Source organism: Ruegeria sp. AG1 (genome assembly GCF_056541705.1).
Genome location: NZ_JBQFYU010000011.1, coordinates 112058 through 165868, shown reverse-complemented (window position 1 = coordinate 165868; position 53811 = coordinate 112058). Strand labels below are relative to the sequence as shown.

Genomic DNA, 53811 nt, shown 5'->3' with positions numbered 1-53811 from the left:
TCATCAGTGAACGACACGCTTGCGCTCGAAGGCAAACGGCTGGCCTTTGCGATGAATGCGGGCATGTATCACGACGACCGCTCGCCCGTCGGCCACTATGTTGAAAACGGGCAAGAGAAGATGCGAGTGATCCCGAATGCCGGGCCGGGCAATTTCGGATTGTTGCCCAACGGGGTGTTCTGCATTCGCGAGGGCCGCGCTGACGTATTCGAAACTCTCACTTTCGTGGATCAGGCCCCGCAGTGCCGATTTGCCACCCAATCCGGCCCGATGCTGGTGATCGACGGCGAACTGCACCCCCGGTTCCTGCCTGATTCGACCTCGCGCTACATTCGCAATGGTGTGGGGACCAGTGCCGATGGTACGCGCACGGTCTTTGCGATCTCTGATGATTACGTGACCTTTCATGAGTTCGGCAGGCTGTTCCGCGACGTGCTGGAAACGCCGAATGCGCTGTTCCTCGATGGAAATATTTCGCGCATGTATGAGCGCGCTAGCAAACGGTCGGATATCGGGTTCTCACTGGGGCCAATCGTAGGCGTCGTCGAAGACGCGCCCTGAGTTTGACAGCGGCAAAACGATCCGCTAACCCGCGCGCCTTAGCAAAAGGCAAGGTGCAAGATGGGACGCAAACGCAAGGGCCGCGACATTTCCGGTTGGCTGGTGGTGGACAAGCCTGCGGGCATGACCTCTACGTCGGTGGTCAACAAGGTGCGTTGGGCGATGGATGCCAAGAAAGCGGGTCATGCGGGTACTCTGGACCCTGAGGCAACCGGCGTTCTGGCCGTGGCTTTGGGTGAGGCGACCAAAACCGTTCCCTATATCACCGATGCGCTGAAAGCCTACACTTTCACTGTGCGTCTGGGTCAAGCCACCAACACGGACGATGCCGAGGGCGAAGTGATTGCGCAAAGCGATGCGCGCCCTTCGGATGACGATATCAAACAGGCACTCGCTCCGTTTCTGGGGGATATCATGCAGGTCCCACCCAAGTTCTCGGCCGTGAAGATCGACGGGCAACGCGCCTATAAGCTGGCCCGCGATGGCGAAGAGGTCGAGCTGTCCGCCCGCCCCCTCTGGGTCGAGGAGCTGATCCTCGTTGACCGCCCAGATGAAGACCATGTGGTGCTGGAGATGACCTGCGGCAAAGGCGGCTATGTCCGCTCAATCGCGCGTGATCTGGGGGAGGCTTTGGGCTGCCACGGCCACGTCAAGGAACTCCGCCGCATTTGGTCCGGTCCGTTCGAGGCCCAAGATGGCCTGTCCATCGAACAGATCGACGAGATGGCCAAGACCGAGGCGCTGGACGACTACCTGCATCCGCTGGAAACCGGCCTGTCGGACCTGCCCGAGCTGGAATGCACCCCCGAAGGTGCCACCCGCCTGCGCAACGGCAATCCGGGCATGGTACTGGCCTCGGACGTGGAATACGGCGATGAGGCATGGGCCTCGCTCGACGGTAAGGCCGTGGCGGTGGGCATCTACAAATCCGGCGAGCTGCACCCAAGCCGGGTGTTCGTCACCTGAACTCCGTGCTAGGCGAAGGGCATGATTACCCGAACGCATATCAAGGGCGATGCGCCCTCGACCGCCGTCTACTCGGATTGCGAGAAGTACCGCTATAGCCTGACCCGTGTTTGGGATCCGGCGGGGCGCAAGGCGCTGTTTGTGATGCTGAACCCGTCAACCGCGACCGAGGTGCAGAACGACCCGACGGTCGAGCGCTGCGAACGCCGCGCGCGGGCGCTAGGGTTCGGGGCGTTTCAGGTCACTAACATCTTTGCCTGGCGCGATACCGATCCGCGCAAGATGCGCGCCGCCGCTGATCCGGTCGGCCCGGCAAACGACACGGCCATTCTGGAGGGCGCCCAATGGGCCGATCAGGTCATCGCCGCCTGGGGCACCCACGGGACGCATCTGGACCGCGGCCCAGCGGTTGAGGCGCTGCTGCGCGGCACCGGGCAGCCTCTGTTTCATCTGGGCCTGTCCAAAGCCGGGCACCCCAAACATCCGCTTTACATCGCCTATACTCAACAGCCTGAACCTTGGTGACAAAGGGTTAACCACTCGGCCAGCTATGCTTTGACCGATGAACCGTTCGGATGGGACAGTGCCGTGAAGGCGTCTCATTTCTTTCGGAGGGTTCGATATGTTTCTGGCCGGGTTGATCGGATTGGCCGCCGTCGGCGGCGCGGCATACGCCATTGGCGATGTGTTCATCGAAGAAGAAGATGAGCAAGACGAAGGCGCGGAGGACGAAAACCAGACCGAGATCAGCGAAGGTGAGTTCCTTGATGTGGGCGAGAGCGTCGAGCCGGCGCAGGACACCGGCGGTACGGTGATCTCGGAACATGAAGGCGATCTGGTGATCGCCGGTAGCGAAAACGCCGATGTCATAACCGGGCAAAACGGCACGGACCAGATCAACGGCTATGGCGGTGATGACCACATCATGGGCGGCGATGGCGACGACGTGATGCACGGAGCCGAAGGTGAGGACACCCTGTCCGGCGGTCAGGGCGATGACCTACTGCATGGCGAGGCAGACGATGACGCCTTGTTCGGGGATGAGGGCGATGACAGGCTCTACGGTCATTTCGGCGACGATCATTTGCAGGGCGGAGAAGGCAGTGACGTACTGTATGGCGGTCAGGGCGACGATGATCTGAACGGCGGCGAAGGCAATGATGCCGTGCACGGCGGCTATGGCGATGACACTCTGACCGGCGGCGCGGGCGAGGATGTGTTGTTCGGCGGCGAGGGCGACGACCTGTTGCTGGGCGATGAGGATGACGGCGAGACCGATTATCTGAACGGCGGCGCCGGAGAGGACACGATACTGGCCAAAGACGGCGATATCGCGACCGGAGGCGCAGGCGCGGATGACATCATCGCCGACACGGAGAATTCCGAAGTCACCGTGATGGGCTTTCAACCCGGTGAGGACCGCCTGCTGATCACCTGGGAAGATCAGGACCCACCCGAGATCGAAATCGAGCAGGACCCCGAGAATGAGAACCTGACCCGCGTCAGCCTCAACGGCCACGAGGTCGCGCATCTGTTCGGGGCCGACGGGTTGACGGTGGACGATATCCAGTTACTGACCGAGGCCGAATTGGCGGAATACCTGCCTGCTGGCTGAGCCGTCAGAATCCCTTTGCCATTCACGCCAAAAGCGCCTATACGCGCCCATCCGCATCGGAATCGGTGCGGTTTTCTCCATGGGCCTGTGCTGGACGACATCCCGGCCTGCGCCATTAACTCTAACCTTTGAAGGAGACCCCGATGTCGATTACTGCCGCTGAAAAAGCCCGCGTCATGAAAGAATTCGGCACCAAAGCGGGCGACACCGGTTCGCCTGAAGTCCAGGTTGCCATCCTGACCTCGCGCATCACCACCCTGACCGAGCACTTCAAGACCCACAAGAAAGACAACCACGGTCGTCGCGGTCTGCTGAAAATGGTCGCCCAGCGCCGTAAGCTGCTGGACTACCTGAAGGGTAAGGAAGAAGCACGCTATCAGGACCTGATCAAAAAGCTGGGCATCCGCCGCTAAGATCAGAGCTGATCAAGCTGATATCAAAACGCCCGCCGAAACAGCGGGCGTTTTTTTTGGCGTTGCCATGTAGCCAGGGCTAGAAGGCCCTGCATACAAGATAGGCTGCTACATCTTGGCTTTTTCCGATTTCAATGCCAGCCACAGGCAATAGCACATCATCAGAACCACCAGTGTGAACGGGATGCCTGTCGACACTGCCGCGCCTTGCAAAGCCGCAAGACCGCCGCCCAAGAGCAGGGCGATTGCCACCAGACCCTCGAGCGTGCACCAGAACACCCGTTGGATCACCGGTGCATCCATCTTGCCTCCGGCGGTAATGGTATCAATCACCAACGAACCTGAATCCGATGAGGTCACAAAGAACACAACAATCAAAATCAAGGCGATCGGCGCGATGATGCCATAGAGCGGCAGTTCCTTTAGGAAACCGAACAGGGCGCCTTCAGGGGCATAGCTGTCGATCACGGTTGCGCGCACGCCTTCGGCTCCGCCTGCGTTCAGCATGTCGATCGCCGCGCCGCCGAAGGTCGACATCCATAGGGCGCAGACTGCCGTGGGGGCCAATAGCGCACAGAGGATGAACTCACGCACAGTGCGGCCCTTGGAAATGCGAGCGATGAACATGCCCACAAAGGGCGACCACGCGATCCACCAGGCCCAGTAGAAGGTCGTCCAGCCATGGAAGTAACTGGTGTCTTCTCGCCCGAATGGATTGGATAGTGCCGGCAGATGGGTCACGTAATCCACCATCACGTTGAAATACCGCGAAATGGCTGTACCCACTCCGGTGACAATGATGACGAAAAGGAACAGACCAACAGCCATAATCATGTTGATCTCACTCAGCCGTTTCACGCCCGCATCCATACCCAGTAGGACTGAGCCCAGCGCGATCAGCGTGATGCCGATGATCAGCAGGACGGTGACGGTTGGACTGGGTTCGATGCCGAAGACCTCGTTCAACCCGGCGGCAACTTGCTGCGCCCCAAGACCCAGCGAGGTAGTCAGACCGAACAGCGTGGCAAACACCGCCAGCGTGTCGATCAGGTGACCCCACCAACCCCAGACACGCTCACCCAGAAGCGGATAGAAAGCCGAGCGCAAAGTCAGAGGCAGGTCAAGGTTGTAGGCAAAGATCGCAAGGCTTAGACCAACGGCGGCATATACCGCCCAGCCTTCAAGACCCCAATGGTGGATCGTGCCAACGATACCAATATACTCATTGCCGGGCACTGCGATGTCGATACCCAGGGGCCGGGCGTTCCCACCTTCGGCAAAGTTGTAGTAAACCGGCTCCATCACGCCGAAAAACAGCAGACCGATACCAATACCGGCGGCGAACATCATCGCGATCCATCCGGCATAGGAATAGTCAGGCTTAGCGTCCTTGCCGCCGATCCTGACTTTGCCGACAGGTAGAACGATCAGAACCAGACAGAACAGGGTGATGGCGTTAACTGACAGGACCAGGAACCAGTCAAACGTGCTGGTGAGCCATGGTCTGAGCCAGCCAAAAAAGGTGGCAGCAGCCTCTTGGTTGGCCAATGCGATCAAAACGAACGCAAAGATCAAAATACTCGAGATCAGGAAGACCGGGTTGTGGATATCCAAACCGAATGGCCGGACATTGTCCTGACCTAGTTCATACTCGGTTTCGAAATCGTAGATCCGCGGATCCGGATCCAGCATTTTCTTGGTTTGAGCCATACTTTGCCCCTTTGCTCGCAAGCTGCAAACGCCAAGGTAGTCGGCCGGCTGACGGTTATGAGTATGTTACCCCCTTGGCGTATTCCCGTCTCTTCGACCGTGGGTTCAGTGTTAACAGTCTACACTGCATACAGTTTTTTCAAAACTCATTCATTTTTTTGAATCTTACGCCCCTTGGGAACTGACGTCTCACAGCCTCAAAAATGGCGCTGCGCAGGGTGCTCAAATACCAGTCTGCACGTTTCTGCCAATCGCAGCGGTTCCCCTTTCCTTTCAAAGCATTCTCATGTATGCGCGCGGGTATCTGAGACGTTGTGCCCTGACCCCGGCACTCGAATGGAAGATAAAGTGGGGTCGGCGGCAATGGGGCCGCCATGCAAACCGGAGACCCGCAGGGGCGGGAGTGCTCCGTTCTAGGATACGCATATGTTTGATGTAACTAAGAAATCTATGCAGTGGGGCGAAGAGACGCTTACACTGGAAACCGGCAAGGTTGCCCGTCAGGCGGACGGCACCGTGATCGCTACGCTGGGCGAAACCAGCGTCATGGCCAACGTGACCTTTGCCAAGAGCCAAAAGCCCGGTCAGGATTTTTTCCCGCTGACCGTCCACTATCAAGAGAAATACTATGCCGCCGGCAAAGTTCCGGGTGGCTTCTTCAAGCGCGAGGCGCGCCCGACCGAGAAAGAGACGCTGACCGCGCGTCTGATCGACCGTCCGATCCGCCCGCTGTTCGTTGATGGCTTCAAAAACGAAGTTCTGGTGATGTGCACCGTGCTGAGCCATGATCTGGTCAACGACCCCGACATCGTTGCAATGATCGCTGCTTCGGCTGCTCTGACCATTTCCGGCGCGCCTTTCATGGGCCCGATCGCCGGTGCCCGCGTTGGTTTCGTGGATGGCGAATACGTCCTGAACCCGACCGTGGACGACATGCAGGACCTGCGCCTGAACCCCGAACAGCGTCTGGATCTGGTTGTTGCCGGTACCAAGAACGCCGTGATGATGGTTGAATCGGAAGCCTACGAACTGTCCGAAGCTGAGATGCTGGGCGCCGTTAACTTCGCGCACGAGCAAATCCAGCCGGTTCTGGACCTGATCATCGATCTGGCCGAAGAAACCGCAAAAGAGCCGTTTGAGTTCGTCGCCCCCGATTACTCGGAGCTGTACGCCGCTGTTTCGGCCGCCGGTGAAGAGCAGATGCGCGCCGCCTTCGCAATCACCGACAAGCAAGAGCGCACCGCCGCTGTTGCCGCAGCCCGTGAAGCGATCAAGGAAGCGCTGACCGAGGAACAGCTGGAAGACGCGAACCTGGGTTCCGCGATGAAAAAGCTGGAAGCTGGTATCCTTCGCGGTGACGTTGTCAAGGGCGGCAAGCGTATCGACGGTCGCTCGACCACCGATGTCCGTGCTATCGAAGCCGAAACCTCGCTGCTGCCGCGTACGCACGGTTCTGCGCTGTTCACCCGTGGTGAAACGCAGGCTCTGGCCGTGACCACGCTGGGCACCGGTGACGATGAGCAGTTCATCGACGCGCTGCATGGCAACTTCAAATCGAACTTCCTGCTGCACTACAACTTCCCTCCGTATTCGGTGGGTGAAGTGGGCCGCGTTGGTTCGCCTGGTCGTCGTGAGATCGGCCACGGCAAGCTGGCATGGCGTGCACTTCAGGCGGTTCTGCCTGCGCCGACCGACTTCCCCTACACCGTTCGCGTGGTGTCGGAGATCACGGAATCGAACGGTTCCTCCTCGATGGCTTCCGTCTGCGGCGGTTCGCTGTCCATGATGGACGCGGGTGTCCCGCTGAAAGCGCCGGTTGCCGGTGTTGCCATGGGTCTGATCCTGGAAGATGACGGCGAATACGCAGTTCTGACCGACATTCTGGGTGACGAAGACCACCTGGGCGACATGGACTTCAAAGTGGCAGGGACCGAGAACGGCATCACCTCGCTGCAGATGGACATCAAGGTCGCAGGCATCACGCCGCAGATCATGGAGACCGCTCTGGCACAGGCCAAAGACGGTCGGATGCACATCCTGAGCGAGATGGGCAAAGCTCTGTCCGAGACCAACGAATTCTCGGTCCACGCCCCGCGCATCGAAACCATGAACATCCCGACCGACAAGATCCGTGAAGTGATCGGTTCGGGCGGTAAGGTCATCCGCGAAATCGTTGAGGTTTCGGGTGCCAAGGTTGACATCAACGACGACGGCGTCATCAAGATCGCCTCGCCGGACGGTGAATCGATCCAGAAGGCCTATGACATGATCTATTCGATCGTGGCCGAGCCGGAAGAAGGTCAGATCTACACCGGTAAAGTGGTCAAGATCGTCGATTTCGGTGCCTTCGTGAACTTCTTTGGCAAGCGCGACGGTCTGGTCCACGTGTCCCAGATCGAAAACCGCCGCCTGAACCATCCTTCGGACGTTCTGAAGGAAGGTCAGGAAGTAAAGGTCAAACTGCTGGGCTTTGACGATCGCGGCAAGGTCCGCCTGTCGATGAAAGTGGTCGATCAGGAAACCGGCGAAGAGATCGTTCCCGAGAAGAAAGAAAAGAAAGAAGACGCAGAGTAATCTGTTCCTCTTTCAAATGATGAAGGCCCCGGTGAAACCACCGGGGCCTTTTTTGTGCTACAGTGCCGCCCAGCAGGAGGGTTGGCGATGTCTAACAAGGACCAGATGGATGAACTGGCGCGGCTTTACCTACAAGCCATCGAAAGCGGCGACCTGCCCACGATGCTGAACCTGTTTGCCGAGGACGCGACGGCAACCTCTCCGATATCGGGCAAGCAACCGGCGCGGGACTTCTATACCAACGTGATGAAGATCACGAGCGACCGGTCCACACTTCACAAGAACACCTTTGCCGACACATCCGGCGCGCCGCAGATGGCGGTGCATTTCAACTACACCCGCACCATCCGAAACGGGCACCCTGAAACGATTGAATGCGTAGACCTGTTTGAACTGACCGAGGATCAAACCCGATTCCAATCGGTGCGGATCATCTACGACACCGCACCGGTTCTTGTGGATTTTGGAGAAGCCTGATCCTTAGTGCGCCACCCCCGACGGCCCGTGCTTCATAAGATGCCACTGCCCGTAACTGTCGTTCAGGTCCAGCTTGATCGCCGCGTCGGCCTTGGTCGAGGCACTGCCGATCTCGGCCAAAGTGAATTCAATCCCGCCGGGAATGTCGATCCGCACGCGATGTGGGCCACCACCATGCGGCGCTTCAATAGGACGGCCAGTCGAATTCAGCACATCACCGATAGACACCTTGGCCGTACGCTCCTCCATATCCATCTCGAAATCTATAGGCAGAAACAGAGTCTCATGCACGGTTTTGCACATCGCACGGAAGACGAACCAATGGGTCGCCATCTCTTCGGTCTCTTCCCCGTGGAAGACCTTTTCTAGTGCGGCCCTCTGAGCATCTGAGGCGCTTGGATCGATGATCACCTGCATCTCGCCGCCGCCCTCAAAGATCGGACCCGGCCAGGCATAGATCAAAGCGGCCTTGGCACCCGCTAAGTCGGTATCTCCAAAATGGCCTTTCGAGACTTCAAGCACTTCGAACCCACGGCAATTGCCCTGTGTTGGAAGTTCCTCGAACTGACAAGGGCACGCGTAACCGCAATTACAGTTCCCAAATGCATCACCTTCAACATACCAATCTGTAAAAGCCATCGTCTTCTCCTGTGTTTCACAGTGTGATCGCCCGATGGTGCGGATGCCCGGTTCGCCTGCCTATCGCACCCTAGCATATTTCTGTCCTTTCAAGAACCGGTCGCCAAAACCGCTCGCGCCCGGATTGCTCGCTGATCCGCGCACTAGTTCAGCTTACAAAAATGAGCGCCCATTTCTCTCGCGTTGCTCTTTCCCCACACGCGCCCGTGTTCTATTCACGCATAATGCGATCTTTCATCATCCATATGTCTTCCAGCACGGCCCGCCGCGCCAATGCAGACCAGCTGTGCAACGACCTGCCGAATGCCGAACTCTTCGAGGCTACCAATGGGCGCGACCCGGACCAGATCGCAGATGTCCGTCTGCATCCCGGCAACCTGCACAAACCAAACTACCCGTTCGACCTGCGCCCCGCGGAAATAGGAGTGTTCCAGAGCCACAGGCGTCTCTGGCAAAAACTGGTAGATGAAGAGATCGACCTGGCTATCATCACCGAGGATGACCTGAGCGTCGATCCTGACAAAATGGCCGAAGCAATCAAAATGCTGCACGCCATCGCTACCCCGGACCACTATATCCGCATCCCCGTCAAACAACGCGAAGTCGCGGCCCACACACTGGCCGAGCAAGATGGCCTAAGCCTGATTCTGCCCAAAGTGATCGGCCTGCAATGCGTCTGCCAAATGGTCGGGCGCAACGCCGCCAAACGGCTCTTGAAGGCAACCGATCAAATCGACCGCCCTGTGGATACATTCCTGCAAATGCACTGGATCACCGGTCAGCCAATCCATGCCCTTCTGGGTAGCGGCAACCGCGAAGTGGCCCGCGAAATCGGCGGCTCGACCATCCAGACAAAACCACCCTTCTCAGACAAACTGACCCGCGAAGTCAAACGCGCCGCTTACCGAGCACAGCTCCACCTGCACCCGCAGCGCCCGCCTGCTTCACCTGGCTGAAAATATCTTCGGGGGAATTGCGCTCAAGGCGCGATGGGGGGCAGACAGCCCCCCTGACCCGACCTAAATCAGGACGGAGCCTTGGTCTTGCGCAGATAAGGGAAGATCGTCTCGAACTCACCAAACTTCGTCTTGGCATCTTCGTTCGAAACGGTCGGCGGGATGATCACATCCTCACCCGGCACCCAGTTCGCAGGTGTCGCAACACCCTTGGACGACATCTGCAGCCCGTCCAGTGCCCGCAGGATCTCGGCAAAGTTCCGGCCCACGGTCATCGGATAGGTCATCGACAGCTTCAACTGTTTGTCGGGTCCGATGATGAACACCGAACGTACGGTGGCGCTATCCGCAGGGGTGCGGCCGTCTGGCAGGTAGGCCTCAGCGGGCAGCATGTCGAAGGCTTTCGAAACCGCCAACCCGTCATCTGCAATAATCGGGAAGCCGGGGTTGGCCTTGCCATAGGCTTCGATGTCTTTCTTCCACTTCTTGTGGTCTTCGACCCCGTCGACCGAAACACCGATCACCTTGGTATTGCGCGCCGCCCATTCGTCGTTCAGCTGAGCAACAGCCGAAAACTCGGTGGTGCAGACCGGGGTGAAGTCCTTAGGATGCGAGAACAGGATCGCCCAGCTGTCACCAATCCAATCGTGAAACTGAATGGTGCCCTGATCCGTCTCTGCGGTGAAATTCGGGACCGTGTCGTTGATACGCAAACCCATGGTGCAACTCCTTCTTTGGTTACTGACCGAGTCGAATGCAGTGAACCTAACCACTTTGCGCCAGAGTTAAACCTTCCGCAAAAGTCTTTTTCCGGGGCCTCGCCAAACAAATTTGATCAAATTAACCCCTTGCCGCGCCTCAGAGCGAATGACAGACTGCGCGACAAAACCAGTCTTTGACATCACGGCCCGGAGGATACGCCATGATCGAAAAACGCGATTTCTACATTAACGGTCAATGGGTTGATCCATCTGAGGCGAATGATTTCGAAGTAATCAACCCCTCGACCGAGGAACCCTGCGCGGTGATCTCCCTCGGCGCTCAGGCCGACACTGACGCCGCCGTTGCCGCGGCCAAAGCGGCCTTGCCCGGCTGGATGGCCACGCCGGTCCAAGAGCGTATCGCCCTAGTTGAAAAGCTGGCCGACCTCTACATGACCCGGTCCGAGGATCTGGCGCAGGCCATGTCGCTTGAGATGGGCGCGCCGCTCGACATGTCGCGCACGGCTCAATCCGGTGCCGGGATCTATCACCTGAAAAACTTCATCCGCGCCGCCAAGGCGTTTGAATTCGAGCGTCCTTTGGGCGATCACGCCCCCAATGATCACATCATCTATGAAGCCGTCGGCGTCGCCGGTCTGATCACTCCGTGGAACTGGCCGATGAACCAGATCACCCTCAAAGTCGGCGCGGCGGCGATTGCGGGCTGTACGATGGTTCTGAAACCGTCCGAGCAGAGCCCCCTGAATGCGATGATCTTTGCCGAACTGATGGACGAGGCAGGTTTCCCACCCGGAGTATTCAATCTGGTGAACGGCGATGGCGTGGGTGTCGGTTCGCAACTCTCCGCACATCCGGATGTGGACATGATCAGCTTCACCGGCTCGACCCGCGCGGGTACCGCGATCTCAAAAAGCGCTGCCGATACACTGAAGAAGGTGCATCTGGAGCTGGGCGGCAAAGGCGCCAACGTGATCTTTGAGGATGCGGATGAGAAAGCCGTGAAACGCGGCGTTCTGCACATGATGAACAACACCGGCCAAAGCTGTAACGCTCCAAGCCGGATGCTGGTGCAGCGCCCGATTTATGACAAGGCCGTAGAGACAGCAGCCGAAGTGGCCAACGCTGTCACGGTCGGCCCGGCCACAGAAGAAGGCCGCCATATCGGCCCCGTTGTGAATGAGCTTCAGTGGAACAAGATTCAGGGCCTGATCCAAGCCGGTATCGATGAAGGCGCGCGGCTGGTCGCGGGTGGCACAGGGCGGCCCGAGGGGCTGAACAAGGGCTACTATGTGCGCCCGACGGTGTTTGCCGATGCCAACAACCAGATGACCATTGCGCGGCAGGAGATCTTCGGCCCGGTCCTGACCATGATCCCCTTCGACACCGAGGAAGAAGCCGTCGAGATCGCCAATGACACGCCCTACGGCCTGACCAACTATGTCCAGACACAGGACGGCGCGCGCGCCAACCGCATGGCGCGGGTGTTGCGGTCCGGGATGGTTGAGATGAACGGTCAGTCGCGCAGCGCGGGATCTCCGTTCGGCGGGATGAAGCAATCCGGCAACGGCCGCGAAGGCGGCGTCTTCGGCCTTGAGGATTTTCTTGAGATCAAAGCCGTCGGCGGCTGGGCAGCAGAATAGCCATATGGCCTGATCCAGAAAGTTTGGTGAGGCTCGGGCAGAGCCCCACCCTTTTTTTAGGCTGGACGTACCTCCAGTTGAGGTTGCCCGTCCGACGTCCTTTGCGCTGAGCGCCCATCCCAGCCGATCACCCCGGTTACACGTTGGCGGTACGAGGAAAAGCTCTCGAACTGCACCACATCGACGGGCGTTTCAAAATGCAGCGTAACCCTGCGGTTAGATCCATCACCCAACAGTGTCATGCCGCGTATTTCGGCTGAGAACGGCTGCCCTAGATATCGCCCTTCGACCCGATCTCCGACACGCAAGTGCAAGCGGTTGCCAGCTTTGGCGTGCAGTGTATTCCAATCCCGAACGCCATATTGATGGGCCAGTATTTCCAGCGCCTCGCTATGTGACAGGGTCACATCTTTGGCACGCAGGTCTTCACGCAAGCGCTTGGCCTGCGCTTTCAACTCGTCCACAGGTGGGATCGTCTTTTGTACCGTCATCATGTGCCTCGTTTCCTTAAACGGGCGCGAAATCAGGACGGGGTTCGCATTGCCATCCGCGCGCCGTTAAAGTGGCAACAGATGTTCATATACAGGGTTTCACCAAAGCCAAAGGCCGCGAACGGCAGGGGACCCAAACCTTGCACGCCCTTTTGCACTAGTTGGTTGCCGAGTCAATCAGGCATCCGCCTGCGCGGCCTCATAAGCTAGCATTGCGCGCTTCACCGGCAGACCCCAATGGTATCCGCCAAGACCGCCCGACTTTCGCAAGGCCCGGTGACAGGGGATCAGCCAGCTAACCGGATTGCGCCCAACCGCTGTCCCCACCGCGCGCACCGCCTGAGGCGACCCCACCCGCTGCGCGATTTCCGAATAGGTTGTGACCTGACCTGAGGGGATATGCATTAGCGCCTCCCACACCTTGATCTGCAGGGGTGAGCCGATCAGATGCAATGGTGTCTCAGACCGGTCCGCACCAAAGGAGGCTTCGACCCAAGGACGCAGCTTTTCGGTATCCTCGACGAAATTGGCCTTGGGCCAGCGCGCGGTCATATCCTCCATCGCGGCGGCCTCGCCGATTTCGGCGCCGAACGCAATGCCGCAGATACCCTTGTCGGTCCCCATGACCAGTGCCGGACCAAAGGGGCAATCGAACCATCCCCAGTAGACCGTCAGCCCCGCGCCTTTGCGGGCGTACTCACCGGGGCTCATGGATTCCCATTTCAGGAACAAATCATGCAGGCGGCCGCTGCCTGACAGGCCGACATTATGGGCGGTCTCCAACGTGGTGAACCGTTCCCGCAGCAGCGCCTTGGCATGGCCCAGCGTCAGATATTGCTGGTACCGCTTCGGCGACACCCCGGTCCAGCGCGAGAACAGACGCTGGAAATGGGCGGGGCTCATGCCCATCTGACCGGCCAGTTCTTCAAGGCTGAGGGTTTCGCCGCCCTGATCAATCAACTCGATCGCGCGGCGCATGACGTTGTAGTGGTATCCACTTTCGGGGGTCTGGACGTTCATGGCTTTCACCTCATCTGTTGATCCAAACCATAGCGCGCCGGTCACGCCCCTGCGACCCGGAACTTGCGCATTGGCTTTGGGCTTGTGTCATTGGCCCTTGGGCGGCATTAAGGCTCGGATGGCAAAGCAACTCGATTACCACACGATCCGCGAGATCTTTACGCGCTTTCAAGAGGCCGACCCGGAACCCAAGGGCGAGCTGGAGCATGTGAACGTCTACACTCTGGTCGTTGCAGTGGCGCTTTCGGCGCAAGCGACCGATGCGGGCGTCAACAAAGCCACGCGCGAGCTGTTCAAGATCGCGGACACTCCGCAAAAGATGCTGGATCTGGGCGAAGAGGGCCTGATCGAGCATATCAAAACCATCGGCCTGTTCCGCCAGAAGGCGAAGAACGTCATCAAGCTCAGCCGTATATTGGTCGAGGACTACGATGGCGAGGTTCCCAATTCCCGCGCGGCGCTGCAATCCCTGCCCGGTGTGGGTCGCAAGACGGCCAATGTGGTTCTGAACATGTGGTGGAGGCAACCGGCGCAAGCGGTGGACACGCATATCTTCCGTGTCGGCAACCGCACTGGTATTTGCCCCGGCAAGGACGTAGACGCCGTCGAACGCGCCATCGAGGACAATATTCCAGCCGACTTTCAACTCCATGCACATCACTGGCTGATCCTGCACGGGCGCTATCACTGCAAGGCGCGCAAGCCGCAATGCCCGACCTGTATCATCCGTGATCTCTGTCAATTCGAGGACAAGACCCTATGAAAACCTACCAACTGACCGGCATCGGAAATGCCGTTGTGGATGTCATTTCCCAGGCCGATGACAGTTTCCTGGAACTGATGGGGATTGAAAAAGGCATCATGCAACTGATCGAGCAAGAGCGTGGCGAAGTGCTCTATGCCTCGATGGAGGGTCGGGTGCAGACACCGGGCGGCTCGGTCGCGAACACCATTGCGGGCGCGGGTGCGCTGGGTCTGGATGCTGCCTTTATTGGCCGTGTGCATGATGACGCGTTGGGTAGATTCTATGCCGATGCGATGAACGAAGACGGCGTGGATTTCGTGAACCCACCTGTGCCGGGCGGCGAGCTGCCGACCTCACGCTCGATGATCTTCGTCTCGCCCGATGGTGAGCGGTCGATGAACACCTATCTGGGGATTTCCTCGGAACTGTCGTCTCAGGACGTCTCGGACGAGGTTGCCGGAAACAGCCAGATCATGTTCCTCGAGGGGTATCTGTTCGACAAGGAAAAGGGTAAAGCCGCGTTTCTTGAGGCCGCGCGCGCCTGTCACAGAGGCGGCGGCAAGGCCGGTATCGCCATTTCCGATCCTTTCTGCGTCGAGCGTCACCGGGTCGATTTCCTGCTGCTGATCGAGAACGAACTGGACTTCGTGATCGGCAACGAGGCTGAGATCAAATCGCTGTTCGAAACCGAGGATCTTGAGGACGCACTGGCCAAAACCGCCGCAATCTGCCCTCTGGTCGTCTGCACCCGTTCGGGCGACGGCGTGACGGTTCTGAACGGCGACACCCGTCACGACGTTGCGGTTGAAAAAGTAGTGCCCGTGGATGCGACCGGAGCAGGCGATCAGTTCGCCGCCGGGTTCCTGTTCGGCATGGCCACCGGCCGCGACTATGAGACCTGCGCCAAGATCGGTAATGTCTGCGCGCGCGAAGTGATCAGCCATATCGGCCCGCGCCCCGAAGCCAACTTGCAAGAATTGCTGCGGGAAGAAGGCCTGCTGTAAGACATTGATCCGGGTCGACGCCCACGCGCCGGCCTTCAGGATCCGGCGGCTGCGTCGTTCAACGCCCAATCATACTCATAGGCATTCACACGTTGGGCTTGATTGAGGCGCTGTTGCAACTCCGGGTCGGCTGCTGTTTCGAGATAGGCAATCACGGCCTGCTCATTTGGCCCGAAATCCTCGCGGAACCAGATGTAAATCTTCGACAGGATCAGCCGCCCCTGATCATCGAACCGCACCCCACGCGGGTCGTTGACATAGGCGTGCTCGGCTGCGGCGAGGTCGCGTTCCAATGTCTTGGCCTCCCAGGCGCGGGCCATCAGGTTCGGGCACCCGACCGCTGCACAATTCAGCGCGTAGTGAATGCGCGGCTCATCGAAAGTCGGTCGGATGATGCGGTGTTCGATGTCGTTCAGGGTCAAGATCTGGCCAGAGACCACAGCCAAAGGGCGACCCCATGGGCCGATCGACAACGGCCCATCCTTGATGTCGCGGATCGAGGCGACCGGGTAGGCCTCAAGCACCACATCCACCGTCAGCGCGTTGTAGAGGTTGATCCAATAGGCCAATTGTTGATCGCGGGTCAGATCGGCCGGATCAACGGCCTGCAGCTCGGTTAGATAATCATCCAGAAGCGCGCTGTAAGCCGCGCTCACCTGCCCATAGGCCACCCGGTTCACGCCGCGCGCATCGTGGGCCACATAGCGGGTCAGAAAACGGGTCCAATCGCCATGATCTACCTTCTCACCCGGAGGGGGCGCGGCGCGGGTCAGGGCCGTGTCGGGCAAGGGCGTCGCGGCGGGCAAGGCCAGCCTCTCCACACTGGCACAGGCGGTCAGAAGCGGCAGCAGCATCAGGATCAGAACCTGTCTCATGAAGCGTCCTTTCGGCTTTGACGAGCAGCGCGCAACTGCCCTTTGAGGCGTTTCAGCGGAGCCACCTCAGGGTCTATTAGAGCGGGCAAGTCCGGGCGAGCCGACAGGCCGCGCGTCGCCGAGTTCCACCAATAGGTGCCCATCGGACTGTCCACCCGATCCGGCGCGGCCAGATGCTGATCCCGCTGCGCGTTGTGGACGCACATGGAGAGCGGCCCGTTGGCCGTCGCAACCATGAACACGCAAGAGGCGCAGCGGTCTTTCTCTAACGCATCCGCAGCCATGAAATTGTGGATGAACACGGCCTGCCGCCGTACCGGTCCGCGCAATACGCCGGTCCCCAGCCGCAGAAGGCACCCGGCCAGATGGCTGAGCGCCCAAAGGGCCAGCAGCGGATGGCGGCGGATCAGGCGTCCCACGCTGGGGCGGATGCGGATATGGGCGTCCCGCCCTGTATCCACCTCCTCAAGCGCCGCAATCACCCGCTGCACCAGGCGCTGGTTCGACAGCAACGACACAGCCTTGCCCCCCGCCGAAACTACGCTGCTGTACCGGTTACAACTGGAATGCCCGACGGCTGCCGAGTCAAAATGTAAAGACGTGCCATAGCCCTGCTCGACCGCGCGGATGACGCTGTCTTGCGTGATTGCATCGGGTCGTGCCCGCAACACACCGCGCCCGGTATCGGCCTGCATCTGGAACGAGACAAAACCGACCTCGGGCTGGTCTCGCAGGAACCGGGCCAAAACAGGGAGTTCAGCAAAGTTGCCTCCAAAAACGGTTGTGTTGAAGAGAATACGCAGCCCCAAGCCACGCGCCCGGTCGATATAGGTTTTGCGCACGCGGTTGAGTTCCACCTCGGAGGTGAACCCGTTGCGCTCTTGCGTCATGTCCACGTGAAAGGCCACGTCATCCAGCCCCGCCGCGGCCAATCGCGTCAGCATCGCCCGGCTGGCGCGGATACCGTTGGTCATCAGGCAGGAGCGCATGCCCAGCCGCCTGATCTCACGACAGAGCGCCTCAAGATCGTCAACCTTACGCAGGGTCGGGTCGCCGCCGGTCAATTGAACGGAAATACCCCGGCCATAGTGGCTGCGGATCGTGGCAATCCGCGCAAACAGGACCGAAAGCGGAGGATCATAGGTCATCTCGGCCCGGTCCGAGAGGTAGCAGAGCGTGCAGTCCAGATTGCAGCGCTGCGTCACCTCAAGCGCGACACAGGCCATCGGGTAGAACCGTCCTGCCGTCTGAGAGGGGCCGAACTCTCCGCACCCGCGCAATCCCTCACGCAGAGGCGCACGCCGGTCCAAGCCCTGAAATCGCCGTCCGGCGGGTTTGATTGTGATGGGGTCTGGCAGGGTGTCTTTCATGCACCCAAGCTAGAGGCACGCCTTGACCCGAACCACGCCCCCTCACGGCAACGTGCAGGCTGGTGATCAGCTCAGATGATCCGCAAAACCCGCGATCACCTGCTCATAGACCGCGCGCTTGAACGGCACGATTTCTTCAACCAATTGGTCCGGGGCCTGCCATTTCCAACTGGTGAATTCGGGATGATCCGTTGCAATATTGATCTGGTCGTCATGGCCGGTGAAGCGCAGCAGAAACCATTTCTGCTCTTGCCCGCGATAACGGCCTTTCCAGATTTTTGGGACGATTTCGTGGGGCAGATCATAGGGCAGCCAGCCGTCAGTCTCGGCCACGACCTCGACCAGATTAGCTGTCACGCCGGTTTCTTCCCACAGCTCGCGCAAAGCCGCATCTTGGGGGTCCTCGCCCTTGTCCACCCCGCCCTGAGGCATCTGCCAGGCGTCCTTGTGGCGGTCATTGCGTTGGCCGACAAAGATCTTGCCCTCGGCATTCATCAGCATCAGCCCCACACAGGGGCGATAGGGCAGTTTGGCGATCTCTTCCGGGGTCATGAGGGGCCTCTTGGACATGCTTTGCGACCTCTCTATCAAGCCGCGCGGCAGGCGCAAAGGGGATGACGTTAGGTTTCGCGTGACAATGTTTACGTGAACGTCATTCTATTCCTCAACTTCGGAAGGGAGAGTTCGCCATGACTGCGTACCCAAACATGCTGGCCCCGCTGGACTTGGGCTTTACCACGTTGAAGAACCGCGTGCTGATGGGCTCGATGCATACCGGGTTGGAAGAGACCGGCGACTGGAACCGCGTGGCCGAGTTCTATGCGGATCGTGCCCGCGGGGGCGTGGCGCTGATGGTGACGGGCGGGATTGGCCCGAACCTCGAAGGCTCGGTCCTTCCGGGCGCGGCGATGATGACCACCGATAAGGACGTGGCGAACCACTCGGTCGTGACCGACCGCGTGCATGAGGCGGGTGGCAAAATCGCGATGCAAATTCTGCATGCGGGACGCTATGCCTATGGCCCCAAATGCGTGGCGCCCAGCCCGGTGAAATCCCCGATTTCTCCGTTCCCGCCCAGTGAGCTGGACGAAGACGGGATCGAGAAGCAGATCAGCGACATTGTGAACGCGGCGGTCCTCGCCCAAAAGGCGGGCTATGACGGGGTCGAGATCATGGGCTCTGAGGGGTATTTCCTGAACCAATTCCTCGTGACCCACACCAATAAACGTGAGGATCGCTGGGGCGGCTCCTATGAAAACCGGATGCGCCTGCCGATAGAAGTCGTGCGGCGCACGCGTGAGGCTGTGGGTACTGATTTCATCATCATCTATCGCCTGTCGATGATCGATCTGGTCCCGAATGGCTCGACCCATGAAGAGGTGGTCGAACTTGCACAGCGGATCGAACAAGCCGGCGCGACGATCATCAACACCGGCATCGGCTGGCACGAAGCGCGGATTCCCACCATCGCAACCAGCGTTCCGCGTGCGGCCTTTGCCTGGGTGACCAAAAAGCTGATGGGTAAGGTTGGTATCCCGGTGATCACCTCGAACCGGATCAACACGCCCGAGGTTGCAGAAGAGGTTCTGTCGACCGGCTGTGCCGACATGGTCTCGCTGGCGCGTCCGATGCTGGCGGACGCGGATTTCGTCAACAAGGCGATTGCCGGTCAGTCCGCGCAGATCGCGCCGTGTATCGCCTGTAACCAGGCCTGCCTGGACCATACGTTCGGCGGAAAGCTAACTTCTTGCCTGGTCAACCCACGTGCCTGCCATGAGACCGAACTGGTCATTGGCAAGGCCGAGACGCGCAAGACCGTTGCCATTGTGGGCGCTGGGCCGGCCGGCCTGTCTACCGCCATGACCGCCGCCCAGCGCGGCCATGACGTCACGCTGTTCGATCGCGCCTCGGAGATCGGCGGACAGTTGAACATGGCGAAACAGGTGCCGGGGAAAGAGGAATTCTGGGGGCTGGTCGATTGGTACCGCACCATGATGGACGATCTGGACGTTAAGGTGGAACTGAACCGTGAGGTCAGCGCCGACGACCTGACCGGCTTTGACGAAGTCGTCATTGCCACCGGCGTTATCCCACGTGATCCGGAAATCCCCGGTCAGGACCGTGACAACGTCATCAGCTATATCGACGTGCTGCGCGAGAAAGCAGAGGTCGGCAAGTCCGTCGCCGTGATCGGCGCTGGTGGTATCGGCTTTGACGTATCCGAGTTCCTGCTGGAAGACGGCCACAGCATCACCACCGACCTGCCTGCCTGGATGAAGGAATGGGGCGTGACCGACCCGGAGCAGCACCGCTCGGGTCTGGCACCGGAAGGCCCTCAGCCTGCAGCCCCAGCACGTCAGGTGACTCTGCTGCAGCGCAAGAAACAGGCGCATGGTAAAGGCTTGGGCAAGACCACCGGTTGGATTCACCGCGCGACGCTCAAGATGAAAAACGTCAACTTCGTCGGCGGCGTGAACTACGAGCATATCGACGATGACGGCCTGCATATCAGCTTTGGCGAAGAACGCGCTGACCCGACGCTGATTGCTGCGGACACCATCGTTCTGTGTTCCGGTCAACTGTCCGAGCGCAGCCTTGCAGACGCCCTGATCGAACGCGGGATCACGCCGCATGTGATTGGTGGCGCAGATGTTGCGGCGGAATTGGATGCGAAACGGGCGATCAATCAGGGCACCCGTCTGGCCGCCGCAATGTAGGGGCTCTGAGGTCTACATGGTATAGGTCAGGCCTGTCTCTTTCTCGAATCGGGCCATGTAGGTTTCGTAGTCGCGGTAGGCGCGATGGAACAGCAGGCGCGCCATTCGCGTCGCGCGCCAAGGTTTTTTGCCACCGACATAGTGCCAGATTTTCGGAGTTCTGTTTGCATCACTCAGATGTTTGCGGAACGTCTTAGACATTTTCCGGTATTTCGGACTGTGCGCGTCAAACCAGATCTGAGGCCGCGTGTTCCACTGAATAGGCAAGCGAAACCAGCGACCGTGAAACAATTGGTTCATTCTGTCCTGTTCGGGCAGGTAGGGAATGTGCGGAACCAGCTTCTCGAAATCGCTAATTTCACGTAATTCACGATCGCCATGAATGGCCGAACAGTCCATCACCATGATACCGGCATTGAAATACCCTTCGCCCGGTATGAACCCCAACCTAATGCTCTTGCTCACACGGCTGAGTGACTTTTTATGCTCGCGTCCCGGTCTGAAAATCTGCTGCAGGGAGGGGCGCAGAAAATCCCCTCCGCCAAGCGTCACCAACCCCATATCCACACAAGCGGCAAAGGGCTGCCCTTCAAGGTCCATATCCAGCAATTCCCAAACATCCGAAACAACCAGAGTGTCCGCATCCACAAAAACGCAGCGCTTTTCGCAAAGCTGGGGCAGAAACAAAGGCAGCATCGTGATCGCAGGGAACTTCGTCTTATACTCGGAAAAGCCTGGCAGATTTTCCAGATCGAATTTCTGGTAAGAAATCGTCCCTCCCGTGAGGGATTGATTGACCTGCTCAACAATCGCAATGTCTTCGTCTGTGAAATCCTGCCCGAAGATTGTCACATCCAAAGGCTTGCTGGCGTTTTTGACAGCGGAATATGCGGAAAGCAGAGCCGGGAACAGAAAAGACCTGTTCACGCCATAGACCACCTGCATCGCGCCCCCCCTTGATCACGTCAATGTGATGAGAAGGAATAGCAGCGAATAGCAGGCACTTCAAACCCTTAGCGGCCCTCAAAACTCTTGCTTTGCGGCGTTACCCGGCGCCCCCTTATTCGACCGAAATCGTAATCACTTCGGATACAATGGACGGGTTGTGCGGCACGTGTCCAGCATCGCCCAGAACCAGTTGTAGCGTGTGCTGACCTGCGGGCAGATCCAGAGTGACCTCGGTCTGGCCACCGCCGAAATGCATGTGGTTGTCGTCTGCGGGCAACCCGTAAAGCAACTCATCCGCGCCGTCTTCGCCCTGACCCAGCGGCGGGCGGTTGATCAGCAGGTGGTGGTGGCCGGTATTGTCCGCTTCGGTCCCGGCAGGCGCAACGCCCATGCCGCTGAGGCCAAAGACCACCGTGACCGGTGATTGCACTGTGTCGCCATCCGCAAGGTTCGCGAAATAGACCTGCGCCCCCGGCGCGGATGGCGTTTGTTCCTGCGCCCCGACAGCTGTGGCAAACAGAGCAACTGAAATGGCTGTAAAAATGGCTTTCATGATCTCCTCCCTCGTCACAAAAATGCCATTCTAAACCTAGCACATCTTGAATATTTTCCAGAAAACGCCCGTTTGCAGGGCGATCACCATCGCGGGAAACAACTGTTTCCGCGTTTCTGATACGCAAACGATCCGATTCAAAACCCTGATATTATCCCATGTCCGCCCCGATTCCGCCCAGATTGAGGGGCAAAGTCGTTGCAAGTAGCAAGACCTGGGGAACGAGAATGGATCGACTGACGGAAATGGAAGCCTTTGCCAACGTGGTGGACCAAGGTGGCTTCACCGATGCGGCCAAGAAGATGGGTATCTCCAAATCAGCCGTTTCCAAGCACGTGTCCAGCCTCGAGTCGCGGCTGGGGGCACGACTGCTCAACCGGACCACACGCCGCGTTTCTCCGACCGAGATTGGGTTGGCCTACTATGACCGCGCCCGTCGGGTGTTGAACGACGCGGGTGAGGCGGATTCGCTGGTCACCGCGATGCAATCGGCCCCTTCTGGCCTGCTGCGGATCAGCGTGGCGACGGATTTCGGGGTCAATCACCTGTCGCCCGTGCTGTCAGATTTTCTGGCCACCTATCCCGACATTACCGTGAACATGGTGCTCAATAACCGCTACGTGGAACTGATTTCCGAGGGCTTTGACGTCGCCGTTCGCATCGGAGAGCTGGAAGACAGCACTTTGCGCGCCCGAAAGCTGACCGAGACCGTCAAACGCATGGTCGCGGCCCCCAGCTATATCGAGAAATACGGACGTCCGCAGAAGATCGACGATCTGAACGAACACAAGCTGCTGCACTATTCCAGCCAATCCTCGGGCAATGTCTGGCGCCTAACTGCCCCGTCGGGCGAGAAACGTCAGGTGCGCACGGCCGGTTGGCTCAGCGTGAATGATGGCCAATCGCTGTTAAACGCGGCGGTCTCGGGCCTCGGGATCGCCTATCTGCCCAGCTATCTTTACGCTGATGCGCTGAAATCCGGTGAGGTTGTGGATGCAATGCCATCCCTGCCGGATGAGGTGCAAGGCATCTACGCGGTCTATCCTCCAGGCCGCTTCACTCAGCCCAAGGTACGGGCCTTCATAGACTTCCTCGTTGATGCGTATTCCGAAAAAGGCGCGATGGACTGGTAATTCTCCCGGTGAACTGGATCGGCCCGTGCGTTCTGCGTGCGGGTCTTTTTTTTTGAAGACGCGTCAGTTGACCAGCAAGACAGCCTCAACCCTGCGATTCAGGTCGCGCCCTTCCGGCGTCGCGTTCGAGGTCAGCGGAGCAAGGTATCCCACACCCTGTGCTTCGATCCGGTCCGCCGCGACGCCGTGCGTGTCGATCAGACGGGCGCGCACGGCCTGCGCACGTTCGGTGCTGACCTTTGTATTGGCCTGCAACGTGCCGGTATCATCAGTATGCCCGACCAACGCCAACCGAGTCGACGGGTTGTCGGCCAGGAACTGCGCGAGCAACGACAAGGAGGCGAACGGGCCGTCGCCCAGCGCCACCTCGCCGGTGCGGAAATGTAAATCGTCGAGAATCACATGGCCCGACTGCTGCAATGCGGCCAAAAGGCCCTCCGTTCCGCTGGCGGATTGCTCAACGACCACAGGCGTTGGAGCCAGAGCATCAACGGGTGCAACGCGGATCAGTTGCACATAGCCATCCGGCGGGTTACGGCTGACCAGCAGGCTGAGCGCCTCGTCGCCCTTGGTGGCAGACAGAAAACGATAGTCGCGAATGGCGACATACATATCCGGTGTTGGAACCACTTCGGTTCCGAAGCGGAAATCGAACCCGCCGCAGGTCCGAGCCTCACATTCAAACAGGATATCAAAGCCCTGCGCCACGAGCTGATCCCGCAGCGGAGCCAGCAACTGCAGCGTCGTGCTAGAGCCCGCCTGCAAACGCCATGTCAGCCGCTCGACCCGCCCCTCGACGGTGCGGGACGGGACTATGCCATCTGCAACGGGCCCTGTGGGCAGCTCATAGCTGTCCAGCTGCGAAGTCCTCTCGCTGATCTGACGAGCGCTGGCGGGCAGAGTCAGATCTTGCGCCAGAACGGGCCCGGCCATCAGACAAAAGGCAAGGGCGAGGCATCGGATCATCGGGATTGCGCGTGGTATTCGGGGTTGGGCGCCATTGCGGTGGCACTGGCCACCCGGTTGGACATGTTGAAGAATCCGGTGACGTTGGCGATGTCCCAGATATCCCGGTCACTGAAGCCCTGATCGCGCAGGTGCTGGCGGTCGGCCTCTTCAATCTCGGCGCTTGCGGTGGTCATCTTGGCCGCGAAATCCAACATCGCACGCTGGCGCGCATCCAGAGAGGCGGTGCGGTAGTTCATCACCAGCATCTCGCCCAATTGCGGATCACCGGAAATCTGCCTAACGGCTGCACCATGAGCAACAAGGCAGTAGAAGCACTTGTTGATCGAGGACACGACCACCGCGATCATCTCACGTTCAAGCTTGGACAGCCCGCTATCTGCCAGCATCAGGTCGTTGTACATGGCGGTGAAGGCGTTCAATTTGTCGATGTCGAACGCGTAGGCTTTCAGCACATTCGGCACCATGCCCAGCTTTTCGAGGCAGACATCAAAGTATTTCTGCGTCTCCGGCGGCAAAGGGTCGGCCATGGGCAGGTTCAGCGCGGTGGGTAGATCAGTCTGCTTCACGGGCTTTCTTAACTCCTTAGACACGTTGACGATAATGGTATTCCCCGACAATCTCCATCCCGAGCGCACGGTAGAGGCCATTCGCCCCTTCGTTGGCCTTTGTACAGATCACGCTGAGCGTTTTCGCTCCATTGTCCTGCGCCCAAAAACCCGCAGCCCGCATGGCCCATTGGCCCAAGCCCTGACGGCGATGATCTGGCAGGATCTCAAGCGCATGTACCATGGCCACATCACCTTGCATGGCCAAGAACACAGTTCCCGCGGGGCGATCAGAATGCCGTAACAGGAACGCGGTCTTGGGGGTCGCAGCACGCGCCATCACGGCCAGACGTTCAGGGCCGATACCGCCCTTGGCCCAGATCTCCTCCATGACTGCAAGCGGGGGCCAAATGTCGAACGCGGTCACGCGGGGCAGAGGCTGATCAGTCAGCTGTTCCGGCGGGCAAGCGTAGATGTTGACCGGGTCCAGTACCTCATAGCCGCGCGCTTCCAGTTGGGCGTCGAGCTTGTGGTCATCGGGCCACAGACAAAAGATGCGTTTCTGGCCCATGGCCTGCATGGCACCCTCGGCCGTGACGATATCGGCCTCGGTTGCGTCACCCAGCGCATTGGCGGCAGACACGCGCGATCCACCCCCCTGCCCTTCTCGCAGGCGGAAGGAGCCAAGGGTCTCATAGCGCGCAGCGGGCCATGTTCCGTCAACGATGTCGGGCCAGTTGATGTTCACAACTCGAGCTCTTTTGCCAATTGGGTCATGGCCGCGTCGATGCGCGCACCCTCTGTCCCTCGGACCACCACGTTGGCTCCGAAGACCCCGTTGATCTGAAACGGATAGCAGCCGATGGACAGGTCCGAGAACGCCTCAGCCAGTGCAGACAACGTGGCAGCAATGTCGCCTTCGCCCCGATCCACCCGCAATGTCTGAGACAACAGCGGGCTACCGCCCGTCAGACCCGGCAAAACACTAGCCACCATGGCTTGGAAGACCGAGGGCACCCCGGCCATCACATGCACATTTTCGATGGTAAATCCGGGCGCGGTTGAGACCGGATTGTCGATCAGCGCGGCCCCATCAGGAATGCGGGCCATACGCAGGCGAGCCTCATTCAACTCCAGCCCTGACTTGTCGTAATGCGCCTGCAAAAGCGCGCGCGCGTCGTCGCGCACGTCGATGGGGGTGCCAAAAGCGCGGGCGATGCAATCGGCGGTGATATCGTCATGTGTCGGCCCGATGCCGCCGCTGGTGAAGACATTGTCGTAGGAAACCGACAGCGCCTTGACCGCCGCCTCGATCGCCGGGGCGTCATCGCTGACAATACGCACTTCTTTCAGGTCGATGCCATGCTTGGTCAGCTCACCAGCAAGATAGTGCATGTTCGCATCGCGCGTCCGGCCCGAGAGGATTTCATCCCCGATGACAAGCATTGCAGCGGTTGGATTGGCCATGGCGCGCGCCCCCTCTTGATCGGCTGTTGGGGCAGGTATAGGCCGTGGGGCATGAGATTTGAAACCCCCCTTGTCCCCGCCCGCCTGATCCGCCGCTACAAACGCTTTCTGGCCGATTGCACGCTAGAGGACGGACGCGAGGTGACAGCCCACTGCGCCAACCCGGGCTCGATGATGGGACTGGCTGAACCGGGCGAGAAAATCTGGTTGGAACCCAATGACGATCCGAAGAAAAAGCTGAAATACGGCTGGCGGCTGGTCGATCACGAGAATGGCCATTTCACCGGCGTCGATACTTCGGTGCCGAACCGGGCACTTCGCGCGGCATTAGAGGGCGGCGAGATCCCCGAACTGTCCGCCTATGAAACCGTCCTGGCCGAGGTGAAATACGGCCAGAACAGCCGCATTGATTTCCTGCTGACCCAACCCGGCCTGCCGGATGCCTATGTCGAGGTCAAAAGTGTCACGCTTTCCCGCCAGCCCGGTCTTGCCGAGTTCCCCGACAGCGTCACCGCTCGCGGCACCAAACATCTGGGCGAGCTGGCCGCCATGGCCGAGCGGGGCCACCGCGCGATCATGCTGTATCTGGTGCAACGCACCGATTGCGACCGCTTCGCGCTGGCCGCCGATATCGATCACGCCTATGCGGCGGCTTTTGAGACAGCGCAAGCGCAGGGGGTTGAGCGGTTGGTCTACAGCACACGGATTTCGCCAGAGGGGGTTTGGGTTGTCCCAAATCAATTCTAAGACCTGTCAACCAACTATTTTGCAATCAAAGAAGTTTCAGTTTCCTTGCCTTACAAGAGCCACATTGCACAACCATAGCGAGATTGACGTCTGACCAGACGCGAATTGGCGGTCAGAAAGAAAACAAACTGAAAATTTGGAGAAGCAATGAAGCATATTGTGTTTTTAGTCGCTGCGGCCTCGGCTCTTGCAGCCTGTTCCGTGGATCCCAAAGCGGCAGCAGACCGTCGTGCAGTCTTGGTGCAGGGCGTTTTTCCAAACCCGGCAGATCGGCAAGGCATAGATTTGGTTTTTCCGCTGGAATCCGGCGGGGTCTACAAGACAATCGAAGTCGGCTTCTTCCCGGAGGAAGTTTCCGAAGCAGAAGTTAGACGTCGCGTGGAAGGATTTTGCGCACGTCAAAACAGCGCGCGCTTAACGGGCCGCGCAGCGATCAAGAAAGACCTTGGCGTTAACAACAGAACACAAGCAGATGGTTCCATGCGCCCAGTACGCCAAATCTTTTACTCCTGCGTGTGATTTTCCCAGCGGCTAGGTTCTGAACAATGACCCTAGCCGCTGACCTCTGGCCACAGCTCTGCATCAAGTCTTTTGACGAAGGGTTCAAAATGCTGTGCTACAGCCTGCCACCCCCCGACCGAAGCCGTGTTGACGGGTTTACGGGCCTGAAGGTTGCTGGCCGTTCTGATCGCGTCCGAGGATTTGTCGGGCGACAGCATCGCTTGTTCAAAAGGAAGGTCGCAGAGCTGGGCCAGCTCCTTGGCACCGTCCTCCAGATTATTCACCAGATGCTCGTAGCTTATGTCATGCATGCGTCCCGGAAGCACGGCATGCCAGTGCTGAATATAACGGCGATAGCGGTTTGCCTCGGCTGCCATCCAGCTCAGATCATGCGTGTAATACAGGCCACCCGCTCCGAAATGCGTCCGCCACATCGAAAGCGCCACATCGCGCGGATCGCGCATGACATTCAGAATCACGGCGTTCGGGAAGGCCTGCGCGATCGGCCCCAGAAAAGCATAGTTCCCCGGAGCCTTGTCGACAAAGGCGCGCGTTCCTTCCGCCGTCTGGGGCAAATTATCCGCGTAGTAATCGGCCAGCTCCTGTGCGTCACTTCCAGCGCTCGATTGGCTTTCGACCCTGCGGGCCCAGTGATGCACGCCCGCCAACTCTCCCAGCCCCTGAACGGTGGAGTGTGAGGCCAGAATCCGCTCGATCAGAGTGGTGCCAGAGCGCGGCAAGCCAACCACGAACACCGGGCGCGGTATATCGGTGCGCGGCGCTGAGGCGGGGGCGGGCAGAGGCGTGCTCAGACGCTGGCGGCAGGCTTTCTCGGCCCGGGTTTCCCAGCTTTTGAACCCATGCTGCAACTGATCATGCGCCTTGCGCAGCTGAAGCATCTCGGTCGCGGTATCGCCATCCTGTTTCGCAAGGCTCGCGGCGGCGAAATGCACGGTGGCTGCGGCTTCCCGATTGGCGTTGCCCGCCTTGAGCAGTTTAGAGGTCAGGGCCTGCAATTCCGCCCTATCCTCAGCCGACAGGTTCGGCAGAGTTGCAGCGAACTCCACCGTTTCGGGATCCTCGGGCGCCAGCGCAAAGGCGGCGCGGCCATGGGTCAGTGCCTCAGACATACGCCCCAAACCGACCAGACCCTTGGCCAGTCGCAGCTGACCGTAGTGGAATTTCGGGTGCTTCTCGGCCACGGCCAATAGGACGTCGATGGCCTGATCCCACTGGTGCATCTCATCCAGAATATCGGCTTTCAGGCAATGGGCCTGTAGATTCCCGTTTTGGTGGCGCAGAACCTCTTCAACATCCTCCAACGCCTCGCTCAGCTGACGCTCCTGCAACAGGGCCATGGCACGCACATAGCGTTGCGGTGGGGTCAGCGGGGCCTTGGCCGCGACTTTATTCATCAAGACCAGTGCCTTGTCGGAATCTCCGCCCTGAACAAGGCTCAGCCCGAAATTCTGGATCAGGTCGGGGTTCTCCGGCTCCATCTTCCAGGCGCGCTCCAGATGGGTCTGTGCCTGTTTGAAATCCCCCTGGTGAATGCACGCAAGACCTGCCATCTGCGGAAACGCGGGCATTTTGGGCCATTTCTTCCCCGCCTTGACCGCACGCTTCAACGCCCGGTCAGCGCGCCCGGTCTTGAGCATTTCACTAATGGTGGCAATCTCGGCCCTCAGCTGATCGGCTTTCTGCATTTGACTGCCCTTCTTCCAATTTAATGCCCGAGAACTATCTTTTCCCTGCTAGTTTATATCGCTGTACGCGTCCACCTGTGATCGGATCGTCATTCATCCTGGATACAGCACTGCGACGCTGCACCCTCTGGAACTTTCTGCACAAGCAGCGTAAATAGAGCACTGCGCGAAACATTTGGAGCCTTGCATCCATGAAAGAACACCGTGGCCGCCTGACCAAGGACGGTATCCGCATTTACGAACAAGGTGACTTTGCCGGCATGCATGCGGCAGGGGCTTTGGCCGCGCGGATACTGGATGACATCGCGCAACATGTCTTCCCCGGCCAAACCACCGGTGCGATCGACGGGATCATCACCCAGATGGTCGAGGACGCAGGAGCGACTTCGGCGACGATTGGCTACAAAGGCTACCAGCACGCCAGCTGTATCAGCGTGAACCACGTGGTTTGCCACGGCATTCCCGGTGAGAAAAAGCTAAAGGACGGGGATATCCTGAACATCGACGTCACCGTCATCGTGGACGGCTGGTTCGGCGACACCTCGCGGATGTATGTCGCAGGCAAACTGCCGCGTAAGGCGGAGCGTCTGATTCAGATCACCCATGACGCGCTTTTCAAGGGCATCGAGATGGTCAAGCCGGGCAACACGTTCGGCGATATCGGCCATGCGATCCAGTCCTATGTGGAAGCGCACCGCATGAGCGTTGTGCGCGATTTCTGTGGTCACGGGCTGGGTCGGGTGTTCCACGCGCCGCCAAACGTGCTGCACTATGGCCGCCCCGGTACCGGTTCCGTTCTGGAGGAAGGCATGTTCTTCACCATCGAACCGATGGTCAATCTGGGCCGCCCTGAGACCAAGACTCTGGCCGACGACTGGACTGCTGTGACCCGCGACAAGTCGCTCTCGGCACAGTTCGAACATTCGGTCGGTGTAACCGCAAATGGGGTCGAGATCTTTACCCTGTCACCCGGCGGCAAGTTCCATCCGACCTATTCTTCGTGATCGGCAACCTGATCCCGTAGCACTTTCAGCAGCATCGTCTCAGCCCCCCACGGCGTGATCGCGTCGTGGATGAACACCGGCGCGCGTGCAGGTTTGCGCGGCGGGCCGGTTTCTGTGTCAGTGTCCTGAGCCAAACCCCAGAACAAGGGCGGTAGGGCGCGGTCCATGCCAGAAGCCTAGCACAAACCGGCCCGCGCCTCAAAACCGGATCACGATGGCGTACAGCTGCCTCTGTCAAAACGCTGCGAAGTGCCTTTGATCATCATGTCATATTCGAGACTTACAAGATCAACGGCAAAGTTGACGACCTGACCATCCTGAATCAGCAAAAACGTCAGGTTGTCCAAACCCGGCAGGATGTCCGCCTCGCCCTGCAGATCTCCGACAGTGATGTGCCCTTTGTTGGACCCGCCCGAACGGGCCAACGTCACGTTGGATTGATCCACAGACGAGGTGCAATTGGCCGTAAATTCATTCGCATCGAGTTTTGTTTGCCCTGCAATAACAGGGAAGGAGCCCAGCACGAAGGCCGAGGTCAGGGCAGCTCTGAGAAGCATAGAGATTCCTTTGAGGGTTGTTCCGCGTTTCTACGGCGCGTAGAGGCGAAATTGGCCGCAATTTTGGCGGAGATGCGTTAAATTGCTGGCCGCCCAAATTCAATTTTAAAACGAATTGGGGCAGTCAGGATCAACCCAAATGATCAAGTGATTGAAGCATCAACGAGATATGCGTGTCGCCGTATTTTCGACTGTCCAACAACTGGAATCCATCCGGTGCCTGCATCGGGGTGTTTTCTTCCCACACGATAAACGCCCCCTCAGCGATCCATTCAGCCTCGGCCGCCTTAGCCAGCGCTTTTTGGCCCAGAGACTTGCCATAAGGCGGGTCCAGAAAGATCAGGTCGTAGGGCGCGTTCGGGTTTTCACCCAAACGCGTCGCATCCCGGCGGATCAGATCGGTCCGGTCAGCGCTCCGGGTGAGGTCGATATTTTTGCGGATCAGGCCCTGAGCGACACGCCCGTCATCTACAAAGGTGGCGTGGTCAGCCCCGCGCGACAGCGCCTCAAGCCCCAGCGCGCCAGTGCCCGCGAATAGGTCCAAGACGCGTAGGCCCTCAAAATCGATCTGATGGCTCAGGACGTTGAACAGGCTTTCACGCACTCGATCGGTGGTGGGACGCAGATGGGCACCTGCATCCCCTTTGCCGACCGAGGCCAAGGCACGGCCCCGGAACTCTCCGGCGATGATCCTCACGCTTTGAGCAGCGGTTTCAGATCCACAGCCGGATCGGCCACCACGGCAGGATCAGCGGTTTTGCCCGCGTCGATCAGGCGCTTGCCAACCATATAGGCGCGCGGGTCGTTCATCGCGTCGACTGCAATCAGCTGGTCACCCTTGTAGTACCAGAACGACACGGTCTGACCTTCGCCCTGACGGGTGACAACCCAATCATAACCCGTATTCAGACCTGCGATCTGCAGTTTCACGTCATACTGATCCGACCAGAACCAGGGCGTTGCTGTATAGTCCTTGGCCGCCCCCAGCATGTTCTGAGCCACGATCTCAGCCTGATCGATTGCGTTGGGCACGCTTTCCAGACGAATGCGCCCCTCGCCATGTGGGAAAGAGGCGCAATCCCCCGCCGCCCAGATCGACGGATCAGAGGTGCGGCCATGGGTGTCGGTTTTGATGCCGTTGTCCAGTTCAAGACCAGCCATCTCGGCCAGTTGGCTGGACGGCGCGATGCCAACGCCGACGACCACAAAATCAACCTCGATTTCGGTTCCATCCGTCAGAACTGCGCCGACGACCTTGCCGTTTTCACCGATCAGACGATCAAGGCCCACGCCCTCGCGGATGTCCGCGCCGTGACCCGTATGTAGCGCGCGGAAATAGTCGCTGGTTTCCTTGGCGGCGACGCGTTGCAGGATACGCTCGGCCATTTCTACCAGTGTCACCTTGACCCCGCGCTTGGCGCATACGGCTGCGGCCTCAAGCCCGATATAGCCGCCCCCGACGATCAGAGCGCGCGCGCCTTCAGTGACCCGAGGCTCCATCTCGTCGATATGAGCCAGATCGCGCACCACATGAACGCCCTGAAGATCACCGCCGATAGAGGCAGGCAGATAGCGCGGATCCGACCCGGTGGTCAGCGCCAGTTCGTCATAGGAGATGACCTCATCCCCCACGGTCACGGTCTTGGCCTTGGGGTCAATTGCAGTAACACGCTGCCCCAGACGCAGGGTGATGTTGTTGTCGGCGTAGAAGCTTTCGGGGCGCAAAAACAGACGCTCCAGCTCCATCTCGCCCAGCAGATAGGCCTTGGACAAGGGCGGGCGCTGATAGGGCAGATGCGGCTCGGCCCCGATCAGGGTGATATCCCCTTCAAACCCATCCTTGCGCAGTTTCGCAACAAGCGACGATCCGGCCTGCCCGGCGCCGATCACGACAATATGGCTCATGTTCATCACACCCTGTCGAATTCTCATGGTTACTTTTGTCCGACCACCTATATTGCGGCATAGCCCGACTCTGCAAATCCAAACGACAGGAGCTGATAAATGATTACAACAGGTGAGATGCTGCCCGACGCCACACTGACCCAAATGGGTGCGGAAGGCCCCGAAGAGGTTCGGATTTCAGACAAAACCGCGGGCCGCAAAGTGGTGATCTTTGCCGTTCCCGGCGCGTTCACACCGACCTGTCATTCGGCACATGTGCCCAGCTTCATGCGCACCAAGGATCAGTTCGAAGCCAAGGGCGTGGATGAGATCATCTGCATTTCCGTCAACGACCCGTTCGTGATGAAAGCCTGGGGCGAAGCGACCGGCGCAACCGAGGCCGGACTGACCCTGCTGGGCGACGCCGCGTCTGAGTTCACTAAGGCCATCGGCATGGATTTCGACGCCCCACCAGCCGGGCTGCTGGCGCGTTCGCAGCGTTATGCGATGCTGGTCGAAGACGGCAAGGTCACTGCGCTAAACCTGGAAGAAAGCCCCGGTGCTTGCGAGGTTTCAGCCGGTGAAGGCTTGCTCGAAGTAATCTGACGCTGTCCGGCCCCGGCCGAACCGGGGCCGTCCTACCCCTATTTAACTTGATACAACGCTCCAGTGTGCGATTATCAAAGGCACATAGCTGGGGAGTATGTTTATGTATCTCAAAGCCATTTCATTCATTCTGGGCGGCGCAGGCCTTCTTGCAGCTTGCGGCCCGGCCCCGACACCACAGCAACAAGCGGCACGGCAACATGAAATCGCCTGCCTGAGCGGTACCTTGGGCGGCGCGCTGATCGGAGGCGCAATCGGCAATCAGTTCGGAGGCGGTTCAGGCAAATCCATTCTGACGGGTGCAGGTGCGGCTACCGGAAGTATCAGTGGCGCAAGATTCGCATGTTGAGGGGGACAGCTATGAAACGAGTAATCTGTATCGCCGCGCTTGTGATAGCCAGTGCCGCAGCTGCGGACGACGTAACTGAGCTAAATGAAAAAGAGCTGACAGCCATCGACTCGAACAACGATGGCTTTCTGTCCAAGGACGAGTTCAATGCCTTCTCAGACTACGCCTTTCAGGCGATGGACGAAGACAAGAACGGCACGCTCGGCCTGTCCGAGGCCAAACCGTTCCTCGACATAGAGCAATTTCAGGACGTTGACCGGAACGGCGACAGCCTTATCTCAAGAGCGGAATACGATGCGCAGATGAGCAACGATTTCGACTCTGCGGACAAGGATGGAAACGGCCGGTTGGACTAACCCCGGAGTGTGAGATGAACAGATGGATCTGGATCGGCGCGCTGGCCGTATTGGCGGCTTGTGACGTACCACAGGCCCCGGTTGTGACCGGTCCCGACGGGCAGGCCCGCATCCAGATCAACACCAGCGGGCTGACCTGCTATGAGAGGCGGTGCCTGGACATCAACCCAGCAGCGCGCAGTGTCCGGTCTATCGGAAACAAAACGACCCGCATTCCTGGCAATATCGACGTCAGTAGTGGCACGGTCACGCCGGATGAATTCCGCCAGATGGCGATCACGGCATCCTTGGCTGGCGGCATCGGGTCCGGACAGGATCGCGACTAGACCAGTCCGTCCATTTTGCGCGCCAGTTTCGCGTCCAGCGAAGACAACCCGCCGACGTCATGGGTGGAGAGCACCACTTCGACCGTGCGGTAGACGTTGGACCATTCTGGGTGGTGGTTCCATTTTTCGGCCCAGATCGCCACTTGAGTCATCCATCCAAAGGCGGCGACGAAATTGTCAAAGATGAACGTCTTGGTGATCGCATCCCGGCCCTCAACCATCGTCCAGCCATTGTTGAACAGCGGATCAAGAAGGGGGCCACGGGTCTCGGTCGACAAAAGCTCGGTCATTGCTGTTCCTCCGGGTTCGATTTTCTGAACGGACCGTAATCCGTCAGAATCTCAATCTCTTCTCCCACCGCGCGGCCTTCAGCGTCCAGATATTTTTTGACGGCATCGGCGAATCCCGGATCGGCAATCCAATGAAGGCTATGCGTGCGTGTTGGCAGGTAGCCACGTGCGAGCTTGTGTTCGCCTTGCGCTCCGGCTTCGACCCTTTGCATGCCATGCGCGATGGCAAAGTCGATGGCCCTATAATAGCACAGCTCGAAATGCAGGCAGGCATGATGTTCCACGCAACCCCAGTAGCGACCATAGAGCGTCTCACGCCCGATGAAATTCAGCGCCCCCGCGATGGGATACCCATCGCGTTCTGCCAGCACCAAAGCCATATCAGCGGTCATCGTCTCCTGCGCGATATCGAAGAACTGGCGCGTCAGGTAAGGTGATCCCCACTTGCGCGCGCCGGTGTCCTGATAGAACCGCCAGAAGGCATCCCAATGCTCGGGCCGGAGGTCATCGCCGGTCAGGGTTCGGATCTCACCACCGAAGCCATTGGCTTGAGCACGCTCCTTGCGGATGTTCTTGCGCTTGCGCGAGGACAGCGCGGCTAGAAAGCCGTCGAAATCCGCGTAGGCGTCATTCAGCCAATGAAACTGCTGCGAGCTTCGCAGCATAAGGCCCATCTGCTCACCCGCCAGCGCCTCGTCTTCGGTACAGAAGGTCGCGTGAAGCGACGAGACCTGATTGTCTGACGCCAGTTGCACAGCGCCTTGTACCAGCGCGGACATCCCAATCCCTTCATATCCCGGACGCACCAGAAAGCGCCGCCCGGTGGCAGGCGTAAAAGGGGCCGCGATCTGTAGTTTAGGATAGTACCGCCCGCCCGCGTTTTCGTACGCATGGGCCCAGCTGTGGTCGAAGATATACTCACCCTGACTGTGCGATTTGGCATACATCGGCGCCGCCGCGATCAGCATCCCATCCAGATAGGCCGTCAGGTATTGGGGCTGCCACCCGGTGCCCCGCCCAACCGAGCCGCTGTTTTCCAGAGCCAGCAAGAACCGATGCGTGGTAAAGGGATCCAGCGGACGCCCGCCGTCTGCTGTTTCGGGGCAAGCGCAGGCATCCCACTCGGCAGCAGAGATTTGCGAGAGTGATCCAAGTATTTGAATTTCGATCTGCGCCTGATCCATGTGCCCTCCGCGTCTGGTCTTTATCTGTGACGAGGTGCGGCAGGTTCAACCCGGATGCTTGGCCAGATACCCCTCAAAGGTCACATTGTCGGCAACGGCGCGGGCCTCTGCCTCTTGTTCAGGCGACTTTACCGTCCAGCACAGGATCGGCACACCGCGCGCTTTCAACTCGGCCACGCGCGGACGGTCCAGATCATGAACCTCATGGCTGATGAAACTGGCCCCAACCCGGTCGAAATCGGGAATATCGCGCAGGTGATCGCACACCGATTGCGGCAGCATCTCGACACTCGGCTTATAGGAACAAGTCACGATCCCGCGCGGCAGATGCGGGGCCAGGCGGGCCAGCTCGGCCACGCTGTGGGGGTTGAACGACATCAGCGCCACGGGACCGTCATAGCCCTCAAGCGCCCGTACTGCATCCGCCTCAAGCGGGCCGACATTGGCGCCCATGGCTCCATCCTGATCCTTGAGTTCGATCAGCAGCGGGACTTTGCCCGCGACCATCTCAAGCACATCTTCGAGGGTGGGAATACCATCCTCGGCATGCAACAGCTGCGTGGCCTGCGCCCGCGCGGCCGAGATCTGCTGGATCGGGCCGGATTGCCCGGTCAGACGCGCCATGTCGTAGTCATGAAACACCATCGCACGGTTGTCCGAGGTCCGCTGCAGATCAATCTCGATACCATACCCGGCCTCGATCGCGGCACGAATGGCCGCCCGGCTGTTTTCCGGGCGGTTATCTGTTTTGTCATGCAGCGCCCGGTGCGAGATCGGGGCCTCAAGAAACACACGCGGCAGAGCAGGTGTCATTGGACTTCGAAAATACCTTCGATTTCGACAGCAACACCCAGCGGCAGTGATGCAGCGCTAACCGCCGAGCGGGAATGACGACCCGCCTCGCCCAGCGCCTCAACCAGGAAATCGGACGCACCGTTGATCACCTGCGGCTGCGCGGTGAAATCAGCAGTCGAGTTCACAAAACCGGTCAGTTTGATCACCCGCACCAGTTTCTCGATATCCCCGTCACAGGCCGCTTTGACCTGAGCCAGCAGGTTGATTGCACAGACCTTTGCCGCCGCTGCACCCGCGTCGACGTCCATGTCATCGCCCAGTTTGCCGGTGATCAGGTCGTCCGCTTTGGAAATCTGACCCGAGACATAGACAATGTTGCCCATGCGCACAAAAGGCACATAGTTTGCGGCCGGGGCCGGTGCGTCTGGCAGCGATACGCCCAGGCTTTGCAGTTTTTCCGAGATGCTCATGTGATTGTCCTCACCCAAAATCGACTCGGGCGGACGCTAACCGGGATGATGCGGCTGGGAAAGCCGGAATCCGATTTTTCTGGCCGTCGCGCTCAGTGGGCATATCCTGTCCTATTTCTAACTGTTGAAGTCGTGTCACTTTACCTTCGTTGATTTACCGGGTTTAACGCTATGTGTTTCATTCAAGCTCTGAAACCTCTATGTGACAACAACTTGTGTCGGTTGGACACGCAGGTATTGATTGATCGCCCAAGCGTCGTGCCGGGCCGTATTGGAGTAGCTAAGACCGTGTTGAGCAAATTTGGCTTCAAACATCTTGTTGTTCTGTCACTTATGGCTGTGTTGTCGGCCTGTGCGACGCAACCCCCGGAACAGGCTGCTCGGGGAGAGATTTTCGACCCCTATGAAAACGCCAACAGGGGCATTCACAAGTTCAACCTTGGCGTCGACAGGTTTCTGTTTCGCCCGGCCTCGAAAGGCTATGTGAAGATCGTCCCTGATCCGATGGTGACCAGCTTCAGTACCTTTGCGGAAAACATCTCTCTGCCCGGTCAGGCGGTGGATTACCTGCTGCAGGGAAACCCCAAACAAATGGGCAACGCCTTGTTGCGGTTCGTGATCAACATGACTGTGGGTGGCTTTGGCCTGTCGGCTCCGGCAGATGAGCTGAACCTGCCCCCCGTCGATACTGATTTCGGCGAAACCCTGCACGTCTGGGGTGTTGGGGAAGGCGCCTATGTCGAGCTGCCGTTCTATGGCCCATCGACCACCCGTGACGCTGTAGGTGTCGTTATCAACCTGTTCTCGAACCCGATCAACTTCACGCCGGTGCGCCCTGCGGACAATCTGGGGGTTTATGCCGAAGTCGTACGTCGGATGGGGGATCGGGGTCGTTTTTCTGATACAGTGGACTCGATTCTCTACGAAAGTGCCGACAGCTATGCGCAGGCCCGACTGATCTACCTGCAAAACCGCCGCTTCGAATTGGCACGCGACGACGAGGACGCCTTCCTGGATCTCTACAACGATCCATATGCCGACGCCGGAACCGACCCTGTTAGTGACCCCCTTCTCGACCCCTACGAGGACCCTTATGCTGAGTAACGCTTTAAACCGAAGACATTTCCTGAAAACCTCTGTGGCCGGAGCAGCTATTGTTGCCCTGCCCTTGCCCGCTATGGCCCTGACCGAGGCGGGCGCCAAACAGCTGGTCAATAGTGTTGTCGCGGATATCAACCGCGTGATCGCCTCGGGTAAATCCGAAAAGGCAATGCTGCGCGATTTCGAGAAGATTTTTGTGCAATACGCTGATGTTCCGATCATGGCGCGCTATGCGCTCGGGGCGGACGCCCGTTCTGCCTCTCCGGCGCAGTTGAGACAATTCACCAAGGCGTTCCAAGGCTATATCTCGCGCAAATACGGACGCCGGTTCCGCGAATTCATTGGCGGCCAGGTGGATGTGCGAAATGCGCGTAGAATCAAAGCCGGTTATGAAGTGCGCACCTCGGTCAAGTTGCGGGGATCGTCGCCCTTTGACGTAACCTTCCTGGTTTCTGACAAATCCGGTCGCGACAAGTTCTACAACATGTTCATTGAGGGTGTGAATTTGCTGCTGACCGAGCGTACCGAAATCGGGGCGATGCTGGATGCGCGTAAAGGCAACTTGAACCAGCTGATCAAAGACCTCAACAGAACCGGGTAGCACCGCCTTTTTGTGTGCTTAAACGCCTCCGCGCTCTGTGCGTCGGAGGCGTCTTCGTTTCTATACCCACAAGAAAGTCATTTTGCCTTGTGACCTAACACGCGCCGAAGTTGATGCGCCGCTTTCCAAAGCTCTCACTAAAACTAAGCTTGTACCCCGCTCCACGCCCAGCCCGCGGACCCTCTAGGGCATGTAACTTCGGACCAAAGCGCTGGCGATCAAAGCCCATCCATCTGCGATCACGAAAAACGCCAGCTTGAACGGCAGCGAGACGATTGCAGGCGGTACCATCATCATGCCCATCGACATCAAAACGGCAGCCACAACTAGGTCAATGATCAGAAAAGGCAGGAAAATCAGGAACCCGATCTGAAACGCCCGAGCGATTTCTGACAACATGAATGACGGCATCAGAACCGAAAGCGGGGCATCCGGAGACAGGACCATCCCCTCGCCTCCAGGACGCAGAGCGGCCATGGATTGAAACGTCTCAACATCCAGTCGCGCTGCCATGAACTTTCGGAACGGGTTCAGGGCGCGTTCCAGAGCCGTTTCAACCTCAAGCGTTTCATTGATCAAAGGCTCAATACCAACGGTCCAGGCTTCGGTAAAAACCGGCTCCATTATGAAATAGGTCAAGAACAGCGCAAGGCTAACGATCAGCATATTCGGCGGAGATTGCTGCAACCCAATACCCTGCCGCAGGATCGCGAGAACCGTGATCAGAAATGGAAAACAGGTGATCATGATCGCCAGCCCCGGAGCGAGGCTGAGAACGGTGATCAGCAAAATCAACTGGATCGTCCGGGCCGAGATGGACCCGCCCTCCCCAAGCGACAGGGTCACTTCTTGAGCCGCAGCCAGCGAGGGCAGTATTGCAACCACCGCCACAATCAGCCAGAGCCACAGGCGCATCAGCCGATCCCGTTCTGCAAATCCGCGATTTCGGTCAGACGCACGGCCAGTTGACCAGCCTGATCGCCCTCCACCTCTTCCAGAATGCCACGGGCAACCAGTTGGTCGCCGACATATAGATCCACGGGGTCTTCGATCCGTTTGTCCAGTGTCAGCACCGCGTTTTCGCCCATATTCAGCAAGTCCCGGATCAACGGGCGGGCGCGGCCGACGGAAACTGTGACTTCGATCGGAACCGCATCAAAAGGGTTGGTTTTCTGGGATTGGGTATCAGTCATGGGTCAAAGCCTCTTTCGCCTCAAACATGTAGGAGTCAAATGCCTGCTGCACCGAGGTCAGCAGATCCACGCAATCCACCTCGCGCCGCGAGATACCGACCTGCAGCCGCGCTTGTCCGGGTTGCAGCGAGGAATCTTCGATCACACGCGGTGGCTGCAGGATATCCGATGGCAGCAAATCTTCGATCTCGGCCGAGCGTCCTTCGGGCACAAGTATCTGGATGGGTTGGTCGATCTGGATTCGGGCCATGTCTTTCAGCTGTTCCGACAGGCGGTGAGCAAAGCCCCGGTCGATACAATCCGGCAGCACCAAGTTCACCAGGCTTTGGAACATCGGCTCCAGCGACAGGGTCATACGTGTCAGCGCTTCGTGATAGGTAAAGGACATGTCTTCCAACGCCTTGGTCAGTTCCGCCGAGACCTGTCCCCGGTTCTGCTCCTGCGCTTTAACGGCGTCTTCCCATCCAGCCCCGTAACCTTGTTCGAAGGCAGCCAGGCGCTGTTCCTCCAGCGCGTCTTCGTCCAGAAGATGCAGCTTGCCGCCTTCGACCTGCGCGGTGAAATCCTCAAGAAGGTGAGCAATCGACATCAGACCCGCTCCTCGCCTTCTTCAAGCCAACTGCGCAGAATCTCGACCGTTTCTTCCTGTTTGTCGCCGATCATCGCCCGCAACCGATCCACAGGATCTGCGCTACTGTCCGCCCCCAGCGCAGGCACGCCAACCGACTGCGCCTGCCCCGGCAGAGCTGTGAACTCAGCCGACTCATCTGGCGCGATCTCACCGACCAAAACCTGGGTGTCCTGTGCGTAACCACCACCTGCAGGCAACAAGGCGGGGGCGGCAGCCGGTTTCATCAGGATCGGGCGAATGACGAACAAGGCCAGAACCAGCGAAACAAGTGCAAGCACCGCCATCTGGATCAGAGACATCGCGTCCAGATGAATATTCTGCCACATGGAAGACGAAACCAGCGTGCCCTGCGGCTCTGCCACGGGCAGATCAAGCGATTTCAACGTGATCACATCACCCCGAGCTGCATCGAAACCAACGGCTGAGGCCACCAGCTCCTCAAGCGCGTCAAGCTCGGTCTGAGGCAGGGGCTCAAAGCTCTCCGCCCCAGCTTCATCAATTGACCGGATGCCATTGACCAACACCGCGACTGTCAGCCGCTTGATGGCACCGGGCGCGTTGTGAACCTCAAGCTCCGTTTCCGAGACCTCATAGTTCACGCGCTCGCGGGTTTGCGTCGCGTTTGAGTTCGATTCGTCCCCGCCCGCTCCGTCACCATCCGGCAAGTTGGAGGCGACCGTCACATCGCCGGACTGATTGCGCGCACTGTCCGAGCGTTCCTCTACATCCGTGCTGATCGCGACACGCCCTTTGGGGTCAAAGCGGCGTTCGCGGATGGATTCGGTCTTGGTTACCGTGTCTACGCTGACCTCAACCACTGCGTTGCCAGTACCCACACGCGCTTCAACAAGTCGCAGCACGCGTTCGCGCAGCTGACGGGATTTGTCATCCGCCGTGTCAGCTGCAACTGCCGTGTCCTGCCCACCAATCACGGCGCCGTTCGAATCCACAACCGTTACGTTTTCCGGCGCAAGCCCGCTAACCGCCGAGGCGACCAGAAAGCGAATCGCCTTGGCCTGATCGCCAGTTATCTGCGCGCCCGATGGAACCAGATACACCGAGGCCGTGGGCGCAACGCTACGCTGAAACGGGTTGGCCGAGCCATTCGCGATATGCACCCGGGCCTGACTGACATGAGGACCTCCGACGATGGTGCGCGCCAGCTCACCTTCTTTTGCGCGCCAATAGGCGGCATCGAACATTTGCGATGTAGTGCCAAACCCGCTCAGCGAATCGAGCAGCTCATAGCCGCGATTGCCGTTGGCAGGCAGGCCTTCGCTGGCCAGGGTCATGCGCAGCTCATCCCGCTGCGAGCCAGGCACGTAAATCGAGCCGCCCCTGATCTCATACGTGACGCCGCGCTGATCGAGCGCACGCACGATATCGCCCGCGGCCCCGCTTTCCAGCCCTGCATAAAGAAGGGTCATAGAGGGTGCCGTCACAAGACGGGACATCCCGAGAACCCCCAAAAACACCAGCGCAACCGCGCCGACGACTATGATTTGCTTTCGCCTGTCCAAACTTGCCCAGACAGTTCCGATCTGCTGCACGGTCACCTCCGACTCGCCGACATTCTGCCCGGCGCATCCCCTGTTTGAACGATTGCCCTTAACAATCGGTTAGTCCCTGCCGGGTTATGACAGCTTCAGATCGAATGAATGAGGACGTCATGACTGACGCTACAGCAGAAGAGGCAGAAGCCCCTAAGAAATCAAGGAAAATGGGTCTGATCATCGGGGTGATTCTGGCGCTCGTCGGGGCGGGCGGCGGCTATTACGCGACCACGTCCGGGCTGTTGCCCTTTGGGGCAAAACCCGAAAAGGCGGATTCGATGGATGCTGAAAAAGACAAACCGGCCAAGGCCCTGCCGGATGTGGGATTCGTCGATCTTCCGCCTGTGATTCTGTCGGTGAATGCGGGTGAGTCGCGGCATCTGAAATTCCACGCGCAGCTCGAAGTTAACTCGGCCTACATCAGTGATGTGGAAAAAATGCAGCCGCGAATCATGGATGTGCTGAACGGATATCTTCGCGCGCTGGAGGTTTCGGATCTTGAGGACTCCTTAGCGCTGGCGCGTATCCGGGGGCATCTGCTGCGGCGCATTGAAATCGTCGTCGGAGAGGGTCGTGTGCGCGACGTTCTGGTGATGGAATTTGTTCTGAATTAGGAGGCGAAATTGGAGCTTATTGCAGATATTTTGCTGGTCGCGGGCGCGCTGGGTGCCGGTCTGTATTGCTTTGTCCTGTCCCGCCGCCTGAAACGGTTCACGGATCTGGAACAAGGCGTGGGCGGGGCCGTCGCGGTGCTGTCCACCCAGGCGGAAGAGTTGAAAAAGTCGCTGGACAGCGCGCGGGCGGCTTCGGACCAATCCGGGCATGAACTGAAAGAGCTGACAGAGCGCGCGCAATCGGTTGCGCAGCGGCTCGAACTGATGATGGCCTCAATGCACGACGTCATCCCAGAAGAAAAGGCCGCGCCTGAACCGCCCTCGCCGGAAGTATCGTCAGAGCCGGATGAAGAGGCTGAGGGCAAGGCCGAGCCTGAGGAGACCTCTGACACTCAGGACTCGGATGCAGACGACACACCCGCCGACGAGAGCAAGGCCGACCAACCAAGCAAGGCACCTGAAGGTTTGATGTTCTTCCGGCACAATCGGCAGCGTGTGGAGGCCGCGGAATGAAACGCTCTAGCACGCAGAAAGGCAGGGCGCGACCCCGCGGCGGCGTGTTGGCGGTGATTGCTCTGCTGATGCTCGGATCCGCCGCGATTCGCCTTGGGTTGGAAGCCGGGCCTGCATTGGCCAAGACAGTTGAGCCAACAAAGGCTGAAGAGCCGCCAATGTCAAAACCCGCTCCGGATCTACAGGTGCTTCTGACCGAACTTCTGCGCCGTGAAAAACGCCTGAAACAGCGGGAAGAAGCCTTGGAAGAACAGGAAAAGGCGGTTGAGATTGCCCGTGCGGCCATCGAAACGCGCTTGGCTGCACTACAGCAAGCCGAGGAAGACCTGCGGGAAACACTAGCACTGGCGAACAAGGCCGCTGAAACGGACCTGACCCGGCTGACGGACGTCTACCAAAACATGAAACCCAAAGATGCCGCCGCCCTGTTCGAGACGATGGATCCCAGCTTTGCGGCCGGTTTCCTGTCGCGCATGCCCGCCGATGCAGCAGCGGGCGTGCTGGCCGGCCTCAGCCCCGAAGCCGCCTATACGATCAGTGTCGTCATGGCGGGTCGAAATGCCAATGCGCCACAGGAATAATCGCATGCTTATCAAGGCTATTTGGATACTTGCCGGAGATCGCAAATGATTGGAATTGTTGGAATTGTTGTCATCTTTGTAATGGTGTTCGGCGGCTATCTGGCTGCGGGCGGAAAGATGACGATTATCATGAAATCCCTGCCGTTTGAGATGATGATGATCGGCGGCGCCGCTGTTGGTGCCTTTCTGATCAGCAACGATATGGGTGGGATCAAACACACGATCAAAGACATGGGTAAAGTCTTCAAGGGGGCAAAGTGGAAACCCGAAGACTACCGGGACCTTCTGTGCCTTCTATTTTCTTTGATCCGGATCGCACGCGCAAACCCGGTCGAGGTCGAACAGCACATTGAAGATCCCGAAAACTCGAGCCTGTTTTCCGCCTACCCGAAAATCCAGTCCGACAAAGAAGCTGTGGATCTGATCTGTGACACGATGCGCTCGGCTGCACTGAACTATGATGACCCCCATCAGGTCGAAGAAGTTCTGGAAAAGCGTATGGAAGCCAATTTTCATCACGCCATGCATTCCAGCCATGCGCTGCAAACCGTCGCCGACGGCTTGCCTGCCCTCGGGATTGTCGCTGCCGTTCTGGGCGTGATCAAAACGATGGGATCAATTGACCAGCCGCCCGAGGTTCTGGGCAAGCTGATCGGGGGCGCTCTGGTCGGGACATTTCTAGGGGTGTTTCTGGCCTATGGCCTGGTCGGGCCCTTTGCGGGCAAGCTGAAAACCGTCGTGGAAGAAGACAATCACTTCTACCAGCTGATCAAAGAGGTTTTGGTCGCCAACCTGCACAACCACAATGCCGCCATGTGCATCGAAGTCGGCCGCCAGAACACACCAACCCACAACCGGCCTAGTTTCTCGGAACTTGAGGATGCTCTCAAGGAACTCAAACAGGCGGCGGCATGAAAGGCATAGCTCTCTTCACGTCGATCCTGATCGCAGTGGCAACCTCGGCCACTGCTGAAACGCTGGTTGTCCGGTCAGGAGAACATGACAGCCATACCCGCCTCGTCGTAAAGGTTCCGCCGGGCACGGGATGGGTTCTTGCACGCCGAAAAAACGGGGCGAGGCTGACCGTTTCAATCGACGACGTCCTATTTCAGACAGAAGGCGTGTTTGGAAGGCTGACATCCAATCGCCTCTCCGCCCTGTCTCAATCGGAACCAGGTGCCGCACTTGATTTGGAATTTGGCTGCGACTGCGTGGCCACGGCCTTTCTGTTTCAACAGTCAATGATCGTTATGGACATTTCGCAGGGCACTTTGCCTCCGCCTTTGACGGCCAACATCCCTCTGCCACCGTCTCTGCCGCCGTTGGAAGTAGAAGATCCGCCTGAACCTTTGGCTTTGCCGCTTTTGACGCTGAACCAACAGGGATTCAAAGATCAACTTTCAGCCAGGCTACTGCAAGGTGCGGACCGAGAGGTTCTCGACTTGGACCTAGCTGCTATTGGACCCCGCACGTCCACACCTCCGAACGACACGGACATGCTGCCGAATTTTGCAGCAAATATGAACGTCTCAACGATTGTGGACGAGTTGGAAGGCCTTCTTGGCCCCGATATTCCCCAAATAGAAAAACGTCCCGCCTGCATCAGCAGCGCTTGGCTTGGGTTCGACACATGGTCCGACGCGCGCCCGTTTGACGAGCAGATCGCTGATCTGCGCTCCGACCTGTATCAGGAATTCGATCGTGTAGACACCGACCGGGCCTTCAAGCTGGCGAAACTCTACGCGTACTACGGGTTCGGTTTAGAAGCTGTCTCCACGCTCGATCTGATTGAAGAGCATTCCGAAGAGCAAAGCTGGGTGCAAGCCATAGCCGGGCTTATGGATCACCGTGAGTCCGCAGAAGATAGCCCGTTTCGGGGTCTTCAGCGCTGCAGTAGCGATGCGGCTTTCTGGTCACTGCTCAGCGAGCAAACGCTGGGCCCGGATGCCGATCTGGACGCAATTGAACAGTCTTTCTCTAGCCTCCCCCAACACTTGCGTCGCAGTTTGGGCCCAAGACTGTCATCGATTCTGGTCGAAGCCGATAAGTTGGAGGCGGCGCGGCGGGTGATGCGCTCCGTTGATCGCGTTGAAACGGAGGAGCAACCCAGTGTGGCCAAGGCTCAGATCGCTCAGGCCGAAGGCGACTCTGAGGTGGCCGATGCCATCTTGGAAGAGGTCATTTCTACGCCGGAAACCGCAACAGATGCCCCTCTGGCCTTGGCGCGCTTGATCGAGAAACGCTGGACAGAGCGGGGGGCGGTATCCCCGCAGGACGTTGCCCTTGCCGCAGCTTACGCATTGGAGTTTCGTGGATCTGAAACCGGACCAATGATGCAGCACGCACATATCGTTGCGCTGAGTTTGAACAATGAGTTCGATACGGCCTACGACCTGATCCAAGCGCTGCCCGAGGGTGTAGATCGCGCGGATGTTCTAATCCGTCATATGCATCTGCTGACAGAACGGTCAAATGATGTGACCTTTCTGAAACAGGTGCTGTCCATGTCTGATAGCGACTCGATGGCTTTGACCACACAAGCCGCTATTGCAGTGTCAGATCGGTTGGCCGCTTTAGGATTTGCGGCTCAAAGTTCTGCCTTTGCCAATCGCACGCATGACACGACGGACCGATCCCAACGGGCCCGATTGCGCGCGCGCGCGGCACTGTTGGACGAAAAACCGCACAAAGCGATGCTGGAACTGTCCGATGATGCCTCAGCGGCCGCCGATACCCTGCGCGCTCAGGCGCTGGCGGCGATCGGCGATCTGAGTGCGACGGCAGAGCTGTACCGAGACCTCGGCGAAACCGAGGTTGCGAACCGGTATTTCTGGTTGGCTGGATTGCCCGAAAATATTGAACCTGAAGGACGATTTGCGAACCTGGCCGAGATCTCGGGCAAGCTTGCCTTAGCGCCTCGTCGTCTTCTTGAAACGCCTCTGGCCGATGCCAACAGCCTACTGGCCGACAGTGAAGAGACCCGAGCGCATATTGCCGACCTGTTCGCTCTAATCCCCGATCCAGAGGTCGCCTTCGATGAGAGAACCGATCCCAACCAATGACCTCAACCGTCTCGGGTCTCGTCCAAAAACTCTATCCATGCTACTAGCGTAGTTTCCCTTCGTGCCGTGGTAAAACAATAGCTCGATCAAATCTCTGACGGGGCTTCGTGTGTTCTTTTGATAGTGTAACGGTCACAATAGAAAAGCGCTCTGCCACTCGTGTATTGAGAAGAGCAGAGCGCCAACAAGACGGTTGATCAGTAAGGTGCCTCGACTTCATTCATCGAGACGTAGACGGTTTTCATCTCGCTGAAATGGTTGATGGCGAGCTTCGAGTTCTCGCGACCGACACCCGACATCTTGGAGCCGCCGAACGGTGCCTCAACCGGGGCGAGGTTGTAGGTGTTGATATAACAAGTCCCGGCCTCGAACCCGGCGACGATGCGATGGGCGCGGGTCAGGTCGTTGGTGAACACCCCGGCCGCGAGGCCGAATTCGGTGTCATTGGCGCGGGCCATGACTTCTTCTTCGGTGTCGAAGCCCAGAACAGACATGACCGGGCCAAAGATCTCTTCGCGGGCGATGGTCATGTCGTCGGTGACATCGGCGAACACAGTGGGTTGCATGTAGAACCCCTCGCCCGCGATCCGTTCTCCTCCATAGACCAGACGCGCGCCTTCGGCCTTGCCCTTTTCCACGTAGCCCAGCGCGATGTTCATCTGATTTTCGCTGACCATTGGGCCAAAGTTGACCTCTTCATCCAGCGGATCGCCAATCTTGGCGGTTGCCAGACGTTCGGCCAAGCGGGTCAGAAACGCCTCTTTGATACCTTTCTGGACGAACACGCGGGTGCCGTTCGAACAGACCTGACCTGAGGAATAGAAATTGCCCAAAATCGCACCTGAGACCGCGTTCTCGATATCGGCGTCGTCGAAAACGATCATGGGGGATTTGCCGCCCAGTTCCATGGTCACGTGCTTCATGCCATCGGCGGCCGCGGCATAGACCTTGCGGCCCGTCGACACCGAGCCGGTCAAAGACACTTTGGCAACGCGCGCATCGGTCACCAGCGATGCACCTACATCGCCATAGCCCTGAATTACGTTGTAAATGCCTTTGGGTGCGCCTGCTTCGATGAGAATCTCGGCCACCTTTAGTGCGGAGAGCGGGGTCGTCTCGGACGGCTTGAACACCATCGTATTGCCGCAGGCCAACGCTGGCGCGCCCTTCCAACAGGCGATCTGGGTGGGGTAGTTCCATGCACCGATCCCGACGCACACGCCCAGCGCCTCGCGGATGGTGTAGACGAAGTCGCCACCGCCCAGAGGGATGTGTTCACCGGTAAGGGACGCGGCCAGCCCTCCGAAATACTCCAGCGCATCCGCGCCCGAGGTCGCGTCGGCCACCAGCGTCTCTTGCAGGGGTTTGCCGGTGTCATGCGTTTCCAGAACCGAGAGGTCGTGATTGCGGTCGCGTAGGATATCTGCAGCGCGGCGCAGAACGCGGCCACGCTCGGTCCCGGACATGGCGGCCCATTCCGCTTGCGCCGCTTTCGCACTATTCAGAGCCTGATCAACGATCTCGGGCGTGGCTGAATGCAGCCGGGCGATGAACTCACCCGTTGCAGGGTAAATCACATCAATCGGCGCGCCGTTTGTGTCTTCGACATATGCGCCATTGATGAAATGGCTCGCCTTGGGCTGAAATTTCATGCCGGGTTCCTTTTCCGAAGCAATTTCCCAAGCATGTATCTTTTATTGATTGGTCAGTCAATAAAACTGAATCACGGCAAACTCCCGCTGATGTGAATCGCCCTGCCCTTGAAAAAAAGAGTTAATGTTCTATTTATGTTCCCCATGGTCAGAGGAACATTCCGATGTCTTACTACGCACGAAATCAGACCCTATACGGGCCTTCGAACGACTACCACCTGCTGCCGGTCACAGATCGGCAAATGCGCTATGCTCGTGCCATCGCTGAGCAGACCGCGTTAGAAATCCCGGTTGAGGCGCAGCGGGACCGCAAGTCCATGTCGGCGTGGATCTCGGCCCATAAGCCCGAGGATCCATCGCCCTTTGCCAACTACCCGACCGGCAAGCAGGTCGCCTTTGCTGAACGGATATCCCGCAGCAAACGTCGCCCGATCCCGTCCGAGTGCTTTCACGACAAACAACTCATGTCGCGTTGGATCGACCAGAATAAATAGAGCCTAATGCGCGTGGTTTCGCGAATAAAGCGACACAGCTGCTGCAACAAACATGCCCAAAAGGATATATCCGGTGACGGCCTCGGACACGGCCAAGCCGCGGCACAGTCCTGTGGGGCTCATGTCGCCATACCCGACCGTGGTGAAGGTGACATATGAGAAATACAGGATATCGGCAGGGCCTTCCGCCCCGAGAACGCAATTGTCGTTGTAGCCAAAGGCCCCGTAGACGGCTGCAAACAGGAACGGCACGACCTGAATGAAGGATACACCCATCAGGAACAACAACCTGCGCGGCGATTTCACCTGGGTCATGTAGTACCACGACTGCGACACCAGCCAGATCAGCAACGCGACCGAGGCAATGGTGCCGATCGTGTCCCCAGCAGTGGTCTCACTCAACCGCGACAGGCCGAACCACGCCAGGAAACTGGCCAGTACCAATCCGGCAGCGGCCAGAAAGGTCGATTTCCACTCTGCCAGAGTTGTCGGTTTGCGGGTCATTGAAGCTCCATCACAGCAATCCGGCGATAATCATCGGGATTCCCCTCCGACCTGCAAGCGGAATTCAGACGCTGCCCAGATGCTCATCGCCACGCGCACGGGCCAGGAGGATCTGTTTCTGCCGCTCGCGGAACCGCATCTTGTCGGCCTCTGACGTCTCCTCCACGCAGAGATGGCAGGACACGCCATGTTCATATTCCGGGCGCTTGACATCTTCGGGCAGGATTGGGCGGCGGCATCCGTGGCACAGGTTATGCGGCCCCTCGACCAGGCCGTGGCCAACCGACACACGGTTGTCGAAGACGAAACACTCGCCCTGCCAAGTGCTGTCCTCGGCAGGCATTTCTTCGAGATAGCGCAGGATGCCACCTTTGAGGTGATAGACATCCTCGACCCCCTGCCCCAGCAGAAAATTGGTGGATTTCTCGCAGCGGATCCCACCGGTGCAGAACATCGCGACGCGCTTATTGTGGAACCGGTCCTTGTTCTGTTCCCACCAGTCGGGAAATTCGCGGAAGCTCGCGGTTTCAGGATCTATTGCGCCCTCAAACGTGCCAATCGCCACCTCATAGTCATTGCGTGTGTCGATCACGACCACATCGTCCGAGCGGATCAGATCGTTCCATTCCTCGGGTTCAACATAATTGCCAACGCGGGCACGCGGATCGACATCCGGCTGGCCCATGGTCACGATCTCTTTCTTCAGACGCACCTTCATCTTGCCAAAAGGCGGATGGTCGGCAGTGGCCTCTTTCCACTCCAGATCGGAACAGCCCGGTAGGGCCTTGATATGCGCCAGAACGGCGTCGATCCCGGAACGCGGACCAGCAATCGTACCGTTGATCCCCTCTTGCGCCAGCAAAAGGGTCCCTTTGACAGAATGCGCGCGGCACAGGTCCAGCAGCGGCTCTCGCAGGGCGGCGTGATCAGCGAAACGGGTGAAGTGGTAGAGGGCAGCGATCGTGTACATGCGCGCGGTCTAAACCTGACAGCGCAGAGTCGCAAGGGATCGGATTGACGCGTCCTGCACTGCGCCGTACCGATAGACCAAAGGAGAGATTGCCATGACCCATGCCCTGCTTGTCATCGACGTCCAGAACGATTTCTGCCCCGGCGGAGCGTTGGCCGTGGCCGGAGGGGACGAGATCGTTGCTCCGATCAACGCCATGATGGACAGGTTTGATGCCGTCATCCTTACGCAGGACTGGCATCCGGCGGCGCATTCCTCATTCGCCAGTTCGCATCCGGGCAAGGCCCCCTTCGAGATGACCGAGATGCCCTATGGCCCGCAGGTTCTGTGGCCCGACCATTGCGTGCAAGGCACCGATGGCGCGGGTTTTCACCCGGATTTGCGCACGGATGGCGACCTGATCATCCGCAAAGGGTTCCGAAGCGCCATCGACAGTTATTCGGCGTTTTTCGAGAATGACCAAGCGACGCCAACCGGGCTGAAAGGGTATCTGGACACGCGCGGCTTTTCGAAACTGACCCTCGTGGGGCTCGCGACCGATTTTTGTGTTCACTATTCTGCAGTTGATGCCGCGAAGCTGGGGTTCGACGTCACGGTAGTTCAAAGCGCCTGCCGTGCGATTGACATGGATGGTTCACTGGCTGCGGCGCAACAGGCTATGCAGGCCGCCGGAGTTACTCTGGCCGACTAAGGTGTGGCACCCGCTTCTGCGAAATACTTAAGCACCGCAAACAGGATCACCGCCACTCCAAGACCAACACCAATCCGCCCTTTTGCGGTCCTGCGTTTGGGCCCGTCAGGCTGTGGTTTCGGAGGGTGCTGAACTGGAATAACCCGGACAAGCCCATCGACCGCCTCAGCGCGGCGAATGTGGCCGAGGAATTGCCGTAGATCGAACTCACCGCAGTATTCCCCCCGCACACCGCGGGTTTTGATGTTGTCGAATAGAGTGCGCAGTATCCGGGTTCGGTCGGGCAGGTCTTCGGTTGGAAACTTGTCCGGCACGATGCCACTGACATGGGAGTCGAGATCGAACCCCGCGTCCTGAAACATCATGCGGATCCCCGGGGAAGCCCCTCGCAACGCGTCAGAGGTCTTCACATCTCTGAACCGCGCACAGACCTGAGCCGGAACATCCCCTTCCGTCGGTCTAACAACCATATCAAAATCGTACAGCAAACTCATTAACAACCATCAGTTTTGTCTTTCCATCCCACCCCATCACTAATTGGTGAAAACACCGGACAATAAGCCCGCATTGTGACGTCAAACGGGCATTGTCACCGAATCAGCGACTCTTGCCATTCGCCGTGCTGATTGATCTAACAACAGAAATTGCAGGAGTTCCCCATGGTCGACATCGCGACCCGTGTCTACAATCACAAATGGAAGATAGACCCGATTGTGCGGTCTTTGATCGACACGGATTTCTACAAACTGCTGATGTGCCAGTCAGTGTTTCGCAACAAGCCCCAAACAGATGTCGCGTTTTCCTTGATCAACCGCTCGAATCACGTGCCGCTGGCCAGTTTGATCGACGAAGGTGAGCTGCGGGAACAGCTGGATCACATCCGTTCGCTCAGCCTCAGCCGGGGGGAAAGCACGTGGCTGCGGGGCAATATGTTCTATGGCAAACGGCAGATGTTCCGCTCGGATTTCATGGAATGGTTCGAGAATATGCGCCTGCCGCCCTACCATCTGGAGCGTAAAGGTGACCAATACGAACTGACCTTCGAGGGCAAATGGCATGAGGTCATGTTGTGGGAAATCCCGGCGCTCGCGGTGCTGATGGAGCTACGCTCGCGCGCGGTGCTGAACCACATGCGCCGGTTCGAGCTTCAGGTGCTCTATGCCCGTGCGATGACGCGTGTGTGGGAAAAGATCGAACAGCTGGGTTCTATCGACGGGCTTGGGATTGCAGATTTTGGCACGCGGAGGCGGCATTCCTTCCTTTGGCAGGATTGGTGCGTTCAGGCCATGATCGAGGGGCTGGGTAAATCGTTCACCGGCACCTCGAACTGCCTGATCGCGATGCGGCGCGAGGTTGAGGCTATCGGCACCAATGCGCATGAACTGCCCATGGTCTATTCCGCCCTCGCCGACACGGATGAAGCGCTGGCGCAGGCCCCCTATGATGTTCTCAGCGACTGGCATGACGAACACGAGGGCAATCTGCGCATCATCCTGCCCGACACCTATGGCACCAAAGGGTTTCTGGACCATGCCCCCGACTGGCTGGCCGGGTGGACGGGCATCCGCATCGACAGCGGCGACCCCGCAACTGGTGCCGAGGTCGCGATCGACTGGTGGACGTCACGTGGCGAGGACCCTAAGCAGAAGCGGATCATCTTCTCGGACGGTTTGGACGTCGACAAGATCAAAGAGCTGCACAGTCAGTTCGCAGGGCGCACCAATATCTCCTTTGGCTGGGGCACCCTGCTGACCAACGACTTCCGCGGCCTTGTTCCAGATGACGCGCTGGCGCCGTTCTCGCTGGTGTGCAAGGCGGTGTCTGCCAATGGGCGCCCGACGGTCAAACTGTCGGATAACCCGGAAAAAGCCATGGGACCTGCCGAGGAAATCGAGCGCTACAAGCGGGTGTTCGGCGTTGGCGCGCAGAAACCGATTGAGGTGATCGTCTAGATCGCTTTGGGTTTTACCTGAGAGAAAGCCATCGAAATGCGCGTTCGACCGCCGGGAGAGGCAGCGCATTTCGATTCAAGTCAAACGCAAATGCTCTAGCCGTGCAGGGCGGCCACCGTCTTGAGTTGCGAGAAGCCATAAAGCGCCTCGAACCCTTTTTCGCGACCGTGGCCGGATTTCCCCACCCCTCCGAATGGTAGCTCTACGCCTCCGCCTGCGCCGTAATTGTTAATGAACACCTGCCCCGAACGCAGACGCTTGGCCAATCGCATCTGCCGCGCCCCGTCGCGTGTCCAGATGCTGGCGACCAAACCGTAGTCCGTGCTGTTAGCTATGGTTAGAGCCTGTTCTTCGGTCTCAAACGGGATCATGACTTGAACTGGGCCAAAGATCTCTTCCCGGGCCATAGCGTGATCGGCGGGAACGTCGGCAAACAGCGTAGGGCGCACATAGGCCCCCGCCTCAGGTGCGTCGGCTACGATCTGTCCCTGCCCGGCAATCGTCAAATCCGCGCCTTTGGACAAGAACCCGGAAACAATTGCCTTCTGCCGATCCGAGATCAGCGGCCCTACGCGCAGGTCGTCTAACGCAGGGCCGACGGTCAGTTGCGCGTAGGCCTCGGCCATCCGCTCCTTGACCTGCTCATACAAACCGCGCTGCACCAGAATGCGCGACGAGGCCGAGCAGGTTTGCCCCGCGTTCTGAATGCCCGCATTGACCAGAAACGGCAGGGCCGCCTCCAGATCGGCATCTTCGAACACCAATTGCGGGGACTTCCCGCCCAGTTCCAGCGTCACCGGAACCACATTTTTCC

The 53811-nt window shown here is 58.8% G+C and carries 62 protein-coding genes (2 of these 62 only partly in view); 30 read left to right on the top strand and 32 right to left on the bottom strand.

The window, feature by feature from the left end:
* The 5 genes from ACR0B5_RS17250 to rpsO all read left to right on the top strand — a co-directional run.
* Window positions 1-561, top strand: the 3' portion of a protein-coding gene (locus ACR0B5_RS17250) for a phosphodiester glycosidase family protein (protein ID WP_480542125.1). The gene continues 174 nt to the left of window position 1, outside the view; 561 of the gene's 735 nt are visible here — the last part of the coding sequence; its start codon lies off the left edge, out of view; its stop codon occupies window positions 559-561.
* Between the two features lie 60 nt (window positions 562-621).
* Window positions 622-1527, top strand: coding sequence for a tRNA pseudouridine(55) synthase TruB (truB, locus tag ACR0B5_RS17245; RefSeq protein ID WP_480542123.1), 906 nt, complete (start codon window positions 622-624; stop codon window positions 1525-1527).
* A gap of 21 nt (window positions 1528-1548) precedes the next feature.
* Window positions 1549-2052: a DUF1643 domain-containing protein gene (locus ACR0B5_RS17240; RefSeq protein ID WP_480542121.1), complete on the top strand. Its 504-nt coding sequence runs from the start codon at window positions 1549-1551 to the stop codon at window positions 2050-2052.
* Between the two features lie 97 nt (window positions 2053-2149).
* Window positions 2150-3142 (top strand): calcium-binding protein, encoded by a 993-nt coding sequence (locus ACR0B5_RS17235; protein ID WP_480542119.1) that lies wholly within the window; start codon window positions 2150-2152, stop codon window positions 3140-3142.
* Between the two features lie 143 nt (window positions 3143-3285).
* Entirely contained in the window at window positions 3286-3555 is a 270-nt protein-coding gene (rpsO, locus tag ACR0B5_RS17230) for a 30S ribosomal protein S15 (RefSeq protein WP_480542117.1), read from the top strand.
* A 108-nt stretch (window positions 3556-3663) separates the two neighbouring features.
* Here rpsO and ACR0B5_RS17225 read toward each other — a convergent pair whose 3' ends face one another.
* Window positions 3664-5265: a BCCT family transporter gene (locus ACR0B5_RS17225; RefSeq protein ID WP_480542115.1), complete on the bottom strand. Its 1602-nt coding sequence runs from the start codon at window positions 5263-5265 to the stop codon at window positions 3664-3666.
* A gap of 426 nt (window positions 5266-5691) precedes the next feature.
* On the opposite strand from ACR0B5_RS17225, the gene pnp reads away from it, so the two are divergent.
* The gene (gene pnp, locus ACR0B5_RS17220) at window positions 5692-7839 is read left to right on the top strand and encodes a polyribonucleotide nucleotidyltransferase (protein WP_480542113.1); all 2148 of its coding nucleotides are present in this window, start codon (window positions 5692-5694) and stop codon (window positions 7837-7839) included.
* Between the two features lie 87 nt (window positions 7840-7926).
* A complete protein-coding gene (locus ACR0B5_RS17215; protein WP_480542111.1) occupies window positions 7927-8316 on the top strand; it encodes a nuclear transport factor 2 family protein in 390 nt (129 codons plus the stop codon).
* Window positions 8317-8319: 3 nt separating this feature from the next.
* Here the strand turns inward: ACR0B5_RS17215 and ACR0B5_RS17210 are convergent, their stop codons facing one another.
* Window positions 8320-8955, bottom strand: a complete 636-nt coding sequence (locus ACR0B5_RS17210; RefSeq protein WP_170473102.1) for a DUF1326 domain-containing protein — start codon at window positions 8953-8955, stop codon at window positions 8320-8322.
* Between the two features lie 224 nt (window positions 8956-9179).
* On the opposite strand from ACR0B5_RS17210, the gene ACR0B5_RS17205 reads away from it, so the two are divergent.
* On the top strand, window positions 9180-9911 hold the full coding sequence (locus tag ACR0B5_RS17205) for a glycosyltransferase family 25 protein (RefSeq protein WP_480542109.1): 732 nt from the start codon (window positions 9180-9182) through the stop codon (window positions 9909-9911).
* 68 nt (window positions 9912-9979) lie between these two features.
* On the opposite strand, the gene ACR0B5_RS17200 is transcribed toward ACR0B5_RS17205, so the two are convergent.
* Window positions 9980-10630 carry a peroxiredoxin gene (locus tag ACR0B5_RS17200; RefSeq protein WP_480542107.1) on the bottom strand — a complete coding sequence of 217 codons (651 nt, stop codon included), beginning with the start codon at window positions 10628-10630 and terminating at the stop codon, window positions 9980-9982.
* 203 nt (window positions 10631-10833) lie between these two features.
* On the opposite strand from ACR0B5_RS17200, the gene ACR0B5_RS17195 reads away from it, so the two are divergent.
* The gene (locus ACR0B5_RS17195; RefSeq protein WP_480542105.1) at window positions 10834-12273 is read left to right on the top strand and encodes an aldehyde dehydrogenase family protein; all 1440 of its coding nucleotides are present in this window, start codon (window positions 10834-10836) and stop codon (window positions 12271-12273) included.
* A 56-nt stretch (window positions 12274-12329) separates the two neighbouring features.
* Here ACR0B5_RS17195 and ACR0B5_RS17190 read toward each other — a convergent pair whose 3' ends face one another.
* Complete coding sequence (locus ACR0B5_RS17190) at window positions 12330-12767, bottom strand: glyoxalase superfamily protein (RefSeq protein WP_480542103.1); 438 nt, start codon at window positions 12765-12767, stop codon at window positions 12330-12332.
* Between the two features lie 174 nt (window positions 12768-12941).
* On the bottom strand, window positions 12942-13784 hold the full coding sequence (locus ACR0B5_RS17185; RefSeq protein WP_480542101.1) for a methylated-DNA--[protein]-cysteine S-methyltransferase: 843 nt from the start codon (window positions 13782-13784) through the stop codon (window positions 12942-12944).
* A 118-nt stretch (window positions 13785-13902) separates the two neighbouring features.
* On the opposite strand from ACR0B5_RS17185, the gene nth reads away from it, so the two are divergent.
* Both nth and ACR0B5_RS17175 read left to right on the top strand, forming a co-directional pair.
* Window positions 13903-14547: an endonuclease III gene (nth, locus tag ACR0B5_RS17180; RefSeq protein WP_353008773.1), complete on the top strand. Its 645-nt coding sequence runs from the start codon at window positions 13903-13905 to the stop codon at window positions 14545-14547.
* Window positions 14544-15533 carry an adenosine kinase gene (locus tag ACR0B5_RS17175; RefSeq protein ID WP_480542099.1) on the top strand — a complete coding sequence of 330 codons (990 nt, stop codon included), beginning with the start codon at window positions 14544-14546 and terminating at the stop codon, window positions 15531-15533. The genes nth and ACR0B5_RS17175 overlap by 4 nt, the downstream gene beginning before the upstream one ends.
* Before the next feature lie 35 nt (window positions 15534-15568).
* Here the strand turns inward: ACR0B5_RS17175 and ACR0B5_RS17170 are convergent, their stop codons facing one another.
* The 3 genes from ACR0B5_RS17170 to ACR0B5_RS17160 form a co-directional block, all read right to left on the bottom strand.
* Window positions 15569-16408 (bottom strand): DUF547 domain-containing protein, encoded by an 840-nt coding sequence (locus ACR0B5_RS17170; protein WP_480542097.1) that lies wholly within the window; start codon window positions 16406-16408, stop codon window positions 15569-15571.
* Window positions 16405-17778 (bottom strand): radical SAM protein, encoded by a 1374-nt coding sequence (locus ACR0B5_RS17165; protein WP_480542095.1) that lies wholly within the window; start codon window positions 17776-17778, stop codon window positions 16405-16407. Before ACR0B5_RS17165 ends, ACR0B5_RS17170 begins: the two co-directional genes overlap by 4 nt.
* A 66-nt stretch (window positions 17779-17844) precedes the next feature.
* Complete coding sequence (locus ACR0B5_RS17160; protein WP_480542093.1) at window positions 17845-18330, bottom strand: RNA pyrophosphohydrolase; 486 nt, start codon at window positions 18328-18330, stop codon at window positions 17845-17847.
* A 137-nt stretch (window positions 18331-18467) separates the two neighbouring features.
* On the opposite strand from ACR0B5_RS17160, the gene ACR0B5_RS17155 reads away from it, so the two are divergent.
* The gene (locus ACR0B5_RS17155) at window positions 18468-20495 is read left to right on the top strand and encodes a 2,4-dienoyl-CoA reductase FMN-binding domain-containing protein (RefSeq protein WP_480542091.1); all 2028 of its coding nucleotides are present in this window, start codon (window positions 18468-18470) and stop codon (window positions 20493-20495) included.
* Window positions 20496-20507: 12 nt separating this feature from the next.
* On the opposite strand, the gene ACR0B5_RS17150 is transcribed toward ACR0B5_RS17155, so the two are convergent.
* Together ACR0B5_RS17150 and ACR0B5_RS17145 are read right to left on the bottom strand one after the other, a co-directional pair.
* Window positions 20508-21440, bottom strand: coding sequence for a glycosyltransferase family 8 protein (locus ACR0B5_RS17150; RefSeq protein ID WP_480542089.1), 933 nt, complete (start codon window positions 21438-21440; stop codon window positions 20508-20510).
* A gap of 115 nt (window positions 21441-21555) precedes the next feature.
* Window positions 21556-21996: a DUF4399 domain-containing protein gene (locus tag ACR0B5_RS17145; protein WP_480542087.1), complete on the bottom strand. Its 441-nt coding sequence runs from the start codon at window positions 21994-21996 to the stop codon at window positions 21556-21558.
* A 227-nt stretch (window positions 21997-22223) separates the two neighbouring features.
* On the opposite strand from ACR0B5_RS17145, the gene ACR0B5_RS17140 reads away from it, so the two are divergent.
* Window positions 22224-23129: a LysR family transcriptional regulator gene (locus ACR0B5_RS17140; protein WP_170473069.1), complete on the top strand. Its 906-nt coding sequence runs from the start codon at window positions 22224-22226 to the stop codon at window positions 23127-23129.
* A 63-nt stretch (window positions 23130-23192) separates the two neighbouring features.
* Here the strand turns inward: ACR0B5_RS17140 and ACR0B5_RS17135 are convergent, their stop codons facing one another.
* From ACR0B5_RS17135 to ACR0B5_RS17120, 4 genes are read right to left on the bottom strand one after another with little or no spacing between them, the layout of a single operon-like run.
* The gene (locus ACR0B5_RS17135) at window positions 23193-24095 is read right to left on the bottom strand and encodes an OmpA family protein (protein ID WP_480542085.1); all 903 of its coding nucleotides are present in this window, start codon (window positions 24093-24095) and stop codon (window positions 23193-23195) included.
* On the bottom strand, window positions 24092-24664 hold the full coding sequence (locus ACR0B5_RS17130; RefSeq protein WP_480542083.1) for a peroxidase-related enzyme: 573 nt from the start codon (window positions 24662-24664) through the stop codon (window positions 24092-24094). The genes ACR0B5_RS17135 and ACR0B5_RS17130 overlap by 4 nt, the downstream gene beginning before the upstream one ends.
* 16 nt (window positions 24665-24680) lie before the next feature.
* The gene (locus ACR0B5_RS17125; protein WP_480542081.1) at window positions 24681-25391 is read right to left on the bottom strand and encodes a GNAT family N-acetyltransferase; all 711 of its coding nucleotides are present in this window, start codon (window positions 25389-25391) and stop codon (window positions 24681-24683) included.
* Window positions 25388-26110, bottom strand: coding sequence for a competence/damage-inducible protein A (locus ACR0B5_RS17120; RefSeq protein ID WP_480542079.1), 723 nt, complete (start codon window positions 26108-26110; stop codon window positions 25388-25390). Before ACR0B5_RS17120 ends, ACR0B5_RS17125 begins: the two co-directional genes overlap by 4 nt.
* Before the next feature lie 51 nt (window positions 26111-26161).
* Here ACR0B5_RS17120 and sfsA point away from each other — a divergent pair, with 51 nt between their 5' ends.
* Together sfsA and ACR0B5_RS17110 are read left to right on the top strand one after the other, a co-directional pair.
* A complete protein-coding gene (gene sfsA, locus ACR0B5_RS17115; protein WP_480542077.1) occupies window positions 26162-26857 on the top strand; it encodes a DNA/RNA nuclease SfsA in 696 nt (231 codons plus the stop codon).
* A 147-nt stretch (window positions 26858-27004) separates the two neighbouring features.
* Window positions 27005-27376: a hypothetical protein gene (locus ACR0B5_RS17110; RefSeq protein WP_480542075.1), complete on the top strand. Its 372-nt coding sequence runs from the start codon at window positions 27005-27007 to the stop codon at window positions 27374-27376.
* A 32-nt stretch (window positions 27377-27408) separates the two neighbouring features.
* Here the strand turns inward: ACR0B5_RS17110 and ACR0B5_RS17105 are convergent, their stop codons facing one another.
* Window positions 27409-29064 (bottom strand): tetratricopeptide repeat-containing sulfotransferase family protein, encoded by a 1656-nt coding sequence (locus tag ACR0B5_RS17105; protein WP_480542073.1) that lies wholly within the window; start codon window positions 29062-29064, stop codon window positions 27409-27411.
* Between the two features lie 191 nt (window positions 29065-29255).
* On the opposite strand from ACR0B5_RS17105, the gene map reads away from it, so the two are divergent.
* Complete coding sequence (map, locus tag ACR0B5_RS17100) at window positions 29256-30068, top strand: type I methionyl aminopeptidase (RefSeq protein ID WP_480542071.1); 813 nt, start codon at window positions 29256-29258, stop codon at window positions 30066-30068.
* On the opposite strand, the gene ACR0B5_RS17095 is transcribed toward map, so the two are convergent.
* The 4 genes from ACR0B5_RS17095 to ACR0B5_RS17080 all read right to left on the bottom strand — a co-directional run bounded on the left by ACR0B5_RS17095 (window position 30056) and on the right by ACR0B5_RS17080 (window position 32530).
* The gene (locus ACR0B5_RS17095; protein ID WP_170555411.1) at window positions 30056-30235 is read right to left on the bottom strand and encodes a hypothetical protein; all 180 of its coding nucleotides are present in this window, start codon (window positions 30233-30235) and stop codon (window positions 30056-30058) included. The genes map and ACR0B5_RS17095 overlap by 13 nt on opposite strands.
* A 42-nt stretch (window positions 30236-30277) precedes the next feature.
* Window positions 30278-30625, bottom strand: a complete 348-nt coding sequence (locus tag ACR0B5_RS17090; RefSeq protein WP_170767881.1) for a hypothetical protein — start codon at window positions 30623-30625, stop codon at window positions 30278-30280.
* A 130-nt stretch (window positions 30626-30755) separates the two neighbouring features.
* On the bottom strand, window positions 30756-31322 hold the full coding sequence (gene rsmD / locus ACR0B5_RS17085; protein ID WP_170767882.1) for a 16S rRNA (guanine(966)-N(2))-methyltransferase RsmD: 567 nt from the start codon (window positions 31320-31322) through the stop codon (window positions 30756-30758).
* Window positions 31319-32530, bottom strand: a complete 1212-nt coding sequence (locus ACR0B5_RS17080) for an NAD(P)/FAD-dependent oxidoreductase (RefSeq protein ID WP_480542181.1) — start codon at window positions 32528-32530, stop codon at window positions 31319-31321. Before ACR0B5_RS17080 ends, rsmD begins: the two co-directional genes overlap by 4 nt.
* Window positions 32531-32629: 99 nt before the next feature.
* Between ACR0B5_RS17080 and ACR0B5_RS17075 the strand changes: the two genes are divergently transcribed.
* The 4 genes from ACR0B5_RS17075 (at window position 32630) to ACR0B5_RS17060 (ending at window position 34146) form a co-directional block, all read left to right on the top strand.
* The gene (locus tag ACR0B5_RS17075; protein ID WP_480542068.1) at window positions 32630-33115 is read left to right on the top strand and encodes a redoxin family protein; all 486 of its coding nucleotides are present in this window, start codon (window positions 32630-32632) and stop codon (window positions 33113-33115) included.
* A gap of 103 nt (window positions 33116-33218) precedes the next feature.
* Window positions 33219-33464: a glycine zipper 2TM domain-containing protein gene (locus ACR0B5_RS17070; protein ID WP_480542066.1), complete on the top strand. Its 246-nt coding sequence runs from the start codon at window positions 33219-33221 to the stop codon at window positions 33462-33464.
* 11 nt (window positions 33465-33475) lie between these two features.
* On the top strand, window positions 33476-33820 hold the full coding sequence (locus ACR0B5_RS17065) for an EF-hand domain-containing protein (RefSeq protein WP_480542064.1): 345 nt from the start codon (window positions 33476-33478) through the stop codon (window positions 33818-33820).
* A gap of 14 nt (window positions 33821-33834) precedes the next feature.
* Entirely contained in the window at window positions 33835-34146 is a 312-nt protein-coding gene (locus ACR0B5_RS17060; RefSeq protein WP_170379420.1) for a hypothetical protein, read from the top strand.
* Here the strand turns inward: ACR0B5_RS17060 and ACR0B5_RS17055 are convergent.
* Genes ACR0B5_RS17055 through ACR0B5_RS17040 form a run of 4 tightly spaced genes read right to left on the bottom strand, consistent with a single transcriptional unit; the run spans window position 34143 to window position 36885 of the window.
* Window positions 34143-34436 (bottom strand): 4a-hydroxytetrahydrobiopterin dehydratase, encoded by a 294-nt coding sequence (locus tag ACR0B5_RS17055; RefSeq protein ID WP_170379422.1) that lies wholly within the window; start codon window positions 34434-34436, stop codon window positions 34143-34145. The two genes, ACR0B5_RS17060 and ACR0B5_RS17055, sit on opposite strands and share 4 nt — an antisense overlap.
* Entirely contained in the window at window positions 34433-35620 is a 1188-nt protein-coding gene (locus ACR0B5_RS17050; protein ID WP_480542062.1) for a GNAT family N-acetyltransferase, read from the bottom strand. The genes ACR0B5_RS17055 and ACR0B5_RS17050 overlap by 4 nt, the downstream gene beginning before the upstream one ends.
* A gap of 45 nt (window positions 35621-35665) precedes the next feature.
* Complete coding sequence (locus ACR0B5_RS17045; RefSeq protein ID WP_480542060.1) at window positions 35666-36433, bottom strand: glycerophosphodiester phosphodiesterase family protein; 768 nt, start codon at window positions 36431-36433, stop codon at window positions 35666-35668.
* Entirely contained in the window at window positions 36430-36885 is a 456-nt protein-coding gene (locus tag ACR0B5_RS17040; RefSeq protein WP_480542058.1) for a RidA family protein, read from the bottom strand. The genes ACR0B5_RS17045 and ACR0B5_RS17040 overlap by 4 nt, the downstream gene beginning before the upstream one ends.
* 333 nt (window positions 36886-37218) lie before the next feature.
* Here ACR0B5_RS17040 and ACR0B5_RS17035 point away from each other — a divergent pair, with 333 nt between their 5' ends.
* Together ACR0B5_RS17035 and ACR0B5_RS17030 are read left to right on the top strand one after the other, a co-directional pair.
* Window positions 37219-37989, top strand: coding sequence for an MlaA family lipoprotein (locus tag ACR0B5_RS17035; RefSeq protein ID WP_170473255.1), 771 nt, complete (start codon window positions 37219-37221; stop codon window positions 37987-37989).
* Window positions 37979-38587 (top strand): MlaC/ttg2D family ABC transporter substrate-binding protein, encoded by a 609-nt coding sequence (locus ACR0B5_RS17030; protein ID WP_480542056.1) that lies wholly within the window; start codon window positions 37979-37981, stop codon window positions 38585-38587. The genes ACR0B5_RS17035 and ACR0B5_RS17030 overlap by 11 nt, the downstream gene beginning before the upstream one ends.
* Before the next feature lie 183 nt (window positions 38588-38770).
* On the opposite strand, the gene fliP is transcribed toward ACR0B5_RS17030, so the two are convergent.
* The 4 genes from fliP to fliF are packed head-to-tail and all read right to left on the bottom strand — an operon-like array spanning window position 38771 to window position 41961.
* On the bottom strand, window positions 38771-39502 hold the full coding sequence (fliP, locus tag ACR0B5_RS17025) for a flagellar type III secretion system pore protein FliP (RefSeq protein WP_480542054.1): 732 nt from the start codon (window positions 39500-39502) through the stop codon (window positions 38771-38773).
* Complete coding sequence (locus ACR0B5_RS17020) at window positions 39502-39780, bottom strand: FliM/FliN family flagellar motor C-terminal domain-containing protein (RefSeq protein ID WP_170555390.1); 279 nt, start codon at window positions 39778-39780, stop codon at window positions 39502-39504. Before ACR0B5_RS17020 ends, fliP begins: the two co-directional genes overlap by 1 nt.
* The gene (locus tag ACR0B5_RS17015) at window positions 39773-40369 is read right to left on the bottom strand and encodes an ABC transporter ATP-binding protein (RefSeq protein WP_480542052.1); all 597 of its coding nucleotides are present in this window, start codon (window positions 40367-40369) and stop codon (window positions 39773-39775) included. The genes ACR0B5_RS17020 and ACR0B5_RS17015 overlap by 8 nt, the downstream gene beginning before the upstream one ends.
* On the bottom strand, window positions 40369-41961 hold the full coding sequence (fliF, locus tag ACR0B5_RS17010) for a flagellar basal-body MS-ring/collar protein FliF (protein WP_480542050.1): 1593 nt from the start codon (window positions 41959-41961) through the stop codon (window positions 40369-40371). The genes ACR0B5_RS17015 and fliF overlap by 1 nt, the downstream gene beginning before the upstream one ends.
* 119 nt (window positions 41962-42080) lie before the next feature.
* Between fliF and ACR0B5_RS17005 the strand changes: the two genes are divergently transcribed.
* From ACR0B5_RS17005 to ACR0B5_RS16985, 5 genes are read left to right on the top strand one after another with little or no spacing between them, the layout of a single operon-like run.
* Window positions 42081-42578, top strand: a complete 498-nt coding sequence (locus ACR0B5_RS17005) for a flagellar basal body-associated FliL family protein (RefSeq protein WP_480542048.1) — start codon at window positions 42081-42083, stop codon at window positions 42576-42578.
* A gap of 9 nt (window positions 42579-42587) precedes the next feature.
* Window positions 42588-43091: a hypothetical protein gene (locus tag ACR0B5_RS17000; RefSeq protein WP_480542046.1), complete on the top strand. Its 504-nt coding sequence runs from the start codon at window positions 42588-42590 to the stop codon at window positions 43089-43091.
* Window positions 43088-43672, top strand: coding sequence for a MotE family protein (locus ACR0B5_RS16995; RefSeq protein WP_480542044.1), 585 nt, complete (start codon window positions 43088-43090; stop codon window positions 43670-43672). The genes ACR0B5_RS17000 and ACR0B5_RS16995 overlap by 4 nt, the downstream gene beginning before the upstream one ends.
* Window positions 43673-43717: 45 nt before the next feature.
* Window positions 43718-44587: a flagellar motor stator protein MotA gene (gene motA / locus ACR0B5_RS16990; RefSeq protein WP_480542042.1), complete on the top strand. Its 870-nt coding sequence runs from the start codon at window positions 43718-43720 to the stop codon at window positions 44585-44587.
* Window positions 44584-46734 carry a hypothetical protein gene (locus ACR0B5_RS16985; protein ID WP_480542040.1) on the top strand — a complete coding sequence of 717 codons (2151 nt, stop codon included), beginning with the start codon at window positions 44584-44586 and terminating at the stop codon, window positions 46732-46734. The genes motA and ACR0B5_RS16985 overlap by 4 nt, the downstream gene beginning before the upstream one ends.
* A 197-nt stretch (window positions 46735-46931) precedes the next feature.
* On the opposite strand, the gene betB is transcribed toward ACR0B5_RS16985, so the two are convergent.
* Entirely contained in the window at window positions 46932-48386 is a 1455-nt protein-coding gene (betB, locus tag ACR0B5_RS16980; protein ID WP_480542038.1) for a betaine-aldehyde dehydrogenase, read from the bottom strand.
* 164 nt (window positions 48387-48550) lie between these two features.
* Here betB and ACR0B5_RS16975 point away from each other — a divergent pair, with 164 nt between their 5' ends.
* Window positions 48551-48880: a hypothetical protein gene (locus ACR0B5_RS16975; protein ID WP_480542036.1), complete on the top strand. Its 330-nt coding sequence runs from the start codon at window positions 48551-48553 to the stop codon at window positions 48878-48880.
* A 3-nt stretch (window positions 48881-48883) separates the two neighbouring features.
* Here ACR0B5_RS16975 and ACR0B5_RS16970 read toward each other — a convergent pair whose 3' ends face one another.
* Both ACR0B5_RS16970 and trhO read right to left on the bottom strand, forming a co-directional pair.
* Window positions 48884-49384, bottom strand: coding sequence for a potassium channel family protein (locus ACR0B5_RS16970; protein WP_170379453.1), 501 nt, complete (start codon window positions 49382-49384; stop codon window positions 48884-48886).
* A 64-nt stretch (window positions 49385-49448) separates the two neighbouring features.
* Window positions 49449-50354: an oxygen-dependent tRNA uridine(34) hydroxylase TrhO gene (trhO, locus tag ACR0B5_RS16965; protein WP_480542034.1), complete on the bottom strand. Its 906-nt coding sequence runs from the start codon at window positions 50352-50354 to the stop codon at window positions 49449-49451.
* Between the two features lie 94 nt (window positions 50355-50448).
* On the opposite strand from trhO, the gene pncA reads away from it, so the two are divergent.
* Window positions 50449-51045 carry a bifunctional nicotinamidase/pyrazinamidase gene (pncA, locus tag ACR0B5_RS16960; RefSeq protein ID WP_480542032.1) on the top strand — a complete coding sequence of 199 codons (597 nt, stop codon included), beginning with the start codon at window positions 50449-50451 and terminating at the stop codon, window positions 51043-51045.
* Here pncA and ACR0B5_RS16955 read toward each other — a convergent pair.
* Window positions 51042-51410 carry a hypothetical protein gene (locus tag ACR0B5_RS16955; protein WP_480542030.1) on the bottom strand — a complete coding sequence of 123 codons (369 nt, stop codon included), beginning with the start codon at window positions 51408-51410 and terminating at the stop codon, window positions 51042-51044. The genes pncA and ACR0B5_RS16955 overlap by 4 nt on opposite strands.
* Window positions 51411-51704: 294 nt before the next feature.
* Between ACR0B5_RS16955 and pncB the strand changes: the two genes are divergently transcribed.
* Window positions 51705-52997 (top strand): nicotinate phosphoribosyltransferase, encoded by a 1293-nt coding sequence (gene pncB, locus ACR0B5_RS16950; protein WP_480542028.1) that lies wholly within the window; start codon window positions 51705-51707, stop codon window positions 52995-52997.
* A gap of 95 nt (window positions 52998-53092) precedes the next feature.
* Here the strand turns inward: pncB and ACR0B5_RS16945 are convergent, their stop codons facing one another.
* Window positions 53093-53811: the final stretch of an aldehyde dehydrogenase family protein gene (locus ACR0B5_RS16945; protein ID WP_480542027.1), read on the bottom strand. 733 nt of this gene lie beyond the right edge of the window; only the last 719 of its 1452 coding nucleotides appear in the window; its start codon lies beyond the right edge, outside the window; its stop codon occupies window positions 53093-53095.

Bases quoted from the DNA above. Each gene is read 5' to 3' on its own strand.
- ACR0B5_RS17045 (WP_480542060.1), bottom strand. From the start codon at position 36,433: ATGACACCTGCTCTGCCGCGTGTGTTTCTTGAGGCCCCGATCTCGCAC.
- ACR0B5_RS17160 (WP_480542093.1), bottom strand. From the start codon at position 18,330: ATGACCCCGGAAGAGATCGCCAAACTGCCCTATCGCCCCTGTGTGGGG.
- ACR0B5_RS17035 (WP_170473255.1), top strand. From the start codon at position 37,219: ATGGCTGTGTTGTCGGCCTGTGCGACGCAACCCCCGGAACAGGCTGCT.
- ACR0B5_RS17240 (WP_480542121.1), top strand. From the start codon at position 1,549: ATGATTACCCGAACGCATATCAAGGGCGATGCGCCCTCGACCGCCGTC.
- ACR0B5_RS17235 (WP_480542119.1), top strand. From the start codon at position 2,150: ATGTTTCTGGCCGGGTTGATCGGATTGGCCGCCGTCGGCGGCGCGGCA.
- ACR0B5_RS17090 (WP_170767881.1), bottom strand. From the start codon at position 30,625: ATGCTTCTCAGAGCTGCCCTGACCTCGGCCTTCGTGCTGGGCTCCTTC.
- truB (WP_480542123.1), top strand. From the start codon at position 622: ATGGGACGCAAACGCAAGGGCCGCGACATTTCCGGTTGGCTGGTGGTG.
- ACR0B5_RS17210 (WP_170473102.1), bottom strand. From the start codon at position 8,955: ATGGCTTTTACAGATTGGTATGTTGAAGGTGATGCATTTGGGAACTGT.
- ACR0B5_RS17060 (WP_170379420.1), top strand. From the start codon at position 33,835: ATGAACAGATGGATCTGGATCGGCGCGCTGGCCGTATTGGCGGCTTGT.
- ACR0B5_RS17150 (WP_480542089.1), bottom strand. From the start codon at position 21,440: ATGCAGGTGGTCTATGGCGTGAACAGGTCTTTTCTGTTCCCGGCTCTG.
- ACR0B5_RS16970 (WP_170379453.1), bottom strand. From the start codon at position 49,384: ATGACCCGCAAACCGACAACTCTGGCAGAGTGGAAATCGACCTTTCTG.
- fliP (WP_480542054.1), bottom strand. From the start codon at position 39,502: ATGCGCCTGTGGCTCTGGCTGATTGTGGCGGTGGTTGCAATACTGCCC.
- ACR0B5_RS17225 (WP_480542115.1), bottom strand. From the start codon at position 5,265: ATGGCTCAAACCAAGAAAATGCTGGATCCGGATCCGCGGATCTACGAT.
- map (WP_480542071.1), top strand. From the start codon at position 29,256: ATGAAAGAACACCGTGGCCGCCTGACCAAGGACGGTATCCGCATTTAC.
- trhO (WP_480542034.1), bottom strand. From the start codon at position 50,354: ATGTACACGATCGCTGCCCTCTACCACTTCACCCGTTTCGCTGATCAC.
- pnp (WP_480542113.1), top strand. From the start codon at position 5,692: ATGTTTGATGTAACTAAGAAATCTATGCAGTGGGGCGAAGAGACGCTT.
- ACR0B5_RS17050 (WP_480542062.1), bottom strand. From the start codon at position 35,620: ATGGATCAGGCGCAGATCGAAATTCAAATACTTGGATCACTCTCGCAA.
- ACR0B5_RS17195 (WP_480542105.1), top strand. From the start codon at position 10,834: ATGATCGAAAAACGCGATTTCTACATTAACGGTCAATGGGTTGATCCA.
- ACR0B5_RS17030 (WP_480542056.1), top strand. From the start codon at position 37,979: ATGCTGAGTAACGCTTTAAACCGAAGACATTTCCTGAAAACCTCTGTG.
- ACR0B5_RS17065 (WP_480542064.1), top strand. From the start codon at position 33,476: ATGAAACGAGTAATCTGTATCGCCGCGCTTGTGATAGCCAGTGCCGCA.
- ACR0B5_RS17165 (WP_480542095.1), bottom strand. From the start codon at position 17,778: ATGAAAGACACCCTGCCAGACCCCATCACAATCAAACCCGCCGGACGG.
- sfsA (WP_480542077.1), top strand. From the start codon at position 26,162: ATGAGATTTGAAACCCCCCTTGTCCCCGCCCGCCTGATCCGCCGCTAC.
- ACR0B5_RS17200 (WP_480542107.1), bottom strand. From the start codon at position 10,630: ATGGGTTTGCGTATCAACGACACGGTCCCGAATTTCACCGCAGAGACG.
- ACR0B5_RS17105 (WP_480542073.1), bottom strand. From the start codon at position 29,064: ATGCAGAAAGCCGATCAGCTGAGGGCCGAGATTGCCACCATTAGTGAA.
- ACR0B5_RS17070 (WP_480542066.1), top strand. From the start codon at position 33,219: ATGTATCTCAAAGCCATTTCATTCATTCTGGGCGGCGCAGGCCTTCTT.
- ACR0B5_RS17080 (WP_480542181.1), bottom strand. From the start codon at position 32,530: ATGAGCCATATTGTCGTGATCGGCGCCGGGCAGGCCGGATCGTCGCTT.
- ACR0B5_RS16985 (WP_480542040.1), top strand. From the start codon at position 44,584: ATGAAAGGCATAGCTCTCTTCACGTCGATCCTGATCGCAGTGGCAACC.
- ACR0B5_RS17020 (WP_170555390.1), bottom strand. From the start codon at position 39,780: ATGACTGATACCCAATCCCAGAAAACCAACCCTTTTGATGCGGTTCCG.
- ACR0B5_RS17155 (WP_480542091.1), top strand. From the start codon at position 18,468: ATGACTGCGTACCCAAACATGCTGGCCCCGCTGGACTTGGGCTTTACC.
- ACR0B5_RS17110 (WP_480542075.1), top strand. From the start codon at position 27,005: ATGAAGCATATTGTGTTTTTAGTCGCTGCGGCCTCGGCTCTTGCAGCC.
- ACR0B5_RS17015 (WP_480542052.1), bottom strand. From the start codon at position 40,369: ATGTCGATTGCTCACCTTCTTGAGGATTTCACCGCGCAGGTCGAAGGC.
- motA (WP_480542042.1), top strand. From the start codon at position 43,718: ATGATTGGAATTGTTGGAATTGTTGTCATCTTTGTAATGGTGTTCGGC.
- ACR0B5_RS17175 (WP_480542099.1), top strand. From the start codon at position 14,544: ATGAAAACCTACCAACTGACCGGCATCGGAAATGCCGTTGTGGATGTC.
- ACR0B5_RS17120 (WP_480542079.1), bottom strand. From the start codon at position 26,110: ATGGCCAATCCAACCGCTGCAATGCTTGTCATCGGGGATGAAATCCTC.
- pncB (WP_480542028.1), top strand. From the start codon at position 51,705: ATGGTCGACATCGCGACCCGTGTCTACAATCACAAATGGAAGATAGAC.
- ACR0B5_RS17135 (WP_480542085.1), bottom strand. From the start codon at position 24,095: ATGATCCGATGCCTCGCCCTTGCCTTTTGTCTGATGGCCGGGCCCGTT.
- ACR0B5_RS17205 (WP_480542109.1), top strand. From the start codon at position 9,180: ATGCGATCTTTCATCATCCATATGTCTTCCAGCACGGCCCGCCGCGCC.
- ACR0B5_RS17190 (WP_480542103.1), bottom strand. From the start codon at position 12,767: ATGATGACGGTACAAAAGACGATCCCACCTGTGGACGAGTTGAAAGCG.
- nth (WP_353008773.1), top strand. From the start codon at position 13,903: ATGGCAAAGCAACTCGATTACCACACGATCCGCGAGATCTTTACGCGC.
- ACR0B5_RS17040 (WP_480542058.1), bottom strand. From the start codon at position 36,885: ATGAGCATCTCGGAAAAACTGCAAAGCCTGGGCGTATCGCTGCCAGAC.
- ACR0B5_RS17005 (WP_480542048.1), top strand. From the start codon at position 42,081: ATGACTGACGCTACAGCAGAAGAGGCAGAAGCCCCTAAGAAATCAAGG.
- ACR0B5_RS17055 (WP_170379422.1), bottom strand. From the start codon at position 34,436: ATGACCGAGCTTTTGTCGACCGAGACCCGTGGCCCCCTTCTTGATCCG.
- ACR0B5_RS16975 (WP_480542036.1), top strand. From the start codon at position 48,551: ATGTCTTACTACGCACGAAATCAGACCCTATACGGGCCTTCGAACGAC.
- ACR0B5_RS17185 (WP_480542101.1), bottom strand. From the start codon at position 13,784: ATGAACGTCCAGACCCCCGAAAGTGGATACCACTACAACGTCATGCGC.
- betB (WP_480542038.1), bottom strand. From the start codon at position 48,386: ATGAAATTTCAGCCCAAGGCGAGCCATTTCATCAATGGCGCATATGTC.
- ACR0B5_RS17170 (WP_480542097.1), bottom strand. From the start codon at position 16,408: ATGAGACAGGTTCTGATCCTGATGCTGCTGCCGCTTCTGACCGCCTGT.
- ACR0B5_RS17215 (WP_480542111.1), top strand. From the start codon at position 7,927: ATGTCTAACAAGGACCAGATGGATGAACTGGCGCGGCTTTACCTACAA.
- pncA (WP_480542032.1), top strand. From the start codon at position 50,449: ATGACCCATGCCCTGCTTGTCATCGACGTCCAGAACGATTTCTGCCCC.
- ACR0B5_RS17075 (WP_480542068.1), top strand. From the start codon at position 32,630: ATGATTACAACAGGTGAGATGCTGCCCGACGCCACACTGACCCAAATG.
- ACR0B5_RS16995 (WP_480542044.1), top strand. From the start codon at position 43,088: ATGAAACGCTCTAGCACGCAGAAAGGCAGGGCGCGACCCCGCGGCGGC.
- ACR0B5_RS17095 (WP_170555411.1), bottom strand. From the start codon at position 30,235: ATGGACCGCGCCCTACCGCCCTTGTTCTGGGGTTTGGCTCAGGACACT.
- ACR0B5_RS16955 (WP_480542030.1), bottom strand. From the start codon at position 51,410: ATGATGTTTCAGGACGCGGGGTTCGATCTCGACTCCCATGTCAGTGGC.
- ACR0B5_RS17140 (WP_170473069.1), top strand. From the start codon at position 22,224: ATGGATCGACTGACGGAAATGGAAGCCTTTGCCAACGTGGTGGACCAA.
- ACR0B5_RS17145 (WP_480542087.1), bottom strand. From the start codon at position 21,996: ATGAAAGCCATTTTTACAGCCATTTCAGTTGCTCTGTTTGCCACAGCT.
- rpsO (WP_480542117.1), top strand. From the start codon at position 3,286: ATGTCGATTACTGCCGCTGAAAAAGCCCGCGTCATGAAAGAATTCGGC.